At 64.4% G+C, this 54,574-nt stretch carries 60 protein-coding genes and 1 tRNA gene (1 of these 61 cut by a window edge); 38 read left to right on the forward strand and 23 right to left on the reverse strand.

Annotated elements, in window-relative coordinates; genetic code table 11:
* Window positions 1-111: 111 nt before the first annotated feature.
* The 3 genes from AC5JLE_RS03085 to AC5JLE_RS03095 form a co-directional block, all read right to left on the reverse strand.
* Window positions 112-1,116, reverse strand: coding sequence for a restriction endonuclease (locus AC5JLE_RS03085; protein WP_496065009.1), 1,005 nt, complete (start codon window positions 1,114-1,116; stop codon window positions 112-114).
* Between the two features lie 236 nt (window positions 1,117-1,352).
* A complete protein-coding gene (locus tag AC5JLE_RS03090; RefSeq protein ID WP_032961659.1) occupies window positions 1,353-1,844 on the reverse strand; it encodes a phasin family protein in 492 nt (163 codons plus the stop codon).
* Window positions 1,845-1,924: 80 nt separating this feature from the next.
* On the reverse strand, window positions 1,925-2,200 hold the full coding sequence (locus AC5JLE_RS03095) for a polyhydroxyalkanoic acid system family protein (protein WP_005417302.1): 276 nt from the start codon (window positions 2,198-2,200) through the stop codon (window positions 1,925-1,927).
* 125 nt (window positions 2,201-2,325) lie between these two features.
* On the opposite strand from AC5JLE_RS03095, the gene AC5JLE_RS03100 reads away from it, so the two are divergent.
* From AC5JLE_RS03100 to aroA, 4 genes are all read left to right on the forward strand, one after another.
* Window positions 2,326-3,132, forward strand: coding sequence for an FHA domain-containing protein (locus AC5JLE_RS03100; RefSeq protein ID WP_049407843.1), 807 nt, complete (start codon window positions 2,326-2,328; stop codon window positions 3,130-3,132).
* A gap of 407 nt (window positions 3,133-3,539) precedes the next feature.
* On the forward strand, window positions 3,540-4,625 hold the full coding sequence (serC, locus tag AC5JLE_RS03105) for a 3-phosphoserine/phosphohydroxythreonine transaminase (RefSeq protein ID WP_014647617.1): 1,086 nt from the start codon (window positions 3,540-3,542) through the stop codon (window positions 4,623-4,625).
* 51 nt (window positions 4,626-4,676) lie between these two features.
* The gene (gene pheA / locus AC5JLE_RS03110; RefSeq protein ID WP_014647616.1) at window positions 4,677-5,876 is read left to right on the forward strand and encodes a prephenate dehydratase; all 1,200 of its coding nucleotides are present in this window, start codon (window positions 4,677-4,679) and stop codon (window positions 5,874-5,876) included.
* A 76-nt stretch (window positions 5,877-5,952) separates the two neighbouring features.
* Window positions 5,953-7,260: a 3-phosphoshikimate 1-carboxyvinyltransferase gene (gene aroA / locus AC5JLE_RS03115; RefSeq protein ID WP_032961653.1), complete on the forward strand. Its 1,308-nt coding sequence runs from the start codon at window positions 5,953-5,955 to the stop codon at window positions 7,258-7,260.
* Window positions 7,261-7,396: 136 nt separating this feature from the next.
* On the opposite strand, the gene AC5JLE_RS03120 is transcribed toward aroA, so the two are convergent.
* Both AC5JLE_RS03120 and AC5JLE_RS03125 read right to left on the reverse strand, forming a co-directional pair.
* Window positions 7,397-7,969, reverse strand: a complete 573-nt coding sequence (locus tag AC5JLE_RS03120; protein ID WP_496065010.1) for an energy transducer TonB — start codon at window positions 7,967-7,969, stop codon at window positions 7,397-7,399.
* 119 nt (window positions 7,970-8,088) lie between these two features.
* A complete protein-coding gene (locus AC5JLE_RS03125) occupies window positions 8,089-8,727 on the reverse strand; it encodes an energy transducer TonB (RefSeq protein WP_049404494.1) in 639 nt (212 codons plus the stop codon).
* Window positions 8,728-8,840: 113 nt separating this feature from the next.
* On the opposite strand from AC5JLE_RS03125, the gene serS reads away from it, so the two are divergent.
* Entirely contained in the window at window positions 8,841-10,121 is a 1,281-nt protein-coding gene (gene serS / locus AC5JLE_RS03130) for a serine--tRNA ligase (RefSeq protein ID WP_496065011.1), read from the forward strand.
* A 66-nt stretch (window positions 10,122-10,187) separates the two neighbouring features.
* Here the strand turns inward: serS and AC5JLE_RS03135 are convergent, their stop codons facing one another.
* Complete coding sequence (locus tag AC5JLE_RS03135) at window positions 10,188-10,550, reverse strand: SH3 domain-containing protein (RefSeq protein WP_164166413.1); 363 nt, start codon at window positions 10,548-10,550, stop codon at window positions 10,188-10,190.
* Between the two features lie 136 nt (window positions 10,551-10,686).
* Entirely contained in the window at window positions 10,687-11,274 is a 588-nt protein-coding gene (locus AC5JLE_RS03140) for an FMN-dependent NADH-azoreductase (protein WP_075076625.1), read from the reverse strand.
* 127 nt (window positions 11,275-11,401) lie between these two features.
* Here AC5JLE_RS03140 and AC5JLE_RS03145 point away from each other — a divergent pair, with 127 nt between their 5' ends.
* Window positions 11,402-12,394, forward strand: a complete 993-nt coding sequence (locus AC5JLE_RS03145) for a LysR family transcriptional regulator (RefSeq protein ID WP_005410175.1) — start codon at window positions 11,402-11,404, stop codon at window positions 12,392-12,394.
* A gap of 55 nt (window positions 12,395-12,449) precedes the next feature.
* On the opposite strand, the gene AC5JLE_RS03150 is transcribed toward AC5JLE_RS03145, so the two are convergent.
* Window positions 12,450-13,523 (reverse strand): DUF4241 domain-containing protein, encoded by a 1,074-nt coding sequence (locus AC5JLE_RS03150; RefSeq protein ID WP_496065012.1) that lies wholly within the window; start codon window positions 13,521-13,523, stop codon window positions 12,450-12,452.
* 124 nt (window positions 13,524-13,647) lie between these two features.
* Between AC5JLE_RS03150 and AC5JLE_RS03155 the strand changes: the two genes are divergently transcribed.
* Window positions 13,648-13,737 (forward strand) — tRNA-Ser (locus tag AC5JLE_RS03155).
* A gap of 42 nt (window positions 13,738-13,779) precedes the next feature.
* On the opposite strand, the gene AC5JLE_RS03160 is transcribed toward AC5JLE_RS03155, so the two are convergent.
* On the reverse strand, window positions 13,780-14,028 hold the full coding sequence (locus AC5JLE_RS03160) for a helix-turn-helix transcriptional regulator (protein WP_180859975.1): 249 nt from the start codon (window positions 14,026-14,028) through the stop codon (window positions 13,780-13,782).
* Window positions 14,029-14,083: 55 nt separating this feature from the next.
* On the reverse strand, window positions 14,084-15,154 hold the full coding sequence (locus AC5JLE_RS03165) for a DNA-methyltransferase (RefSeq protein WP_496065013.1): 1,071 nt from the start codon (window positions 15,152-15,154) through the stop codon (window positions 14,084-14,086).
* A 159-nt stretch (window positions 15,155-15,313) separates the two neighbouring features.
* Here AC5JLE_RS03165 and AC5JLE_RS03170 point away from each other — a divergent pair, with 159 nt between their 5' ends.
* Entirely contained in the window at window positions 15,314-15,901 is a 588-nt protein-coding gene (locus AC5JLE_RS03170) for a hypothetical protein (protein ID WP_496065014.1), read from the forward strand.
* A 34-nt stretch (window positions 15,902-15,935) separates the two neighbouring features.
* Here the strand turns inward: AC5JLE_RS03170 and AC5JLE_RS03175 are convergent, their stop codons facing one another.
* The 10 genes from AC5JLE_RS03175 to AC5JLE_RS03220 all read right to left on the reverse strand — a co-directional run bounded on the left by AC5JLE_RS03175 (window position 15,936) and on the right by AC5JLE_RS03220 (window position 20,295).
* Window positions 15,936-16,607, reverse strand: coding sequence for a phiTE_015 family protein (locus AC5JLE_RS03175; protein ID WP_496065015.1), 672 nt, complete (start codon window positions 16,605-16,607; stop codon window positions 15,936-15,938).
* 235 nt (window positions 16,608-16,842) lie between these two features.
* The gene (locus AC5JLE_RS03180) at window positions 16,843-17,556 is read right to left on the reverse strand and encodes a hypothetical protein (protein WP_496065016.1); all 714 of its coding nucleotides are present in this window, start codon (window positions 17,554-17,556) and stop codon (window positions 16,843-16,845) included.
* A complete protein-coding gene (locus tag AC5JLE_RS03185) occupies window positions 17,553-17,945 on the reverse strand; it encodes a hypothetical protein (protein WP_496065017.1) in 393 nt (130 codons plus the stop codon). Before AC5JLE_RS03185 ends, AC5JLE_RS03180 begins: the two co-directional genes overlap by 4 nt.
* Before the next feature lie 7 nt (window positions 17,946-17,952).
* Window positions 17,953-18,441, reverse strand: a complete 489-nt coding sequence (locus tag AC5JLE_RS03190) for a hypothetical protein (protein WP_496065018.1) — start codon at window positions 18,439-18,441, stop codon at window positions 17,953-17,955.
* A complete protein-coding gene (locus AC5JLE_RS03195; protein WP_496065019.1) occupies window positions 18,438-18,677 on the reverse strand; it encodes a DEAD/DEAH box helicase family protein in 240 nt (79 codons plus the stop codon). The genes AC5JLE_RS03190 and AC5JLE_RS03195 overlap by 4 nt, the downstream gene beginning before the upstream one ends.
* On the reverse strand, window positions 18,674-19,000 hold the full coding sequence (locus AC5JLE_RS03200) for a hypothetical protein (RefSeq protein ID WP_053463460.1): 327 nt from the start codon (window positions 18,998-19,000) through the stop codon (window positions 18,674-18,676). Before AC5JLE_RS03200 ends, AC5JLE_RS03195 begins: the two co-directional genes overlap by 4 nt.
* Window positions 18,997-19,269, reverse strand: a complete 273-nt coding sequence (locus tag AC5JLE_RS03205; RefSeq protein ID WP_496065020.1) for a hypothetical protein — start codon at window positions 19,267-19,269, stop codon at window positions 18,997-18,999. The genes AC5JLE_RS03200 and AC5JLE_RS03205 overlap by 4 nt, the downstream gene beginning before the upstream one ends.
* A 15-nt stretch (window positions 19,270-19,284) precedes the next feature.
* A complete protein-coding gene (locus tag AC5JLE_RS03210; RefSeq protein WP_496065021.1) occupies window positions 19,285-19,605 on the reverse strand; it encodes a hypothetical protein in 321 nt (106 codons plus the stop codon).
* Between the two features lie 148 nt (window positions 19,606-19,753).
* A complete protein-coding gene (locus AC5JLE_RS03215) occupies window positions 19,754-20,074 on the reverse strand; it encodes a hypothetical protein (RefSeq protein WP_496065022.1) in 321 nt (106 codons plus the stop codon).
* On the reverse strand, window positions 20,071-20,295 hold the full coding sequence (locus AC5JLE_RS03220; protein ID WP_049400533.1) for a hypothetical protein: 225 nt from the start codon (window positions 20,293-20,295) through the stop codon (window positions 20,071-20,073). The genes AC5JLE_RS03215 and AC5JLE_RS03220 overlap by 4 nt, the downstream gene beginning before the upstream one ends.
* 246 nt (window positions 20,296-20,541) lie before the next feature.
* Between AC5JLE_RS03220 and AC5JLE_RS03225 the strand changes: the two genes are divergently transcribed.
* Window positions 20,542-21,081 carry a DUF4124 domain-containing protein gene (locus AC5JLE_RS03225; protein ID WP_065186131.1) on the forward strand — a complete coding sequence of 180 codons (540 nt, stop codon included), beginning with the start codon at window positions 20,542-20,544 and terminating at the stop codon, window positions 21,079-21,081.
* Between the two features lie 33 nt (window positions 21,082-21,114).
* On the opposite strand, the gene AC5JLE_RS03230 is transcribed toward AC5JLE_RS03225, so the two are convergent.
* From AC5JLE_RS03230 to AC5JLE_RS03240, 3 genes are all read right to left on the reverse strand, one after another.
* On the reverse strand, window positions 21,115-21,435 hold the full coding sequence (locus AC5JLE_RS03230) for a hypothetical protein (protein WP_239669239.1): 321 nt from the start codon (window positions 21,433-21,435) through the stop codon (window positions 21,115-21,117).
* Window positions 21,407-21,961 (reverse strand): helix-turn-helix domain-containing protein, encoded by a 555-nt coding sequence (locus AC5JLE_RS03235; RefSeq protein ID WP_496065023.1) that lies wholly within the window; start codon window positions 21,959-21,961, stop codon window positions 21,407-21,409. The genes AC5JLE_RS03230 and AC5JLE_RS03235 overlap by 29 nt, the downstream gene beginning before the upstream one ends.
* A gap of 225 nt (window positions 21,962-22,186) precedes the next feature.
* A complete protein-coding gene (locus AC5JLE_RS03240; RefSeq protein ID WP_160320997.1) occupies window positions 22,187-22,417 on the reverse strand; it encodes a hypothetical protein in 231 nt (76 codons plus the stop codon).
* Between the two features lie 68 nt (window positions 22,418-22,485).
* On the opposite strand from AC5JLE_RS03240, the gene AC5JLE_RS03245 reads away from it, so the two are divergent.
* The 29 genes from AC5JLE_RS03245 to AC5JLE_RS03385 all read left to right on the forward strand — a co-directional run.
* Window positions 22,486-23,016, forward strand: a complete 531-nt coding sequence (locus tag AC5JLE_RS03245) for a hypothetical protein (RefSeq protein ID WP_496065024.1) — start codon at window positions 22,486-22,488, stop codon at window positions 23,014-23,016.
* Between the two features lie 425 nt (window positions 23,017-23,441).
* On the forward strand, window positions 23,442-24,503 hold the full coding sequence (locus AC5JLE_RS03250; RefSeq protein ID WP_496065025.1) for a CHC2 zinc finger domain-containing protein: 1,062 nt from the start codon (window positions 23,442-23,444) through the stop codon (window positions 24,501-24,503).
* 195 nt (window positions 24,504-24,698) lie between these two features.
* Window positions 24,699-26,075 (forward strand): virulence-associated E family protein, encoded by a 1,377-nt coding sequence (locus AC5JLE_RS03255; RefSeq protein ID WP_239669240.1) that lies wholly within the window; start codon window positions 24,699-24,701, stop codon window positions 26,073-26,075.
* A gap of 425 nt (window positions 26,076-26,500) precedes the next feature.
* On the forward strand, window positions 26,501-27,010 hold the full coding sequence (locus AC5JLE_RS03260) for a terminase small subunit (RefSeq protein WP_053091838.1): 510 nt from the start codon (window positions 26,501-26,503) through the stop codon (window positions 27,008-27,010).
* On the forward strand, window positions 27,007-29,097 hold the full coding sequence (locus tag AC5JLE_RS03265) for a phage terminase large subunit family protein (protein WP_496065026.1): 2,091 nt from the start codon (window positions 27,007-27,009) through the stop codon (window positions 29,095-29,097). The genes AC5JLE_RS03260 and AC5JLE_RS03265 overlap by 4 nt, the downstream gene beginning before the upstream one ends.
* Window positions 29,094-29,423 (forward strand): hypothetical protein, encoded by a 330-nt coding sequence (locus tag AC5JLE_RS03270; protein WP_440570716.1) that lies wholly within the window; start codon window positions 29,094-29,096, stop codon window positions 29,421-29,423. Before AC5JLE_RS03265 ends, AC5JLE_RS03270 begins: the two co-directional genes overlap by 4 nt.
* Before the next feature lie 157 nt (window positions 29,424-29,580).
* On the forward strand, window positions 29,581-29,778 hold the full coding sequence (locus AC5JLE_RS03275) for a DUF6148 family protein (protein ID WP_496065027.1): 198 nt from the start codon (window positions 29,581-29,583) through the stop codon (window positions 29,776-29,778).
* Window positions 29,775-31,301, forward strand: a complete 1,527-nt coding sequence (locus AC5JLE_RS03280) for a phage portal protein (protein WP_496065028.1) — start codon at window positions 29,775-29,777, stop codon at window positions 31,299-31,301. Before AC5JLE_RS03275 ends, AC5JLE_RS03280 begins: the two co-directional genes overlap by 4 nt.
* A complete protein-coding gene (locus tag AC5JLE_RS03285; protein ID WP_496065029.1) occupies window positions 31,298-33,604 on the forward strand; it encodes a ClpP-like prohead protease/major capsid protein fusion protein in 2,307 nt (768 codons plus the stop codon). The genes AC5JLE_RS03280 and AC5JLE_RS03285 overlap by 4 nt, the downstream gene beginning before the upstream one ends.
* Window positions 33,605-33,686: 82 nt before the next feature.
* The gene (locus AC5JLE_RS03290; RefSeq protein WP_057493644.1) at window positions 33,687-34,046 is read left to right on the forward strand and encodes a DUF2190 family protein; all 360 of its coding nucleotides are present in this window, start codon (window positions 33,687-33,689) and stop codon (window positions 34,044-34,046) included.
* A gap of 78 nt (window positions 34,047-34,124) precedes the next feature.
* The gene (locus AC5JLE_RS03295; RefSeq protein ID WP_049420644.1) at window positions 34,125-34,556 is read left to right on the forward strand and encodes a structural protein P5; all 432 of its coding nucleotides are present in this window, start codon (window positions 34,125-34,127) and stop codon (window positions 34,554-34,556) included.
* Window positions 34,557-34,762: 206 nt separating this feature from the next.
* Window positions 34,763-34,897 carry a hypothetical protein gene (locus AC5JLE_RS03300; RefSeq protein ID WP_258008217.1) on the forward strand — a complete coding sequence of 45 codons (135 nt, stop codon included), beginning with the start codon at window positions 34,763-34,765 and terminating at the stop codon, window positions 34,895-34,897.
* Window positions 34,894-35,385, forward strand: coding sequence for a lysis system spanin subunit (locus AC5JLE_RS03305; protein WP_053463454.1), 492 nt, complete (start codon window positions 34,894-34,896; stop codon window positions 35,383-35,385). The genes AC5JLE_RS03300 and AC5JLE_RS03305 overlap by 4 nt, the downstream gene beginning before the upstream one ends.
* The gene (locus tag AC5JLE_RS03310) at window positions 35,382-35,717 is read left to right on the forward strand and encodes a hypothetical protein (protein ID WP_049420665.1); all 336 of its coding nucleotides are present in this window, start codon (window positions 35,382-35,384) and stop codon (window positions 35,715-35,717) included. Before AC5JLE_RS03305 ends, AC5JLE_RS03310 begins: the two co-directional genes overlap by 4 nt.
* On the forward strand, window positions 35,710-36,192 hold the full coding sequence (locus AC5JLE_RS03315; RefSeq protein WP_049420667.1) for a hypothetical protein: 483 nt from the start codon (window positions 35,710-35,712) through the stop codon (window positions 36,190-36,192). Before AC5JLE_RS03310 ends, AC5JLE_RS03315 begins: the two co-directional genes overlap by 8 nt.
* 13 nt (window positions 36,193-36,205) lie before the next feature.
* Window positions 36,206-37,006 (forward strand): phage tail tube protein, encoded by an 801-nt coding sequence (locus AC5JLE_RS03320; RefSeq protein ID WP_496065030.1) that lies wholly within the window; start codon window positions 36,206-36,208, stop codon window positions 37,004-37,006.
* Window positions 37,007-37,076: 70 nt separating this feature from the next.
* On the forward strand, window positions 37,077-37,727 hold the full coding sequence (locus tag AC5JLE_RS03325; RefSeq protein WP_202813073.1) for a hypothetical protein: 651 nt from the start codon (window positions 37,077-37,079) through the stop codon (window positions 37,725-37,727).
* Entirely contained in the window at window positions 37,720-41,466 is a 3,747-nt protein-coding gene (locus AC5JLE_RS03330; protein ID WP_496065031.1) for a tape measure protein, read from the forward strand. The genes AC5JLE_RS03325 and AC5JLE_RS03330 overlap by 8 nt, the downstream gene beginning before the upstream one ends.
* Entirely contained in the window at window positions 41,466-41,882 is a 417-nt protein-coding gene (locus AC5JLE_RS03335) for a hypothetical protein (protein ID WP_049420893.1), read from the forward strand. Before AC5JLE_RS03330 ends, AC5JLE_RS03335 begins: the two co-directional genes overlap by 1 nt.
* Window positions 41,883-41,885: 3 nt before the next feature.
* Window positions 41,886-45,491 (forward strand): hypothetical protein, encoded by a 3,606-nt coding sequence (locus tag AC5JLE_RS03340; RefSeq protein WP_496065032.1) that lies wholly within the window; start codon window positions 41,886-41,888, stop codon window positions 45,489-45,491.
* Window positions 45,492-45,778: 287 nt separating this feature from the next.
* Window positions 45,779-46,525, forward strand: a complete 747-nt coding sequence (locus AC5JLE_RS03345) for a hypothetical protein (RefSeq protein WP_496065033.1) — start codon at window positions 45,779-45,781, stop codon at window positions 46,523-46,525.
* On the forward strand, window positions 46,522-46,839 hold the full coding sequence (locus AC5JLE_RS03350; protein WP_041863279.1) for a hypothetical protein: 318 nt from the start codon (window positions 46,522-46,524) through the stop codon (window positions 46,837-46,839). Before AC5JLE_RS03345 ends, AC5JLE_RS03350 begins: the two co-directional genes overlap by 4 nt.
* A 779-nt stretch (window positions 46,840-47,618) precedes the next feature.
* Window positions 47,619-48,644 (forward strand): hypothetical protein, encoded by a 1,026-nt coding sequence (locus tag AC5JLE_RS03355; RefSeq protein ID WP_239669246.1) that lies wholly within the window; start codon window positions 47,619-47,621, stop codon window positions 48,642-48,644.
* On the forward strand, window positions 48,634-48,867 hold the full coding sequence (locus AC5JLE_RS03360; protein WP_049420795.1) for a hypothetical protein: 234 nt from the start codon (window positions 48,634-48,636) through the stop codon (window positions 48,865-48,867). The genes AC5JLE_RS03355 and AC5JLE_RS03360 overlap by 11 nt, the downstream gene beginning before the upstream one ends.
* Before the next feature lie 147 nt (window positions 48,868-49,014).
* Complete coding sequence (locus AC5JLE_RS03365) at window positions 49,015-49,806, forward strand: DNA adenine methylase (RefSeq protein WP_496065034.1); 792 nt, start codon at window positions 49,015-49,017, stop codon at window positions 49,804-49,806.
* Window positions 49,807-50,509: 703 nt separating this feature from the next.
* Window positions 50,510-51,442 (forward strand): SOS response-associated peptidase family protein, encoded by a 933-nt coding sequence (locus AC5JLE_RS03370; RefSeq protein WP_496065035.1) that lies wholly within the window; start codon window positions 50,510-50,512, stop codon window positions 51,440-51,442.
* 486 nt (window positions 51,443-51,928) lie between these two features.
* Window positions 51,929-52,426, forward strand: a complete 498-nt coding sequence (locus tag AC5JLE_RS03375) for a hypothetical protein (RefSeq protein WP_496065036.1) — start codon at window positions 51,929-51,931, stop codon at window positions 52,424-52,426.
* Window positions 52,427-52,616: 190 nt separating this feature from the next.
* On the forward strand, window positions 52,617-53,759 hold the full coding sequence (locus AC5JLE_RS03380; protein WP_496065037.1) for a hypothetical protein: 1,143 nt from the start codon (window positions 52,617-52,619) through the stop codon (window positions 53,757-53,759).
* A gap of 1 nt (window position 53,760) precedes the next feature.
* Window positions 53,761-54,574: the 5' portion of a hypothetical protein gene (locus tag AC5JLE_RS03385; protein WP_496065038.1), read on the forward strand. 323 nt of this gene lie beyond the right edge of the window; only the first 814 of its 1,137 coding nucleotides appear in the window; the start codon lies at window positions 53,761-53,763; the stop codon falls past the right edge of the window.

The following is a 54,574-nucleotide window of genomic DNA, read 5'->3' on the forward strand; positions in this document are numbered from 1 at the left end:
CCGTAAGCGGGACGCCGAGGTGGCCCTCGGCTGCCCCTGACAAGACAGTTGCTACCAAGGGGTCGCGCATCGGGGTTCAGTAAATCCACGCCACGCGTGGATGCAGCCCCATCAGTACGTGGCGCACTGCCGCCAGCGCACCGGCTCATCCACGCCGGGGCGGGCGTTGAGCTGGATGCGCACGTTGCGCAGGGCGGGGTAGTGCAGCACTTCCTCGCAGACCTGCGGCCAGACCTTTTCCAGCTCGCCGGTGCGGTTGATCGCCAGCGTCTGCCGGGTCAGCCAGACCCCGCTGGCGATGCCGGGCTTGCCGGCCAGGGCACGGGCCAGATCGGCCTGGAAGCGCTCCAGCGTGGCGGCATCGGGGTCGGGATTGCTGCGCGCGTCGGTCGCGGGGGCGACGGCAGGCGTGGGAGCGGGGGCGGCCGCAGGGACTGCTTCGATCGGGGCGGGTGCGGCTGAAGGCGCGGCCGAAGGCGTCGCCACCACCGGTGCCGCAGCAACCGGCGCGGCCTCGTCCACATGCAGGCCCTGCAGACCCAGGCCGACAAGCAGCCCCAGCGTGGCCGCACCCAGTGCGGCAATGGCAATGCGGCGCAGCGCTTCGTGCCGGGCGCTGGCGCGCACGCGCGCTTCGATGTCGCCGGGCAGGTAAGGCTGCAGCAACGGCCACAGGCGCGGGCCGTCGAGCACTTCAACCGCCTGCTTCTCGGCGGCGCTGCGGCCGTCGCGCTCGATGCGGCCTTCAGTCAGCAGCACGCCGCCCTTGGCCCCGGCCAGACGCGCGGCCGCACCCAGTTCGTTCACTGCGGCGGTGCCGATGCGGTAGGCCAGGCCGTGCTTGCACGACACCAGCCATTGATTGGGGCCATCGCTGAGCAGGAAGTCGCTGCTCGGCTCGCGGGCATCTTCGGCCGGATCGACCAGCTCGCGCAGGCCACGCTGCTCGCGCAGCATGCGCTTGACGAGTACCGAAAATTCGCGCCAGTGCATGCCTGCCAGGGCCTGCAGGCCGAGTTGCATCTCCTTCTGCCGCCGCTTGATCCACCACAGATAGACAACGGCCAGGGAACAGGTAAGCAGGGCCGACAGCAGGGCCAGGATCCAGGGGAGCATGCAGGAGTAGGGCGGAAGGGGCGAAAGCGGAGAGCGACAGTGTAAAGGTCGCGGTGCCCGGCTGGGTCAGGATGTTCCTGACAGGAAGCGTGATGGAGCGCGCAGATCGGTATACGGCGGACACGAAAAACCCGCCAATCCTGAAGCCGTGAGGGGAGGGAACAAACGGCAGCCGAAGCGATTGGCGGGTTGCTCGCGATTGTCAATCAAAATTTATTGCATTGCAACAATTGCGCTCAGGGAATGCTGTCCGGCGATTGATGGCTGCCCGGGGCGGGGGCATCTGCACCCGAAGCTGCCCGGTTTTCCAGCCTGGCCAGGCGCGCGTGCAGGGCATCGATGCGGGCTTCCAGCGCGGTCACCTCGTCGGCAGTGGGTACATGCAGGCGCTTGAGCACGCCCTGTACCTGGTCATCAAAGGCCTTCTCGACCTTGTTCCAGGTGCCGGAGGCCTTCTCGCGGGCCTCGTCCAGTGAGGTTTCGACGTTGTCACGCCAGCCCGGGCCCTGTTCGCCGCTGCGTTCACGGCGGCGGGCTTCCCAGGCTTCGCCTTCCTTCACCAGGCCGTCGAAGAAGCGGCTGCCCTCGGCCTGCGCGCGCCCCAGCGCACCCAGCCCGGCCAGCCAGACCTGTTGCGCCGAATCGCTGAGCTTGCGCGAGAAGCGCTCGGCCTGGTCACCGAAAGAGGCGTCGTCGTTGCGGCGGTCGTCGTTCTCGTAGTGGTTCATCGCACTTCCCGTGGGAGTTGGGCCTGCCCCGAGAGTAGCGCGCGGTGGCGTTGCACGGCCGTGATGGCCGCCGCCAGGATTCAGCCCAGCTTTTCCTTCAGCACGCGCTGGATCTCGCCTTCGACCATGCCCTTCATCGCCGACAGCAGGAAACCGAGCTTGGCGGTCACGCGCACGGCGCCCGGCTGCAGTTCGATCGCACCGTCCACACCGCTGCCGGAGAAGTTCAGGACGTCGGCGGTCCAGGACGACTTCAGGCCGAAGCGCTCGGACAGCTTGGCAGCGACCTGTTCGATCGCGGCGCGCGCCTGTGCGTCGGGCAGGGCGTGGGCGTGGCGGACATCGATGGTGGACATGCAGGCTCCTGGCGCAGGGCGGGGATGATCAAAGAGGGCGAGCATTGTGCGCATCAAGGGCCGCCGCGCCAAGCACTCATCGTGGGTTCTTCTTCGTTGGCGACCAACCTGCTAGGCTGCGCCGCGTGCAGAACCTGCTAGTTCACTTCAGTCAGCAACAACAGCCCGACCAGCCCCTGCGGCCCGGGGTGCAGCGCATCGTGCGCCAGGCCAACGGCAGCGTGCGGCTCGGTGATGCCGGCCACGGCGCCCTGCTGCTGGCCCAGTTCTGCATGGACGATCGCGGCCTCTGGCTGCAGGTCGGCAATGGCATCCGCGGCATCCACGTCAATGGTCGACCGGTGCGCCGGATGGCCCTGCTGCGCGCGGGCGATGCGGTATACGTGGATGGCGTGGAGATGGTGCTGCAGGGCGAAGTCGAGAGCCTGCTGCAGGCGCCTGCGCCGAAGAACGAGGATGGCAGCGACGAGCAGCAACGACTGCTGCGCGGTGTCGGTGGCCTGCACCATGGCCGCAGTTTCACCCTGTCGCGGGCCCGCCTGATCGGCCGCGGCAACGAGGCCGACATCGCCATTGATGACCCGGCCTTCGCCGAACAGCATGCCCGCGTGGAAGTGCACGGCGAGCGCGTGCTGCTGCGCGACCTCGGCAGCGCCGACGGTACCCGGGTCAACGGCGTGGCCGTGCGCCACTGCTGGCTGCAGGCCGGCGACCAGGTCGTGTTCGATGGCCAGCACCGGTTCGTGCTGGAAGTGCCGCACGATCCGCGCCGGCGGCCGCTGCCCGCCGAGGACGACGCCAGCCACGAGGCCGAGCAGGCGCCGGTGCTGCCGGCCGCGCCGCGCAGGGTCCGGCGCTGGCCGTGGCTGCTGGTGAGTGCGCTGCTGCTGGCCGCACTGCTCAGCCTGCTGCTCTGGTTCGGCGCGCGCTGATCTGAATCCGCTGGGTCCGCGCGGTGGTGGGTGCCGACCTTGGTCGGCACGCTCCGTCGGCGGGCTTGACGCCTGGCAGCACACGGCTTTGGTAGGTGCCGACCTTGGTCGGCACGCTTTTTCGGCGGGCATGACGCCTGACGGCGTACGCCGACCAAGGTCGGCGACTACCGGGGCTTTGCTGCTGATCTGAATCCGCTGGGTCCGCGCCCTGGTGGGTGCCGACCTTGGTCGGCACGCTTTTTCGGCGGGCATGACGCCTGACGGCGTACGCCGACCGAGGTCGGCGACTACCGGCGCCACGCCGGCGGCGAATGGATTCCAATGAAACCAAATTTCCCTTGCCGCACTAGGCCGCAAGGCTGGTGCACTGCGGCATACTAGGGGTCTTGCCCCACAGGTGTGACATGACGCGCGCGTTCAACTTCAGTGCCGGCCCTGCGACCTTGCCGGAATCGGTCCTGCGCCAGGCGCAGGCGGAAATGCTGGACTGGCACGGTAGTGGTGCCTCGATCGTGGAAATGAGCCATCGCGGCGCGGAATTCATGTCCGTGGCCGCCGAGGCCGAGGCCGACCTGCGCCGCCTGCTCGATATCCCCGACGACTACGCGGTGCTGTTCCTGTCCGGTGGTGCCACCACCCAGCAGGCGCTGATCCCGCTCAACTTCGCCAGCCCCGGCCAGCGCGCCGACTACGTGGTCAGTGGCCATTGGGGAAAGACTGCGGTCAAGCAGGCCGGCGTCTACGTCGACGTCAACATTGCCGCCAGCAGCGAGCCCGACGGCTATCGCACGCTGCCGCCCCGCGCCGACTGGCAGCTCTCGCCCGACGCCGCCTATGTGCACATCACCGCCAACGAGACCATCCACGGCGTCGAGTTCCGTGATGTGCCGGATACCGGCGATGTGCCGCTGGTGGCGGACTTCAGCTCGTCCATCGCCAGCGAGCCGCTGGATGTACGCCGCTACGGTGTGATCTATGCCGGCGCGCAGAAGAACCTGGGCCCGGTCGGCATCGCAGTGATGATCGTCCGCCGCGATCTGCTCGAGCGTACTGGCCAGCCGCGCGCGGACATCTTCGATTACCGCTCGCATGTCGCCCGCGATTCGATGCTCAACACCCCGCCGACCTGGAACTGGTACCTGGCCGGCCTGGTGTTCAAGTGGATGCTGGCCGAAGGCGGCGTGGCCGAATTCGCCAGGCGCAATGCCGCCAAGGCGGCACTGGTGTACGGCGCCATTGATGGCTCCGGCGGCTTCTACCGGAACGAGGTCGCGCATGCGGCACGCTCGCGGATGAACATCCCGTTCTTCCTGCCCGATGCCGGGCTTGATGCCCGCTTCGTCGCCGAAGCCAAGGCTGCCGGCCTGCTGGCGCTGAAGGGACACAAGGTGGTCGGGGGCATCCGTGCCTCGCTGTACAACGCCATGCCGCTGGCCGGGGCCGAGGCGCTGGTCGCCTTCATGGCCGATTTCCAGCAGCGTCACGGCTGAGCAATGAACGGCGCGCACCGTCGGGTGCGGGTCCCGCAACAAGGAATTCCGATGGCAAGCAGCAAATCCAGCAAGAAGGCGCCGAAGAAGGCCGAACCGGCCAAGGACAGCGCGCCCAGCAAGGCGAAGGGCAAGGCCAAGGCCGCCTCGAACCCGGCACCCACCCTGGCACCGCTGGCGCTGGCCGATGTGCGCTCGAAGATCGACCAGATCGACCGTGACATCCAGAGCCTGATCGCCGAGCGCGCGCGCTTCGCCCACCAGGTCGGCAAGGCCAAGGGCAAGCTGGCCGCCGCTGTCGACTACTACCGCCCCGAGCGCGAAGCGCAGGTGCTACGCATGGTGGTGGACCGCAATGAAGGCCCGCTCAGCGACGAGCTGCTGGTGCATGTCTATCGCGAGATCATGTCGGCCTGCCTGGCCCAGCAGGAGCCGCTGAAGATCGGCTACCTCGGCCCGGAAGGCACCTTCAGCCAGCAGGCCGTGCTCAAGCACTTCGGCCGCTCCGCGCTGGGCCTGCCGATGGCCAGCATCGAGGAAGTGTTCCAGGAAGTGGAAGCGGGCAACGCCGATTTCGGCGTGGTGCCGGTGGAGAATTCGGGACAGGGCACCATCCAGATCACCCTGGACATGTTCCTGACCTCCAACCTGAAGATCTGTGGCGAAGTGGAACTGCGCGTGCAGCAGTTCCTGATGTCGCGCAGCGGCCGCATCGAGGACATCGAGCGCATCTACGCGCATCCGCAGTCGTTCATGCAGACCTCGGCGTGGCTGCGCGCCAACCTGCCGAAGGCCGAGAAGATTCCGGTCTCGAGCAATGCCGAGGGTGCGCGTCGCGCGCGCAACGCCGACGACGCAGCGGCCATCGGCGGCGAGAGTGCCGGCCACGTATACGGCCTGAAGAAGGTGGTCACCAAGCCGATCCAGAATGATGCCGACAACACCACCCGCTTCCTGGTGGTGGGCCGCAACATCTTCCCGACCTCCGGCCACGACCGCACCTCGGTGCTGGTGTTCATCCATGACAAGCCCGGTGCGCTGTTCGATGTGCTCAGCCCGTTCGCCCGCCACGGCATCAGCATGAACCGCATCGAGTCGCGGCCGTCGCACCACGGCAAGTGGGAATACGGCTTCTTCATCGACCTGGCCGGCCACATCGACGACGCGCCGATGCAGGCGGCGCTGGCCGAACTGGAAGCGCACTCGGCGCAGATCAAGGTGCTGGGCTCCTACCCGGTGGCCGTGCCCTGAGTGCTGCTGTGGCGGCCCTGGCCGCCGCTCCCTGATGCATCGCCGGCGCTGCCGGCGTTTACGGAACGATCGAACGATGAGCAACGCGCAACACTGGATCGCCCGCAAGGGCCAGCCGCTGCAGGGCAGCCTGACCATTCCCGGCGACAAGTCGGTCTCGCACCGCTCGGTGATGTTCGCCGCGCTGGCCGATGGCACTTCGCATATCGAAGGCTTCCTGGAAGGCGAGGACACCCGCGCCACCGCGCGCATCTTCAGCCAGCTGGGTGTGCGCATCGAAACCCCCAGCCCGTCGCAGCGCATCGTGCATGGTGTGGGTATCGACGGCCTGAAAGCACCGGAGGCACCACTGGACTGCGGCAATGCCGGCACCGGCATGCGCCTGCTGGCCGGCCTGCTGGCGGGCCAGGCGTTCGACTGCACGCTGATCGGCGATGAGTCGCTGTCCGGCCGCCCGATGCGCCGTGTCACCGGCCCGCTGTCGCAGATGGGCGCAAGGATCGATACCCAGGACGACGGCACGCCGCCGCTGCACGTGCATGGCGGCCAGACGCTGCATGGCATCGACTTCGCCTCGCCGGTGGCCAGCGCACAGATCAAGTCGGCCGTGCTGCTGGCCGGCCTGTACGCGCAGGGCGAAACCCGCGTGGTGGAACCCCACCCGACCCGCGACTACACCGAACGCATGCTGTCCGCGTTCGGCGTGGACATCGAGTTCTCGCCGGGCAAGGCGCGCCTGCGGGGCGGCCAGCGCCTGCGCGCCACGGACATCGTGGTGCCGGCCGATTTTTCCTCGGCGGCGTTCTACCTGGTCGCCGCCAGCATCATTCCCGGTTCCGAACTGCGCCTGAAGCAGGTCGGCCTGAATCCGCGTCGCACCGGCCTGCTGCACGCGCTGCGCCTGATGGGGGCGGATATCACCGAGGAGAATCCGGCCGAGCAGGGCGGTGAGCCGGTGGCCGATCTGGTGGTGCGCTACGCCCCGCTGAAGGGCGCACGCATTCCGGAGGCACTGGTGCCGGACATGATCGACGAGTTCCCGGCGCTGTTCGTGGCCGCCGCCGCCGCCGAAGGCCAGACCGTGGTGAGCGGTGCTGCCGAACTGCGGGTGAAGGAATCCGATCGTCTTGCGGCGATGGCCACTGGCCTGCGCGCGCTGGGCATGCAGGTGGACGAGACCGAGGATGGCGCCACCCTGCATGGCGGGGCTCGGCTGGGGAGTGGCACCATCGAAAGCCACGGCGACCATCGCATCGCCATGGCATTCGCCATTGCCGGCCAGATCAGCGACGGCGAAGTGCGCATCAACGACATCGCCAACGTCGCCACGTCCTTCCCGGACTTCGATGGCCTGGCGCGCAGTGCCGGCTTCAACCTGGCCTGAGCGGCATCGCGAGCGCCGGGCCATGCCCGGCGGATCGCATTGCCCGGTAGGTGCCAACTTGGGTTGGCACGCCTCTCCAGATAAAAGGACGGAGGCCGAAGCCTCCGTCTAAACATCACGAACCCCTCGTCCGCGATCAACGCTGTTCGGTACGGAAATCCACCGGGACCCGCACCACACTGGCCACTGCACGGCCTTCATGCATCGCCGGCTGGAACTTCCAGTTCTGCACGGCGCTCAGCACCGCGCGATCCAGGTCACGGCTGCGTTCGCCGCTGCGCGAAACAATCGCGGCATTGGTCACCTGGCCGCGGCTATCGACATTCAGGCTGGCGATCACGCTGCCCTGTACGCCATTACGCAGCGCGGCGGCGGGGTAGGTCGGCTTGATGTTGCCTGCCAGCGGGCGCGCCTCGCGATTGCGTACCGCAGGGGCGGCTTTGCGCTGGTTGCCGACCGGTGCGGCCTGGCGGGCCGCCGGCTCCTGCGCGTCGGCCACCGGCGCCTGCTCGGGGACGGGCAGCATGCGCTCGCCGACCGGTGCCGGCGCCACGTCTTCCTGATTCGAGTGACGCAGCCAGAGCAGCGCGGCGGCAAACATCGCCACGATCAGCGCGATCCACATCCAGGGCGACGTGGGCTTGTGCTGTTCGCTGGCGTCTTGCTGCAGCTGCGGCGAATGAAGGTCTTCGTGGGTGGTGGCGGTCATCGCAAACTCCTTCCGTCAATGGACGACGGGGAGAGTGTTGCGCGGGCCAGTGGCGGGAAGTGTCAGCGTTGCGTCAACGTCACCGGCAGGGTTCAGGTTGCCTGCCGGGAAACGTTCAGTTACTGGGTCTTGAAGTCGAACGGCACTTCAATGCTGCCCGGTACGGCCTGGCCGTTGCTCTGCGCCGGGGTGAAGCGCCAGCGGCGCACGGCGTCGGTGGCGGCACGGTCGAGCTCGCGTGAGCCGCTGCGCTGGATGACCGTGGCATTGTTCGGGTAGCCGGTGGCATCCACGTCCACGCGCACCACCACGCTGCCGGTCTCGCCCGCGCGCAGGGCCGCGGCCGGGTAGGCCGGCGGCGGCGACTGGCCGGCAATCGGCATCGGCTGGCTGTTGCCGGTGGCGGCTGGCGCAGGGCTCGGCGTGGCCGGGGCCGGTTCAGCGGTGGGCGCCGGCGGCGGCGGGGCGGTTTCGACCAGCTTCGGGGCGTCGTCCTCTACCGGGGCCGGCTTGGCATCGGGCATGTCGCTGGAGCCTGCGGCGGCGGCCAGCGGTTCCGGCAGCGGTTCCACCTGCGCGGTCTCCTGCGGGGTCTGCGCGGCCGGATCGGCACGGAAGAACTCCTTGTCGCGGCCGGTCAACCAGACCAGCACGAACAACAGCACGCCCACGCCGAAGGCGATGCCGGCGATCTTCAGGGCGTTGCGCGGGATATGCACAGTGAACGACTTGGCGGACGACGAGCGGGGTGCAGACATGGACCGGACCAGTACGGAATAGCCCGATTCTGCCACGCCAGGAATGAACCGGGCGGCAGAAAACCGTATAACAAGCGATAATCCCATCCCTGATACCCACCACGACACCTGCCATGCTTGATCCAGCCCTGCTCCGCCACCAGCCCGCCGACCTCGCCGAACGCCTGCGCACCAGCCGCGGCTTCGAGCTCGACGTGTCTGCCCTGGAGACCCTGGAGGCGGATCGCAAGCGCATCCAGGTGCGGACCCAGGAGCTGCAGAGCCTGCGCAACAGCCGTTCCAAGGCCATCGGCCAGGCCAAGGCCAAGGGCGAGGACGTCTCGGCCATCATGGCCGAGGTCGCTGCCTTCGCCGACGAGCTGAAGGCCTCGGAAGTGGCGCTGGACGAACTGCGCGAGAAGATCGAAGCGATCTCGATGGGCATTCCGAACCTGCCGGCCGACGACGTGCCGGCCGGTGCCGACGAGAACGACAACGTCGAGCAGGCGCGCTGGGGTACCCCGCGCCAGTTCGATTTCAAGGTGCTCGACCACGTCGAACTGGGCGCCCGCAACGGCTGGCTGGACGGCGAGACCGCGGCCAAGCTGTCCGGTTCGCGCTTCACCGTGCTGCGTGGCCCGATCGCGCGCCTGCACCGCGCCCTGGCCCAGTTCATGGTCGACCTGCACACCGGCGAGCACGGCTACGAGGAGACCAACGTGCCGCTGCTGGTCAACGCCGACTCGCTGCGCGGCACCAGCCAGCTGCCGAAGTTCGAGGACGACCTGTTCAAGACCGCCGTGGGCGACTCCACGCGTTACCTGATCCCGACCTCGGAAGTGCCGCTGACCAACATCGTGCGCGATGAGATCGTCGACGCCGAGCGCCTGCCGCTGCGCATGACCGCCCACTCGATGTGCTTCCGTGCCGAGGCCGGCAGCGGTGGCCGCGACGTGCGCGGCATGATCCGCCAGCATCAGTTCGAGAAGGTCGAGCTGGTCTCGATCAGCCGCCCGGAAGACAGCGACGCCGAACACCAGCGCATGACCCGCTGCGCCGAAGTGGTGCTGGAAAAGCTGGGCCTGCCGTACCGCAAGGTGCTGCTGTGCACCGGCGACATGGGCTTCTCGGCGGTGAAGACCTACGACCTGGAAGTCTGGCTGCCGTCGCAGGAAACCTACCGCGAGATTTCCTCGTGCTCGAACTGTGGTGACTTCCAGGCCCGCCGCATGCAGGCGCGCTGGCGCAACCCGGCCACCGGCAAGCCGGAGCTGGCGCACACGCTGAACGGCTCGGGCGTGGCCGTTGGCCGCGCGATGATCGCGGTGATGGAGAACTACCAGAACGCCGACGGCAGCATCACCGTGCCGGAGGCCCTGCGCCCGTACATGGGTGGCCTGGAAACCATTGGCTGATAGCCGGCGCTGCGCGCCGCCGCCCGAGCATGGGCTCGGGCGCTACAGATCTGTGTAGAGCCGAGCCTATGCTCGGCTCTCCTTTATGGCCCGCAGCTTCTCCAGCGGCACCCATCCCGGTTCGCCGTTCTCCGGCACGCACCATGCCCAGCCATTGAGCGTGTGCATCCCGCGCAGCGTCTGCCCGGGGTCCACATCCAGTTCGCGCGCGCAGTAATCCTGCGTGGCAAACGCGCCACCCTGCGCATCGCGGCCGATCACCGGCGCCGGCACGAATCCGGGCTGCTGCCCCTCGGCCTCGCAGAGGAACCAGTCGTCCCAGCCCTCCGGGCCTTCATAACGTTCGCCCACCACCAGCGCCTGGCCGCGGCGCAGGATGATCGGGTGCGGAAATTCGCTGCGGTGCGCAGCCGTCACGATGTAGTTCATGCCCCCAGCCTAGCGCGCCGCAAAAGAAAACGGCCCCGCACAGCGGGGCCGCCAGGGTGGGCCGGGAGGGGGAGGGGATCCCGGCCCGCGTTCAGCGCCCAGACGAGGAGAGAGGGGCGCCGAACGTTGGAGCGCGTTACGCCGCGACGGCTTCGGCCGCTTCGTGCGACGGCAGCGCCGCCAGCGCACCGGCGATGGCGTCTTCACGGTGCTGCGGCGAGTAGGCGATGCCCTCGGCGCGCACGAACTCGACTTCGTTGATGCCCATGAAGGCGAACACCTGACGCAGGAACGGCTCCTGGAAGTCGGCCGGCGAGTCGGTATAGATGCCGCCACGGCTGCTGGCGATGATCACCCGCTTGCCACCGGCCAGGCCCACCGGGCCGTTCTCGGTGTACTTGAAGGTGCGGCCGGCCACGGCCACGCGGTCGATCCAGGCCTTCAACGTGGATGGGATGCTGAAGTTGTACATCGGCGCGCCGATCACCACGATGTCGGCCTCCAGGAACTGCTGCATCACCTGTTCAGCATCGGTCGCTTCAGCGGCGTCGGTCTTGGCCAGCGAGCTGCTGCGCAGGTGCGGTACCGGATTGGCGTCAAGATCGCGATAATCGACCTGCAGGCCGTTGATCTGGCTGGCGAGGCGGGCGACCACGGCGGCCGACAGCTGGCGCGAGACGGAGTTGTCGCCAAGCACGCTGGCGTCGAGATGCAGAAGCTTCATGGCAGTCACCTATGTTCTGGGAGGAAGGGGCGGGGTGGCCCCGCCGACGGAGAGAACGATAGGTTGTTGCAAAGGCGGAATAAAGGTGATTGAATGCCACGTATTGTTCTAGATATGGAACTCGGGCATGCATGACCTGAATGACTTGTACTACTTCGCGATGGTGGTCGACCACGGCGGATTCGCCGCCGCCGAGCGCGCTTTGGGCATCCCCAAGTCGCGACTGAGCCGCCGCATCAGCCAGCTGGAAACCGACCTGGGCGTGCGCCTGCTGCAGCGCTCCACGCGCCGTTTCGCGGTCACCGACGTCGGCACCAGCGTGCACCGGCATGCGCAGACGATGCTGGCCGAAGCGCAGGCCGCACGCGAAGTAGTGGACCGCCTCAGCGCGGAACCGCGCGGCGTGGTGCGCGCCAGCGTGCCGGTGTCACTGGCGCAGATGCAGCTGCCCAAGCTGCTGCCCAAGTTCCTTGAGCAGTATCCCAAGGTGCGGCTGCAGCTGAACATCAGCAACCGCCGCGTGGACATCATCAACGAAGGCTACGACGTGGCCCTGCGGGTGCGTTCGCGCCTGGACGACGACGGCAGCCTGGTGATGCGCAGCTTCGGCCAGGTGCAGGAACTGCTGGTGGCCAGCCCGAAGTACCTCGACCGCGCCGGCCGCCCCAAGGACCCGGAAGAGCTGACCCAGCACGTCACCCTCAGCATCAGCGAAGACGAAGCCCGCCAGCGCTGGGAACTGCATGGCCCGGAAGGCGAAGTGCGCCGGGTCGACCTGCAGCCGCGCGTGGCCGGCTTCGACTTCCCGCTGCTGCAGAGCATGGTGAAGGACGGTTTCGGCATCACCATGCTGCCGGAAACCGTGTGCGCCGACGCTGTGCGTAATGGCGAGCTGGAAGTGGTGCTGCCGGACTGGTCGCTGCCGCAGGGCGTGTGCCACGCCGTGTTCGCCTCGCGCCGCGGCCTGCTGCCGGCGGTGCGCGTGTTCATCGACTTCCTGGCCGAGCACCTGCCGCCGCAGCTGGAGGCCTCGCGCCTGGATTGCGGTGGCGCCTGTGAAAAGGCCAAGGAGCGGATCAAGGCCAGTGCACTGGGTGCGCTGGCGGTGGATGCCGGCTGAGAAGGCGCGAAGGTAGCGCCGGGCCATGCCCGGCGTTGCTGTATTCCGGCGCCGATCAGTTCCGGCCGAACAGCCGGTCCCAGAAACTACGGCGTCGCGGTGCGGCCGCTGGCGGTCCGGCTGCAACGACGGGCGCTTCCAGCACCGCCATCAGCTCCGCGCTGCGTGGCTTCTTCAGGAATCGCGCATAGTCCAGATAGCTGGTCACCTTGCTCATGTGCAGGCGTTCGGGCATTGCCGGCAATGCGCCGCCCTGCAACAGCACCCGCAATGCCTGCGGACGGTCCAGGCGGATCGCCTCGTACAGGGCGGTGCCGCCACAGCCCGGTTCGATCAGGTTGGCGCGCTGCGGCGCATCCTCCAACAGGGTTTGCAATGCCTCCGCGTCGTCTCGTTCTACTGCAGCCACCAGCCGCGCCAGCGCCTCGGCTTCCGCAGCTGGCAGGTTGTCGCGATAGGCCTGGTCGGCAATCTCGCGCTCGTCGCGCCCGTCGCCGCCCTGGATGCACAGGAAATCGGTGACCAGGGCGACCGGAATGCCGGACGTATCCAGCGCCCAGTAGCTGGGATAGACACCGTCGCCCCAGCCGCTGGTGAACACCACCAGGCCGTGCGGCGAGTCCTCGCCCCAGGGGCGATATTCGGCGCCTTCATCCAGGCCATCGTGGTCGATCAGTGCATCCGACCATTCACCGTCTTCGTCGCCATCGGCCCGTTCGATCAGGGCCAGCAGCGCCTGCTGGGTGTCGGTGTCCATGAAGCAACCGATGCCAGCGTCGACCGGGTAGCCGATGAAGCTGTCCTCATCCAGTCCGGTCAGGTCCTGCGTGGTCCAGCGCGCCATCTGCCAGTGCAGGGCGGTCGCGGTGAGAGCTTCGCGTGGCTTGAACCAGACCACGGCCAACGCCGGGCGGCCGCTGTGCACGATGATCTCGACCGGATGCCGGCCCAGCGGGGCGGTGTAGTCGGCCAGCGCAGGCGCCTCGGCCTGCACCAGCGGATCGCAGACCACCACGTGCCCGCTGCTGACCGGCAGGTGCCCGGCGAAGGTGCGGTGCAGGGCCACAGCGGCCAGCTGGGTGTCGTCCAGCAGGCAGGTGCGCAGGTTGGCCAGATCGAGATGGGCCATGGCGGCTCCGAGTGCGGTGAAGGCCCCCACCGTGCCGGATGCGGAGGGCAGGGGCAAGGTGGTCTTGGGCAAATGCCCTTCACGTGCGAGAATACGGCGCTGCCCGGGCGACCGGGACCCGATTGGAGAGATGGCCGAGCGGTTTAAGGCACCGGTCTTGAAAACCGGCGAAGGGTTAAACCTTCCGTGGGTTCGAATCCCACTCTCTCCGCCAAGGTAATTCCTAAGCCCCTGTTTCCAGGGGCTTTTTTCGTTTCTAGGCCGCCCGTCCCATGCTTTGACCCACATTCTGTGGATGCGTGATCGAAGCGATGAAACGGTCGATGTCCTCTTTCAACCATACCGCACGTGCGCCGATCTTGTACGACTTCGGGAACGTGCCTTCCTTCACGCGGCGATAGATCGACGAGTGGCCCAAGCTGGTGCGCACTGCGACGACTTCGATTGGTTGCAGGTCGGCATGCAGTTCCGCGACAGTGATCTCGCGCGTCTTGTTCGTAGCCATGGTGTCCTCCTTCAGTTCGTGGCCAGCGCAGCGCGCAGCTGCTCGGTGGCGGTGTTCATGCGATTGCTCCCAATGGCAGCCCGGGCTGTGCAACGCGGATGCGTGCCTCGGCGATCGCGGCGTAGACGGGATCCTGCTCGATGCCGACGAACTGGAAACCTTCGAGTACTGCGGCTTTGCCCGTGCTGCCGCTGCCCATGAACGGATCCAGCACCAGGCCGCCGGCGGGAGTGACGAGGCGGCACAGGTAGCGCATGAGATCGGTCGGCTTGACGGTGGGGTGGTTGTTCGCTCGCGGAGCGACCTGGTAACCCTCATCGCGGCGGGTCATGTGCTGCCCGCTGGTGTTGGACACCATGCCGGCGGCCGACTTCTTGAATCCCTCCAGGCCAGCATCGCGGTCTTCCTTGCTGGCCTTGGCGCAGTAGAAGAAGCGTGTCGCGCCGCCGCTGTCAGCCCGAGCGATTGCGTCGCGAGCGGCGCCCATGTCGCCATAGATGCCGAGCGACACGCGATCACGGGAGTGGCCTCGGAGGTCACCCTGCTGGCCCGGTGCAGCTGGGAACGTCGCAAGCACGTCCTCGCTGCCGTCGTGGATCAGGTTGGCCGGCCAGCGGCCGCCCTCGCTGAACTTGGCTCCGACACCGCAGTCTTCCGTGTTGAGTGCGCCGGTTCCATGCTCACGCCAGTTCGCCTCCACGGTTCCTTCGAGCGGCTTGCGGGCGACGGTGATCGGCTCGAGAGCGGGCTTCAGGGCGGTGCCGCCCCAGGGGCCGTTGTGCGACTTCGGAAAGCCGCTGCCGTAGACCCACGCGATCATGTCGCGGATGTCGAAGCCGGCATCCTCGATGCGCACGGCCATTCGGTGCTGTGTGCGGGTGCAGGCGAAGGCAAGCAGGTGGCCGCCTGGCTTCAACACGCGCAGGCACTCAGCCCACACCTCGGTGCTGGGCACGTCGTAATCCCAGCGCTTGCCCATGAATGACAGGCCGTAGGGCGGATCGGTCACGATGGCGTCGACCGAGTTGTCGGCCATCCCGCGCATTACTTCCAGGCAGTCTCCGGTGTGGATCATGCGGCCACCCTCCGCCAGCACCAGCGCAGCCCATTCCGCGCTGCGCGACATGCGCGGCTGATCGCCCACAGGGTGGCGATGCCGGCCAGGAAGAAGGCCGGGGCGAACAAGTGGACCATTGCAGCGGTGAGCAGCTGGTCAGCCATGGGCGGGCACCTCCGGCCGCATTGGCATGGCAGAATGCCCGCTAGTCCACAGGGGGATCAGGGAATGAGCATGCTGGACGGCGTCAGTCAGTGCTGGTGGCTTGGCGAAACATGTGCGGTGAACTGGAATGCTTGGGCGGCAATAGGAACCGTTGCGGCAGTTTTCACGGCGATTTTTGCGCCATCCGTGCAGCGACTGCTGATCAGACGAAAAGCGAACGCACTTTTTGCGCTCGCGTATCGAGGGGACGTGCTTACTGTCCTGGTTAAGTTGGTTTCCATCCGAGATCGATTTCCGCTTCACGAGGAGCAAGGGGCCGCGTGGGCCGCACAAGAGCTTCTCCAGCGGGATGAGTCTGCTCGTATGGAACTCTTGGCGAAGGCCAGGTCTCTCGACGTTCTTACGACGAGAGAGCTTGATATGAGTAAGTGGCCAGCTGTGGACCTCGATCTCGCGGCAACTCTGGCACGTGCGATGGAATCGGTTCGACACTTTCAAACTGGCGCGGAGGTCTTCGCGGTTCCAGAAGGCGACCGCAACTGGGAACTGATGTTCGGCAGCATAGATGAGGCGCTTCGCGAAGCTCTCGCTTTGGTTGATCGAGCAGAGCTGTCCTTGATGAAAGCCCTTGTTGCGATGCCAAAGACCTAGCACAGCTGATCGCATCTCGCGGTAGTTGTAGACGTTAGCCATTGCTCACCGCCTGGCTGTCGATCAGGGCCAGCAGCCAGTCGCCGCGCCGAATCAAGTCACGCGCTGCCCGGCGTTCTTCGGCATCCTCCTGTTCGTTGTCGGCGATGATGCTGATGCTGCGAACCCAGCATTCAACCGGCTCACGGAACTGCACCAGGTCCACGGCCTGCGCGGGCTGCTCCGTCAGGAAGATCAGGCGCTGGCCTTCGTCCGGGTGATAGTTCAGCTCGGCGATTTCGCGTGCGCCGTAGAGCTTCGGCATCATGCCGGGATACTGCGTGGCCCAGCCCGACCAGCCTTCCCCCACCGGCTCCCCCACCGGCTGGCGGGCGGCGAGGGCTGATCGGACGCATTGCAGCAGGCCAATGCCCACGCCAATGTCATCCTCATAACCGAGCGCCTTGGCGGTTGCGATGCGTTCGACTACATCGGCCAGCAAGCGAGCATCCCCCTGACCACCCGGGGAGGGCTGGGCGGAGAGGGCGGCTTGCCATGCGCACCACAGGGCATGCGTGAGGTTGCTTGCATACGCCCCATCTGCCGCGCGTGCCAAAGAGGAAACGTGGTTCTTCACCCACGCCTCAAACCGCGCCCTCTCGGCCAGATTCCCCAGCCTCACCCTCCCACCGGGCTGCACGTCCGCCAGGGTCTTGTCAGTGCTCATGCCTGCATGTCCTTGCTGTTGGCGGGAAGCCGCGCAAGGCGCAGCGACTCCCAAGTGAGGGGATGGGGGCCACGCTTCACCCGCGTGTCTGCAGTGGTCATCGACACGCCTAGTTCGTCGGCGATCTGTCGCATCGTGTAGCGTTTGTTCTCGATCACGCGGGCGTAAAGTGCGGCCTTTGCTCTGCCAGCCCTGACGCGGTATCGGTGGTGCCGATCGCTTAGCGTGGGGTCCATTAAGTTGCGTCCGATCGGGAGGGGGCAGCGGTCGGCGTGTTCATTGCGGCGATTGCCAGTGGCCGCACGTACCAGGCAGCGAGGCCGTCTTCCGTCTCGCCAAGCCAGGCCAGGCGCCAATCGTCTCCTGGTGCCTCCGGGTTCCAGTCGTGCAGTTCCTGTGTGGCGCTGTAAACGCCCGATCCGATGCACTCTTCGGAAAACGCGCCCTCGACCACGACCAGGTCGAAGCCTTGGGCGAGGAACAACGGCCGCAGCGACACCTCGCGACCGTCAGCCCACAACGGCACATCCGGATGGCACGGGATCTCGCCTTCGGCGTTGCGCGCCGGGAGGCGACTGGGGTGGTACTTGCCGCGCCACGGGTCGGCCGGATCGACCACGGTGCGTGTCTGATTCCTGACCAGCTCCAGCAATTCGGTCGCCTGCGCCAGCCGGGCACGGGTGGTATCGCAGAGCGGCGTGTCGCCGTCCTGCAGGCTGCTACGCAGCGTCGAGACATACGCAGCTACGGGGGCTTCGAACACCCGCAGATCCTGCTGCCGGGGAAGGCGATGATGCAGGTCACGCAACGCGGTCTGCGCCTGGGCGACCGTGATGGCCTTCGCCTGGTTCGGCAGCCATACGGCCTCGACTGCAATCGCGGTGATCGTGTCGAATGCGTCGCGCAGAACGGGGCAGTTCGTGGGAAGAAGCGTGAGGGTCGTGGTCATCGGCGGGCCTGCTTGAATTGGGTGTCGGTGTTAACGAAGGCGCCAGCGAGCGGCGCTACCTGGCACGCCTGCTCGGCGCTAGCGGTGCGAAGGGGGAAGGGCGCGGCGTGGCGGTAGCGGCGATTGGGGTCCGATGCGAACTTGCCGCCTTCGATGCGAATCACCTGGTACTCAGGGAACGCCTCATCCGGCAGCACTTCGCGTGCCTCCTCCATCAGCGCGACAAAGCGCGCCTGCCACTCGACCGGCATCGACTGCAGGGTGCGTCGCGGCACTACGTGGTAGGCGGCGCGGCTGACGCCGAATGCATGCCATGCCGGGCCGTCGGAATAGGTACTGCCGGGCCTGCCGGGTTCGGTGACGGTCGCTGCGTGCGATTCACTGCTCATGGATGCCTCAGTCGATGTCATGAGTTGCCATGCGCTCTGCATAGCTACCGTGGTTAGCCGCATGACGGCTCATCAGCGGGCGAAGCGGGGTGTGCCCCAGCACTTCGATGTGCCCGCCTGCTGCGAGGAAGGCGTCCAGGTCGTCGGCCAACTGCTGCCGGTCGAGTTCCCTGTGTCGAATCGTGGTCGCCGCGTCACTGACGCCGGTGAGCGGACCCACCACACAGGTCGGTCGATCACGCACGGGTGCAGCACGCAACGGTGCGATTGCATGTTGCGTGTGGCTGGATAGGCGCCAGATCCCGCGCACGCCGGAACGGTGGCAGATGGCCTGGCCGCTGCGTGCCAACCCCTTCAGTGTGTAGCCGATGGCCTGGTGGGTGCTGTTGATGCAGCCAGCGGTCTTGATCTGTTCGACCGTTGCGCCTTGCGGGAACATGGACAGGACCTTGCGCACTTCGGCGGCCCGGCCGATCTGTTGCGGGCGGGCGCTCATGCGCGGGCCTCCGCGAGCAGTTCGCGCATTGCCCAGCCGTGGTGCAGGACACGCGATGAGTGGTGAGCAACGGCAGCCGGGTTGTTGGTCAGGACGAGCGTGTCCTCCAGGGGATACGCGGTGTGGCCGTCCCAGTCGTCCAGTACCTCACGCAGGCCAAAATGCGCGCGCAGTTCCTGTGCGTTGGTGGTCTTGCCGCAGCGTTGCGGCCCGTAGATGACGACAGAACGTTTCATGCGGCGATTCCTCGCGTGCGGCGCGTAGCGCGGTTGTTGGGGGAGATCGAACGAACGCGCACGCCTTGGCGGTCGAGCCAGCGGTGCGCGGCCTGTGCGGCAAGTCGGTTGAGAGAGAACGAGACGCCACCGAGGGTGAGCGAGTGGTGCGATACCCCCACGCTCCGGCTGGCGCTGGCGGCGACCTTCAGGAGCGACTCGCGCGGGGCGGCGGTGTAGAGGCCGGCCCATAGCCAGCCTTGGCACACCATCAGCACGAGCGACTCGCCCTGGTGGCCGGTGGCGAACTGCTGCTCGACGGGCAGCGCTGGCTGCGCGCTCATGCCGACAGCGCCAGGTCACGGGCCTTGGCGATCTCGGCCTCGGCGGCGGCGATTCCGATGGCGGTCAAGGTCGCCTTGCGCGGCAGCTGCGGGTCGTCGTACCTGATCAGCACGCGCTCATCCAGCCAGTTCATGACGCGACGCGTGAACAGCTTCTCGGGGCGGTTGCGGGGTGCAAACCCGTTGGCAGTGCGGTGGAGGGAGTGATCCGAAGCGGCATGCGCTGCGAGCAACGCGGCTTTTTCCTTCGGCTTGAGTGGAGCGGACATGAACTGTTCTCCTGGTCAGGCAGCGATAGGCGTGGAAGGGGAGTCGGCGGCGATCTCGGCCAGCACCTCGCCGCGATGGCGGGCGAGCAGGGAGATCGGGATGCGAAGGTGCGCGAGGTTTGCGTCAGTCCAGCGCAGCTCTGCCAAGGCGGCTTTTTCCATCGGTACCGGGCGGGTGGCGAGACCACACCGATGGCATTCGATGTGCAGAAGCGGCGGGCAAGGAGCGCCCAGGCGGTGGCCGGTCGGGGCGCCTTCGGTCACCACGATGTGAGGTCGATGGCCGGGCCGACACAGCGGCACGGAATCGGGGAGCGGGCGAGAGGTCTGGCGCATGGTCAGCCCCTCACCGAGGTGCTGAGCGCCCAGCGTGCCTTGGCCGCATCCCGGTCGCTGTGCGCCTGGTGAATCTCAGTGATGCGCAGCGGCACGACAACCGCGGCTACCAGCACGACGGCTGCCCAAGCGAGGCGGAGTCTCCGACTCATGCGGCACCGCCTTTGGCACGGGCGAGGGCAGCGGCGAATGCCAGCATCGATGCTTCGCACTCGCGGTGCGCGTTGATCTGAGCCTGCATGCCATTGGATTGACCAAGGGCACGGAACGCCACAGTGAGGCGGTCGCCCTGGTCGATCAGCTCAGAGAGCGCGGCGTGGGCAGCGCGCAGTGCGACGGCCTGCTTCTTCAGCATTGATTCGCCCATGCGAATCATGAAATCCGGCGTTGCTGCTGCGACGGCGCCAAACTCGGCGTTTACCCCTGCAATGCGTTCCAAGGTTGCCAGGACGGTTTCAGTAGCGCTCATGCCCGTACCTCCGCAGACATGTCGCGCGAGCAGGCTTCCAGGCGGAGGCTGGCGACGCCCATGCGCCGGGAGCGGCGCAGCTGGTTGCGGCTGTGTTCGCCCTTGCTGCGAACCCAAAGGGTCCGGGCGGTGCTGTGATCACGTGCTGCCACCGCCCGCAGGGCCTTCACGGCCAACAGCGGCAGCAGGCAGGGACTTGGATCGGCATAGCGATGGGACATGGCGCGCTCCTGTTCGAAGGAGGGCGCCGGCGGGTCAGGTGCCGAGGGGGCGGCTGCTGCCGGTCTGGGGAGGGGCCGGCAGGGTGGCGACCCGCCGGTCGCCCGCCGGTCATCGGCCGGCGGGGCAATTTATCCCACAGCTAAATCTGGATTGCAATAGCTGACAGCTAAATTTGTTGTACGGGGCTGGAAATGCCCTTGGCACGCCTGATAATTCCCAGGCATACAGGGGCCATGGAGGCTGGGATGTGGAGCAGGTTGGTGGTGCTAGGGGTTGCGCTTGCGGTCGCGCCGTGGGCTTCGGCCGAGGTGTTCAAATGCAAAGGGGTAAGTGGGGAGACGGTCTACTCGCAGGCCCCATGTTCCGCAGGCGCAGCGCCGATGAAGCTGCGCTCCAACCGAGCTGCCACGGAGAGCTCGGGGGAAGCGGCCAATCGCGCGGCGGTGTATCAAACGACAGAGCTTGCGGATGCAGGCATAGCCGAACGGAATTGCCTGTCGTCTGAGCAAAGCAGGATCTACGGCCCGGTCAACGCGCGGGGGCAGGATGTGTCGCGCCAGATCGCCGCCCTAAACCGCGAGCTGGCCACCGCAAGGAACAATCTTGCAGGAGCCACGTATGCGTCTGGGATAAGGTCTCAGATTGCGAGCCTGCAGCAGGCCCAGACAGCGGACAGGATTTCGGCCGACAGCCAGATGGCCGAAGCCAGAAGACGATGCGGTGAAACTCGCAGTGAGCGTGAACGCGCTACACGGGAAAAATACTCAGGCGCCGGTACGCCATAGGAGTGGGCGCCTGGTGCGCCCACTCTCTTTGGTTCAGAGCCAGGTGTCCCGGATGGAAACGTCTCTGATGAAGCCAGCTTCATCCAAGGGGACGCCGTCCATGCAGCATTCCCTGGCGGCTTCCATTTCCTGATGCAGACGCACCAGTGCATCGTTTTCAAGGCAGTCGATGCCCGGCGTGTTGAAAGTAGCCTGATCGATCAAGCAGCCAAGGTTGTAGTGATCGCGGAGCCAGCGAATACGACGGAGCATGCTATCTCGCGTCACATTGTCGATGGTTGACGGCCTAGGGGCTTCGACCAAGCGCAGCTTGGGCTTTTGCCCATCACGCCTTGCGACGCGCTGGGCGATCACCTGGGCCAATGCTTCGAGTGTCCCGGCGGCCGGGGGCTCCTTCTTCTGGTTCTCCATCCTTCTCCCTGAGCCTTTGCGCAAGCGCTTTGCTGAAGTCGATCAGGTTGTCGGGCGTTACCGTCGCCTCACCTCGGTGATAGAGGTACTCGTAGGCATAAGCCAGTGGCGTACCGTCTTCTTCATTGCTGAAGTCATCGATTCCGAGGTTGGCGAATGTAAGCCTTACGAGCCGGATCGCGGAGGCAATGATCTCAGGGTCGATTCGCAGATCCTGAGAACCAGCAGTAGGGTCAGCACCAGCCCCGTCGTCGGACCTTGGCTGGTCCAGCCAGCCATGTGATAGCCCGGCTGCGCGCTCGATCTTGCGAGCAACGTCATCCCCCATCTTCTTGCCGCTCAACAGCTGATTTAGATAGGAGGGCGCCATGTCCAGGTGGATGGCGATCGCTTTCTGCGTCCCCAGCTGGGGTTTGAGCGTGGCGACCAGGGCCTGGAGGTTGAGGTGTCTGGCGGTGATGGCATCCATACGGCAAGCGTAGCTAGTAGCTAAACACCGAAGTTGCGCTGTGTGCTTGACAAGAAGGTTTAGCTGCGGGCTAAATACTGACCCTATGGACCTACTGACCTTCATTTCGGACCCCGAACGTAAGCGGCGCCTCGCTGCCTTGACCGGCAGTTCTGAGGGCTACCTGTGGCAGTGCGCGACCGGGTGGAGGAACAAGAAGCCCAGTCCGATCTTGGCGCGAAAGATTCAGGTGGCATCGGTCGAGATCGGGGTCGCGCTGGGATGCGAGCCGTTGGCGCTGGCTGCGATCCGTCCTGACATCTGGCCGGCCGAAACCCCATGAGGGCCTCGGCAGATATGAGCCCGGTCTACGGGGGCAAACAGCACCGCGACCACTCCGCCGACGCCCCCGTCGGCGTCGTAGGTACGGACGGCGGTGAAGTGCATTCGCTGCGGGAAGCTGATGATCTCTGCCATGGGATCAATGTTGCGCCCGCCGCTTCCTGCTTTCCCACGATGATCGATTGCGCATTTCAGGGTGGCTCATGACGTGCCTCCGCTCTGACCTGTACTGGCGGGATGCGCTGCACAATGCAGTGTCGCGCGCCCCTGGTGGTCTGCAGGACGCAGCCGCGCACATCGCCAAGCGCCGAGGCAAGTCGATATCGGCGGAGACGCTGCGGAAGAAGCTGAGGGGAATCGACGGTGAGTCGGTCTCTATGGAGATGGCCGAGATCCTGACGGACTACCTTCTGCTGTTCGTCGGCACGCAGGACATCGCCACTGACTGGGTGTGCTCGCTCGCAGGCCAGTACGGCCTGATGGTCGATTACGTACCGCCGCCGCCTCGCGGCGGTTGGCCCGATGAGCTGGCTGCGATCCAGGCAAAGCTGCTGGAGTTGCACAAGCTGACGGGGGCATTGGCCGGTGCGGGAATCGACGCGTTGGCCGACCAGCGTCTGACCGTCCCGGAGGCGGATCGAATCCAAGATCTGTCGCGTGAGGTACGCAAGCTCTGCTACCGACTCGAGCGCAACGCATGCCGTGCGGCTGGACAGCAGGGGATGGAGGACTGACGTGGCAACCCACCACGCCCATCGATCCATGTATCGAAGGCGTGGCCCGGCCAGCGCTGCTGCGCGGCAAGCGATGGAACGGGCGGCACTCGCGTTAACTGACGCGGTGCCGGGCTTAGTAGGCGACGAAGCGCTGGCAGAACGCGAGCGCATTCGCCAAGAAACCGAACGTAGAGATAGCGCCCAGCGCCAGCTCGATGAAGGAGGTATCCGTTGGGTGTGAATCGATGTCTGCACCAGGCCCTGCTGATTGCCCGTCAGCCACGTTCAGAATGGCGCGCACAGATCGAGCAGATCGCAGAAAACTGCGAGGCGCCAGGCGTTTGCACGGGTGGCATTGGCTGCCGGCAGCGAATTGCCGAGTACCTGCGGGTGCAGTGGTGGATGATCGAGCGTCGCGAATCACAAGCCGCGAGGCGCCGCTGATGGCGAACAGTTGCGTAGACACCGATGCAATACGCGAGTCGGCAAACATCGCCGATGTCATCGGCCGTTACGTCAAGCTCAGGCCAGCTGGTCGTGGGGAGTACAGCGGGCTATGCCCGTTTCACGATGAGTCCTCGCCGAGCTTTACTGTCAATGAAGTCAAGGGCTTCTACCACTGCTTCGGCTGCGGTGCGCATGACGACGTGATCGGCTTCCTGGTGCATCACCTGCAGATCGGATTCCTTGAGGCATGTGCACAGCTCAGTGGCGGTCAGTTGGGCGTCGCAGCAGAGCGCGAGAAACTCCCGAGCCAAGAATCGTTGCGGGTGAAGTGGGTGCCCATCCTACCCGTGCCTGATGATGCGCCCGCATTGCTGACCGACAGCGGCTGGACGGTGCCGATCTGGAACGCCAAGCGCGACAAGCTCCGTAGGATGAAGCCGGCCAGGGTGTTTCCCTACCGCAACGCGGAAGGGCAGATCCTTGGATACGTGCTGCGTTGCGAGTTCATCGATCGTGATAGCCGCAAGCTGAGGAAGTGGACGCCGCAGGTGACCTGGTGTGTCGGGCCGGATGGGCAGAAGCAATGGTGCCTTGAGAGCTTTCCGGGGGCGCGCCCGCTGTATGGGCTAGATGCCTTGGCCGCGAAGCCCGACGCACCGGTGTTGATCCCAGAGGGAGAGAAGTGCAGGGACGTCGGAGCGGGCGCCTTCCGTGGTTATGCAGCGATTAGCTGGTCGGGCGGCGGCAAAGCAGTCACTAAAACTGACTGGTCGCCACTGGCTGGCCGGGATTGTGTGCTCTGGCCCGATGCTGACCCGGCCGGGATGCAGGCAATGCTGGGGTGGAAGAACGATGCCAATCAGTTCAAGCCGGGAGTCGCCCAGCTGCTGAAACGGGCAGGCGCCAGATCCATCCGCTTTGTGGATGTGACGGGCCAGCCAGATGGTTGGGACATTGCGGATGCACTGGAACGCGATGGCTGGACGCCTCGGCAGCTCGCAGCCTGGGCGGCGAATCGGGTGGTTGAGATCGACGTGGTGGCTGCCAATGGCGCATGACAGGAGGCTGGAGGAACGTCTGCTGCACTCCGACGCGAAGCTTGCTCGCGCCTACCGAACTGCGGCGCAGGCCGCCCTGGACAACCCATATGAGCACTCTCGGCGCTTGCGCCGAGAGCGGGCAAGAGAATACCTGCGCCTGGCGCGGGGCTACGAAAAGGCAATGCGGCAATGAGCGTGGGGACAAGGCGCAGGATGACAGTGATCGATGGTGGCGGTGCGCCACCGCCAGGCGGTGGCGGGGTAGACCCCAACGCCTGGAAGGAGCACCTCACTAGAAATCGCGATGGCAATGTCGAGGGCACGCTGCACAACCTGATTCTGATCATGGAGAACGATGATCGGCTTAAGGGGCTGTGGTGGCTCAACGACTCCAGTAATCAGGTAAAGCTGCACCGAGATCCACCGTGGACAGGCGGAAGCAGGGATGAGTTCATCGACTCGGATGCCTACGAGCTGGCGGCGTGGCTGCAACACCCGGATCGCTACTGGATGAAGTGCAGCGATGATCTGGTGCTGAAGGCTGTCATCGCTGTCGCGCGCCGGCACCGCCGTCATCCCATCAAGGACTACCTCGGTGCCTTGCAATGGGATGGAGTGCCCCGCGTCGAGCGCATGCTCGTTGAGCTATTCGGTGCGGCGGACAATGCCTACAGCCTGCGCGCAGCGCAGTGCTTCATGGTAAGTGCCGTGGCTCGCATCTTGTGGGTAGACGCCAAGCAGCCCAGCGTGGGCGCACAGGTGGACTTCATGCTGGTGCTGGAAGGTGAGCAGGGCAAGCGGAAGTCGAGCGCCCTGCGCGCGATCTTCGGCAGCGAATGGTTTGTCGAGACCAGCGAATCTCCGAGCGGAAAGGACTTCTACCAGGTCATCCAAGGTGCGTGGGGCGTCGAGATCGGCGAGATGGATTCGTTCTCGAAGGCCGACGTGACCAGCGTAAAGACCGCCATCACCAGGCGCGTGGACAAGTTCCGTGCGCCCTACGAGCGCGTGCCTCGCTCCTACCGCCGCGAATGCGTGTTCGCCGGCACCACCAACGAGCATCAGTACCTACGCGACCCGACCGGTGGGCGGCGCTTCCTCCCCGTGCGAACTGATGGCGACGTGCAGATCGCAGAGATCGCGACGTTGCGCGACCAGCTGTGGGCCGAGGCTGTGACCATGTTCAACGCTGGGTTCGAATGGTGGGAGCTGCCGGCAGATGCGAAGGAAGAGCAAGCCAGCAGGTACGTGGGCGACAGCTGGGAAGGACGAGTCGAGCAGTGGCTCGACCTTCGCATGGAGCCGAGCAAGTACCCGACACGGCTGGCGATGGCGCCGCAGATCGACTGGGCGACCACCGACAACCTCCTGACGTACGCCATCGGGTTGGACCCTGGCAAGCATGGCAAGCCCGAGCAGATGCGGGTCGCCTCGATCATGAAGACGCTGGGCTGGGAGCAGCAGCGTAGGCGTTGGCCCGATGACGGCGGTCGGGAGCCCCGGTGGTTCAGGCCAGGCCTCGCAATCGATGACTGGCTGGCAACCGTACAGCGGTCAAGGCAGGAGGGCCCCAGTGGACCTGACTTCTGACCAGACCTCTCCAGCTTCGTCCACACCCGTCCGAACCACTGACCAGACCTGCCGCCTACTGCGACAGCGCTGTCCTGACCGTCCACACCATTTCTCGCGCGCGTACATGTACCAACACACCGCCCCAGTTCTCAATTACTCAATTCAAAAAAATAGGTGTGGACGGTATGGACAGTGTGGACAGCTTAGTAACGGCGCGGGTTCGGGGTGTCCAGACCTTGCCTTGATGGTTTGGACGGTTCGGACGGCTGGCATGTTCCACGCGAATCATCGTGCGGTTGGTCGGGCGGGAGGGGCAGGGGGGAGAGGGCAGGCCGATGGGTCCTCCCCGGCCTCAGATTCCACGGGTATTCGGTCGCGCAGTTTTTCGCTAGTCATGACGCATTTCCAAGGGGGTTGTAGTGGTTTCTGATCTGAGCAGTCCGATGAAGCAGGGTGCATTCGGCGATCTGGTGGGTATTTCCCAGCAGGCAGTCAGCGACCTGGTGCGTCGCGGCGTGCTGGCTGACGGTGCGGCTGGCGATGAATGGCTGCTCGCCTATTGCGACCATCTCCGCGAAGTCGCTGCCGGCCGTGGCGGTGAGGCTGGGAAAGACCTGACCGCCGAACGCGCCAGGCTGGCGCGAGAGCAGGCTGACCGCTTGGCAATGCAGAACGCTGTAACCCGGGGCGAGCTGGCGCCAGCGCACCTCATGGAACAGGTGCTGTCGAAGGTCGGCGCACGGGCGGGTCGCATTCTTGAAACCATCCCAGGGACGCTGCGCCGTCGTTTGCCGCAGCTCGCAGCTTCCGACCTCGATGTGGTCACGCAGATTGTCGCCAAGGCCCGGAATCTCGCCGCATCCATGCGTCTGGCTGACGTGGATGCCGACGACGATGCAGATGCGGACGCCAGCGCGGCGATGCCCGTCACTACTGAGGATGATGACCAGTGACCTTGCTGCGAGGAATCGAAGCCAGCCAGCTGCAGGCCGTAGAACGGCATCTGCAGCGCGGACTAGCGTCGTGGGCGGTGCAGGAGCCCATCACGCTGGAGGCGTGGGCTCGGGAGCATTTCTACCTGTCTGCTGAGTCAAGCTACGTTGAGCAGAAGTGGACACCCTGGCCGTTCCAGCGCGGCCTGATGGCGGTGATCAGCAACGACGACGTGGCCGAGGTCTCGGTAAAGAAGTCGGCGCGCGTGGGCTACACCAAGATCCTCCTGGCCTTCCTTGGCTACAACGCAGAGCACCGACGCCGGAACCAATGCATCTGGCAGCCGACTGACGACGACTCAGACGACTTCGTCAAGTCGGAGCTGGAGCCCATGCTGCGTGACGTGGAGTGCATGCGGGCGGTGTTCCCGGCCTACCTGGCCCGGCACAAGGACAACACCCTGCAGCAGAAGAAGTTCATCGGTTCGCTTCTGCGCGTGCGCGGCGGCAAGGCCGCGAAGAACTACCGTCGAATCTCCGTGGACGTTGCCCTGCTGGACGAGCTGGACGCCTTCGACAACGACATCGAAAAGGAAGGTGCACCGGACTCGCTGGCTGCCAAGCGCCTGGAAGGCGCGACATTTCCCAAGCTTGTTGCTGGCAGCACTCCGAAGCTCAAGGGCTTCAGCCTGGTGGATACGCGCTACTCGCAGGCGGATGAGCGATTCACCTACCAGGTGCGTTGCCCACAGTGCGATGCCTTTCATGCCTTGACGTGGGGTGGCAAGGACGAATCGCACGGCTTCAAATTCGAGCGAGACGCAACTGGCGGCGTTGTCCACGTCTACCACCTCTGCCCGCACTGTACCTACCCGATGACGCAGGGCGATTATCTGCTGGCCGCTGAGCAGGGCGAATGGGTGAACTCGCGCGGCGACCTCTGGCTCCGCGCCGATGGCCGCTTCACCACGCCGGAGGGCCATGTGGTCCAGGCTCCGCGCCATGTGGCGCTTCACATCTGGACCGCCTACAGCCCGGCAGTTGCGTGGCAGCAGATTGTCCGGGAGTTCCTGGAGGCGTACATCAAGCACCAGGAAGGCGACGACAGCAAGCTGAAGGCGTGGACCAACACGACTCTGGGTGAGGCCTGGGAGGGAGAGGTCGAACGCACGGACGCTGATGAGCTGGCGAACAGGGCCGAGCCATTCCCGCTCAAGACGATGCCCCGCGACTGCTTGCTGCTCCTGTGCGGTATGGATACCCAGGACAATCGGCTAGAGGCTGGCGTATGGGGCGTCGGGCGAGGGGGGCAGATGTGGACCATCGACCACCGCGTGTTCTTCGGCAATCCTGCACAGATGGAGGTCTGGACTGAAGCTGAGGCGTTCCTGCGGGAGCAGGAATACACACACGCTAGCGGCAGGGCGCAACGGATCTATGCGACCGCGATCGACTCGGGCGGTCACCATGCCGACGCTGTGTACGCGTTCGCACACAAGTTGAAGGCGTTGCGCGTGCACGCAGTGAAGGGCGCGAGCGGCCAGGAGCGGTCCATCGAGAACGGCAACAGCCGCGTCGGCTACCGCTTCAATGGGCGTATCGAGAAGCACGGCCCGGTGCTCTGGCACGTGGGCACGAACCTCGCGAAGGATCGGTTCCAGTCGCGGCTGGACGTTGCTGTCCCGGGCCCGGGCTACGTGCATCTGTCAGATCAGCTCTCGCCCGAATGGTTCAAACAGCTGGCGGGCGAGATCCGCGCTACGCGGAGGATGAAGGGTGGGTCGGAGTCCAGGTGGACCGCGACGCGCAAGCGAATCGAGGTCAAGGACTGCCTGACCTACGAAATATGGCTGGAGGAACGGCTCGACCTGTGGGGGCCCAAGAAGGCGAAGTGGTGGGATCAGTTGGAGGAGCAAGTGCAACCGGAGAACGATCTATTCAGCCTCCCGCCGGCCGCTGCATTGCCGGCGGCGGACGTTGCATTGCCTGCGCCGCCGCTGACCCAGGTCGTGAAAAGGCCCCCGCCGCCCCCGGTGCGGGTCGCGCGCGATTCCCGTGAAACGTCACGCGATGACTTTGGATCGAGCGGTTGGAGTAGCCGCCTATGAGCAACTCGCGCGACATCGATGCTGCCGAGCAGCTGCGTCGCCTGGTGATTCGAGGCATCGTCGAGCAAACCGGCTTGAACGAGGAGCACGCGATGCCCTATGCGACGGCGGTACTGACCGTTCTGCAAACCGAGTATGGCGGTGAGCGTCTGCACATTCCCAAGGCGGCTGTGCAGGACAAGCCGTGTGCACGCGTGGAGGTGATCCGCGCCGAACTAACTGAGGGACAGAGCTGGCGATTGGTCTGCCGCAGGCATGGGATATCGAGAGCCGCTCTCTATCGCTTGTTCCCTGGCGGATTACCTAAACCATCGAAAGCGAGCTGAGAATTCAAGGTCCGTCTCACCTTCTGACAAAGATTGAGACGGCCACCTTGTAAGTGACTGATTTTGCGGGGGCGGATTCTTGATCGTCTCACACGGCTGGTAACGGTTGAGACGACCTCGTCTCCAAACTATCTCCATGCCGACACCCGCTCAAATCATGCTGCAGACGTACCTGGCCGCTGAGGCTGCGGTACTGCAGGGTCAGTCCTTCCGCATGGGGGAGCGGCAGCTGAATCGTGCCGACCTGGCGGAGATTCGCGCAGGCCGGCGCGAGTGGGAAGCCAAAGTGAACGCGCAGGCGCGAGGCGGTAGCCGCATGTCCGTGGCTCTTGCCGATTTCCGGGGTAGCGAGTGAACCGCCTTGACCGTGCCATCGCCGCTGTGGCCCCCGGCTGGGGCGCAAAGCGTGCCATGGCGCGCGCGCGAATCGCTGCCTACAGCAGCGCTTACGACGGGGCCACGCCCAGCCGCCTGCGGGAGGCTGCGCGTGAGTTTGGCTCCGGTAACACGGCGGTCGCCAGTGGCGCGACGCGAATCCGCACGCAGGCGAGGCACCTGGACCGGAACCACGACATTGTGGTGAACGGCTTCAATCAGATGGTCCAGAACGTGATCGGCCGGGATGGGATCGGCATCGAGCCGCAGCCGCGCGACGAGAACGGGAACATCGTGGAGTCCCTGGTCGATCAGATCACCCCACTGCTGCGGGACTTCTGGAAACGCCCGGAAGTCACCTGGTGCCATGACTTCGGTGCGGCACAGCGGCTGATGACCCGGACCCTGTTCCGAGACGGCGAGTGCTTGTACCAGGATCTGATCGGGCCGGTGCCGTACCTCGACCATGGCACTGTTGTGCCTTACAGCATCGAGATGATCGAGCCCGACCTTCTGCCGATGGATCTGAACGATCCGGGTCGGAACATCATGCAGGGCGTGGAGCGGAACGCATGGAACCGCCCCATCGCCTATCACCTGTACAAACAGCATCCTGGCGACCCGAACGCGGTCATGCCGGAAGTGAAGCGCGTGAGCGCGGACTTCGTTCACCACGCAAAGATGGTTGATCGGATCGGGCAGGTGCGCGGCGTCAGCCTTCTGGCGTCTGTCCTCACTCGCCTGGATGACCTTAAGGACTACGAGGAATCCGAGCGTGTGGCCGCCAAGATCGCGGCAAGCATGGCGGCGTTCATCATCAAGGGTGATCCGCAGAGCTATGGCGAGAACGAGACAGTTCCCGAGCGACGCAGCATGCGGTTCCAGCCAGGCATGGTGTTCGATGACCTGGTAAAGGGCGAGAGCGTTGGTACCGTCGATACCAATCGCCCCAACCCCAACCTAGAGACCTACCGCAACGGGCAGCTGCGAGCGGTGGCCGGTGGTATGCGGGTGTCGTTCTCATCGCTGTCGAAGAACTACAACGGCACTTATTCCGCCCAGCGGCAGGAGCTGGTTGAGCAGTACGGCGCATACGGCGTTTTGGCCTATGAGGTGATCTCGCAGATTGTCCGGCCGATCTACGAGCGCTTCATCCAGGCAGCGATTGCATCCGGCGAGCTGGTCGTTCCGCGCGGCGTTTCGATGACCACGGTGACCGATGCGATGTACATGCCGCCGGTGATGCCGTGGATCAACCCGGTCCATGAGGCGACGGGCCTTCGCATGATGATCCGCGCCGGCATCCGCTCGCTCACCTCGGTCATCAGCGAACGCGGCGGGCGCATGTACGACACGCTGGAAGAGATCCGCAACGAACGTAATTGGGCCCGTGATCTGGGAATCACCCTGGACAGCGACCCGGGCCAGGTGAGTGACGCAGGCGTGGCCCAGGCCAGCGCCGATGCCAGTTCCATTTCAACCCCTTCTGAGGATGTGCAATGAACCACCTCACCCGCAACGGTACGGCAGCGGCGCTTGGCGCTGTGTTGGCCGCGACCTTTGCATTCGACGCAAGCGACATAGAGGCGCTGCAGCCAGAGGCCAAGGGAAAATCGGTCCTCGCACTGAGCACTACCAGCGGCGGCGAGGCCGAGCTGCTGATCTACGGTCCAATCGGTGACTACTTCTGGGGTGAGGGCGTCACTGCTGCCAGCGTGGTCGAGCAGCTGGCCGGCACCACCGCGAGCGTGATCAACGTGCGGATCAACTCCGACGGCGGTGTGGTCACCGATGGCTTGGCGATCTACAACGCGCTGAAGCAGCATCCGGCCACGATCAACATGACCGTGGATGGCGTTGCTGCCAGCATCGCCAGCCTGATTCTCATGGCCGGAAGCAGCCGTCGCATGCACGAGAACACCATGCTGATGTTGCATGGCCCCCAGGGCGGTGGCTGGGGCTTTGCCGGCGACCTGCGCGAGCGGGCCGATCAGATCGACGTGTATGGGCGCCAGATGTTGGTGACGTACTCGGGTCGGGCCAAGAACCCAGCCGACATCGAGACGATGCTGACCGATCGCAAGGACCACTGGCTGACCGCGTCCGAAGCGCTGGCGCTGGGCCTGGTCAGCGAAGTCATTCCCGACGTGCACCCCGAGCCTGCGGACTCCGTCGCGGCCGCAGCGCTGCTGTCTTATGTGAGCGCGATCTCCGGGACCGAGGGCGCCGTGCATGCCCTGCTGCGCAAGCACATCCAGGCAACCACCACCGCTTCAGCCTTTGCCTCGCTCCGCGAGGTTCACCAGCGGGCCGTTGTGGCCCACCTTGAGGAAACCAGCATGAAACAGCAGTGCCAACTGATCATGGCGCAGGCGGGCACCGCTCCGGCTGCACCGAACCCCGCCGCCCCGGCATCGCCCGCACCCGCCACTCCGGCTCCGCCGGTCGCAGCCGCTGCTGTCGCGCCTGCGTCCTCGGCGCCGGCTGCAACGGTCGAGCAGGTGATGGCGGCAATCTCGGCCCGCAACGCGGCCATTCGTACCGTCTTCGCCGGATTCCGTGAGGTCAGCGGCGTCCAGGCGCTGGAGGCCGAGTGTCTGGCTGATGCTGCGATCACCGAAGACGTGGCGCGCGGCAAGCTGCTGGCGAAGCTGGCGGCGAGCGGGCAGCCGCTGGCCGGCGGCTTCAGCATCACGGACGTGGTGCCGGAGGAGGATAATCAGCGTCGCGCCCAGGTCAACGCGCTTCTGGCCCGTGCCGGTGTGTTGACCGGTGCAGAAGCCGAAACCGCGCGCAACGGCAACCCCTTCACGCACACCACGCTGTTGGCGCTCGCCGAGCGCTCGTTGATCCAGGCCGGTGTCCATACCCGTGGCATGGATCGTGAGCAGATTGCGCGCGGCGTCCTCGCTGTGCAGACCACCAGCGACTTCCCGGTTCTGCTGGAGAACGTGCTGCACCGGGTTCTGGTCGGGGCCTACAACCTGCAGCAGTTCACCTGGACCCGATTCTGCGCGACCGGCACGCTGTCCGACTACCGTCCGCATAGCCGCTACCACCTTTCCTCGTTCTCCGACCTGAAGCCGGTCAATGAAGCGGGCGAGTATGAGAACGGCGTGTTGGGCGACGGCGAGGCCGAGACGATCAAGGGCGCTCGCAAGGGGCGCATCCTGCAGATCACCCCGGAAGTGCTGGTGAACGACGACCTGGGCGCGTTCGTGCGTATCACCACGGCGCTGGGCCAGGCCGCCGGCCGCACGATCGAAAAGGACGTCTACGCCGTGCTGGCGCAGAACGATGGCATGGGCCCGACCATGAAGGATGGAAAAACCCTGTTCCATGCGGACCACGGCAACATCGCCACCGGCGCCACCGTGTCCGTGGATTCCTTCGACGCGATGCGTCAGCTGATGGCGCTGCAGAAGGATCCGGGTGGCAATGACTATTTGGATATCTCGCTGTCGCGCTTCCTGGGAACGGTCGCGATGCATGGCCGCGCGACCCTGGTGAACAACAGTGAGTACAACCCGGACGTGACTGGCCGGTTCCAGGTCAACAACACCTCCCGTGGCACCTTCAGCGACATCATCACGTCCCCGCGCCTGGGCACGGGTAAGGCCTGGTACGGCTTCGCCGATCCGAATGTGGAGCCGGTGATCGAAGTCGCGTTCCTCAATGGCGTGCAGACGCCGGTACTGGAGCAGGAGACCAACTACCGCACGGATGGTCTCAGCTGGAAGGTCGTCCACAAGTACGGCGTGGGCGCGGTGGGCTGGCGCGGCGCTTCCCGTAACCCGGGCGAGTAACCGGCTACCCGGCTGCGGCTTCCCCGCCGCAGCCGTTAGCTCCTACTTCATTCATGCAAGACGCCAACTGAGGACCATCATCATGGCGAAGAACTACAAATTTCCGGGTGCGGTGATCGACATCGTCGCGGCCTCCGACCTGGTCAGTGGTCAGGCGTCCATCGTCGGCCAACTGTTGGCCGTCGCATTGGTGGACATTCCGGCCGGCGGCAAGGGCAGTGCCCAGATCGAGGGTGTGTTCGAACTGCCGAAGCTCATCAGCGCCAACATTGCTGCGGGTGCTGGCCTGACCTGGGATGCCCAAGGCGGACGACTGATCGTCACCGGCGCCGATGCTGGCGACCTGGAGGGCTGCGCCGTGGCTATCGCTGCTGCTGGCAATGGCAGTGCAACCGTGCTTGCAAAGCTGATCCCGGGCTCGGGTTCGGTGAAGTCGGCGTAAGTCTTGGCCGGCACCGCTCACAGATGCCCGTGTGGCGTGAGCGGTGCCGGTTCTTCCACAGCGACAACGGGGGATCGCATGAGCGCCACCAGCACGCCGCGCGGCGTACGCAACAACAATCCTGGCAACATCGATCGCACCAGCACGCCGTGGCAGGGCGAGGATCGTTCCGCCGCTGCCATCGCCCGCGAGGGCCGGTTCTGTGTGTTCCTGACCCCGCAGGCCGGCTTCCGCGCCCTGGCAAAGACGCTGATCACTTACCAGCGCAAGCACGGCTTGCGTACGGTGAAGGAGATCATCAGCCGCTGGGCGCCGCCGGTGGAGAACAACACTTCGGCTTATGTGCAGGAAGTTGCCAAGGCGGTCGGGGTAAGCCCGAGCGAGGTCATCAGGCTGGACAACGCCGTGACGTTGGAACGGCTCGCTACCGCGATCGCCAAACACGAGAACGGCGGCATGTACTGGCGCGCGGATGTGATCGCCGCCGGCGTTGCTGAGGCCCTGAGCTGATGGTCGGGGGCGAGGTCAATGCGCATGCACCCTGGTGGGCGGCTGGCAGTGTAGTGGCCCTCTGGCTCCTGCGTGAGACTTGGACGGTTCTGCTCTCGCGCAGGAAGGAGCGCACCGAGACGGACGCCAACGTTGAACTCCTGAACGGGCTTGTCCGGCGTGTGGACTCGCTGGAGAGCAGCCTCACCGCAACCACAGAGAAGCTCATGGAAGAGATCAAGCTGCGCATGGCTGCTCAGGAGGAAGCGCACAGGCTGCGTCTGCGCATCATGTCCCTGGAAGCGGCGATGCGAAGCGTGGGCGCGATCATCCCTCCCGAAAGTCCGGTGGTGTCGGCATGATCCGCGCCCTCATCATCGCCGTCCTTCTGCTGCTGGGTGTCATTGTCTGGCAGCGTGGTTCGGTGTCCATCGCTCACCGTGCGGCCGACAAGGCTGTGGCGAGCCGTGACGCCATGCAGGGTGAGCGTGACGCTGCCCGAGCTGAGGCCGATGCCGCCTACGAAACCCTGAAGGTAGAGCGTGGCAGCGCCGCAGCAGCGAACAACCTGGCGTCCAAGTACGAAAAGGAAAAGAACGATGCACAGAAGGCGTCTGATCTCCTCGTCGCTGATCTTCGCGCTGGCAACCAGCGCCTGCACCAGCGTTGGCAAGCGTCCCTCGCCACCGCAGAGCTGTCCGCGGCCGCCGCTGCCGGCAGCCAGCCTGATGGTCGAGCCGACGACCGAATTGAAAGTGCGGGCCGAGCTATTGGCGCCGCCGCCCAGTGCGACGCCCAGGTGAGGGCGCTGCAGGCTTACGCGATGCTGTGTTCGGGAGGTGCGCGGTGAGCGAGGTCGACTTCCTCCGCGATCTGGATGGCACCTTGCACGCCGCCTTTGCGCTGGCGGGCATGGCGTCGCGAGGTCGGTACACGGCCAAGGATGGTCCGACCACCGAGGGCGTGCGCGCCTATGTGGAGCGCGACGTTGAGACCATCGGTGAACTGCGCCAGTTCAGGTCAGGCCGTGTGGAGATCGCGTACCTGCGTTCGGACGTAGCGCCTGACCAGGGCGATCGCTTCGAGTTGGTTTCGAGCGCGTTCGGTACTGAGGTCTTCGTCAACAGTAAGAAGATCAGCGATGACGGCTCGCAGAGCCGCTGGCTGGTGACACGTGGCTGACCTGGCAGAGCCGCTGTCGTGGCAGCTGGTGGAGTTCTTGGCTGCCCGCGTCCGCCTGATCTCGCGCAGCAGTGGCTTCCGCACCGACATCGGTGCGGGCGCCGTAATCATCGATGAAACCGAGATCGGCGAGGACAGCACCGAGCCAGCAACGATCATCTCGGTTCGCCAGCTTTCGCGCAGTGGTGGCGGTGTGGCCCAGTCCACCTCCGACGCGGCCATCACCATCGAGTTCGAAGTTCCGCGTGGCAGCGACGAGGCGAATCCCAGGCTGCTCGTTCACCGCGCGCGCCACGACCTGATCCGCGCCCTGACGTTCAAAGAGAAGTCGCTGCCGCTGGGGGTGACCAGTTTCGAGTTGCTGGAAACCCAGCTGGCGACCCTGGAGGACGATGCCGGGCATACCGCCGTAGTCGCTCAGATCACCGCGCGGGCTGGTCTGACCGAGACCTTTGAGCCCGTCCCCAACCTGTAGGAGAAGCACCACCATGGCACAGCCCAAAGTCCGCAAGTTCGCAGGCGATCTGCGTTTCTGGGAGCACGGCGCGAACGGCGCCCGCATTCCCGTCATCCCGGAGCCGGCTGACAAGTTCGGCAACCAGCCGCTGGAACAGTCGTCGCTGACGTTCAGCTACGAAGCTGGCGACTCGGTGGAGATCAAGAGCAAGCGCCGCGACGCGCGCTATCAGCAGATCATCCACAAGGATTCCAACCCCGGCGTCACCAGCGTCTCGATCACCGCGCTGGAAGTGCCGACAGCCATCCTGGCGCGCATGCTGTACGGCACGCTGGTGGCCACTCAGGTCGCCGCCGGCACCGCGACGGACGTTTCCGTGACTGTGGCTAGCGTGGACACGCCGGTGAAGCTGCCGCACAACTTCCTTCTGGCCGACCCGGAGCCGACGTTCAAGAAGGGTGCGGTCGACTTGGTCAAGGGCACGGATTACACCATCGACTCGGCTCATGGCCTGCTGATTCCGAAGTCCGGCGGCCAGCTGCAGGCGGGCGATACCGTCGTGGCGAACTACAAGTACGACGCATATCTGGAAACCGCCATCAGCGGCGGCACCACGCCGAGCAAGTCCTTCCAGATCCTGGGCGACATGCAGGACCGCATCAGCGGCGACGAGGGCCTGCTGACCATCCCGAACGTCGACCTGACCGTAGATGGCGACGTGGACTGGTTCAGCGATGAGCCGATCCAGGTGACCCTGACCGGCCCGGTGATCTTCCAGGCCGGCGAGGCCGATCTCTACACGTTCAAGATCGCAGCGCAGTCGGCGGGCTGAACGAGCCGTTGACTTCGGCAAAGGGAGGGCGCCCGAACGGCGCCCTCCAAGCATGAATCAGGAAGGTTCAGTGGCGTCCAATCGCAACAACAACCTGCTCAAGTACTACGTCAGCGGTCGGCGGGCAAAGGGCTTCCACGGCCTCACCGACGTGGCTGGCGACGTGCTGAACCGGTACGACCTGTCAGTGCAGCGTGCCTTTGTTGGGCTGCAGCGCCGGGCCGGGCCGGCCACGGCGCAGGAGGTCCGCGCGTCCTACAACATCCGGGCGTCTGCTCTGCGAGGCAAGTACCGCGTGGAGACTGGCGAGCGTGGCTACAGCACGGGCAAGCGCGGCAAGGATGATTTCCTCTCCATCTGGGCGAGCACGCGGCAGTTCTCGTTGATCGAGTTCGATGGTCGTTGGGCTGGTCGGAGATCCAAGGGCGCTACGGCCAGCATCGGCCTGGGCGAATCGAAGACGTATGACGGCGCCTTCATCGCAACGATCAAGGGTCGCAAGGCCATCCGGGTGCGTAGCTGGGATCGTGCCCAGCAAAAGCGCTATGGGCGGGGCCCTGTCCGCATCCTGCGTGGCCCCAGCCCGTTCGAGATGCTCTCCGGTGCAGATGGCAACAGCCGCGCCCTGGCGGCGCGTCGTCGCTTGATCGACCGTTTCCACACCACCTATCTGACTGAGCTGCGCCGTCAGTGGCGCGTCAACGGAAGCACCAATGGCTGATCGGCTGGAAGAAGCAATTCGAGTTGTCATCGAGACGCAGGGCCGCGAGGGTGTGGAAGAGCTGCGCGCGGCGTTCGGCGACCTCGGCGATGTGTCGGTCGAGACGGCCGGTAAGGCCTCGAAGCTGCTCGATTCCCTGACGGGGCTGAACGCAGCAGCAGCGAAGGCGGATGCCTTCGACGGCATGCTGACCGACCTTGCCGAGTTGGAGCGGCAGTTTGGCGATAACCAGAAAGCCGCGCTGGCCCTCAGTCTTGGCATCGGCGAGATGGAGAAGCCCTCGCGCGAGGTACTTGCTACCCAGCGCGAATTGCGGAAGGAGGGCGAACGCCTGCAGAAGGCGCTCCATGAGCAGTGGGATGCGGTCGCCAAGGCTGATAGCGAGCTGTCCTCGCTGGGGGTCAATACCGCCAACCTGGCCGAACACCAGCAGCGTCTGCGGATCGAGGCCACCCGTAGTGCGGCAGCACTCACTGAGCAGGCCATGGCTGCCGCAGCCGAAGCCGAAGCCGGGCGGAGGCGTAAGCAGCAGATCGAGGAAGGCGAGGGTGCCTTCCGCAAGCAGGCCACCACCAGCAAGGCGGCGGCGAAGGCCTTGGCTGAGTACCGCGAGCGCGCCGCTGACGCCGCCGCCGGCAGCGGTGACTTGGCGTCGGCCACCGAGAGCACTGTCAGCTGGTTTGGCAGGCTCAAGGCGGTAGCCGCTGGCGCGATCGCGTTTGTCGGTCTGAACCGAGTGGTCGATGGCATCAAGGCGATCGTGAAGGAAGGCAGCGACGCCGAGCAGGAGCTGGCGCAGCTGGAAGCGGCATTGCACGCCACGGGACGCACCAGTGAGTTCACCGCGCAGAGCCTGGCCGCCATGCGCCAGCAGCTGCAGAGTGGGCTGTTTGACGATGGGCAGATCAGCGCCGCGCAGGTGCGCCTGCTGTCCTACACCAATATCGTGGGCGAGCAGTTCCCGGCGGCGATGCAGATCACCATCGACCAGGCCCAGCGGTTGGGCATGTCGCTGGAGCAGTCGGCCGAGGTTGTGGGCAAGGCGCTGCAGACGCCGTCTAAGGCTATGGAAAGCCTGAGCAAGCAAGGCTTCACGCTGGACGACAGCCAAAAGGCGCTTATCAAGAGCTTGGAGGCCACGGGCCAGGTCGCGCAGGCGCAGTCCATTATCCTGGACCTGCTTGCAGAGTCGTACGGCGGAGCGGCAGCAGCAGCGAAGGTGGGTACCATCGCAGGCCTGTGGAAGGCGGCCACTGATCGGTTCAAGGACTGGAAGCAGGAAGTTGCCGACCAGGGTGTGCTGACCTACTTCAAGGACCAGCTGGACACGCTTCTCACCACGCTGGATCGCCTTGCGGCTGATGGCAGCCTGTCGCGCTGGGCCAAGCAGACCGCCCAGGCCATCATCACCATGGCCGAGGCGGTGAAGGGCACGACCCAGTGGGTTGTGGACCATGCGCGCGTGATCGGCCTGATGGCCGCCGCGTACGCTCAATTCAAGATCGTCGGCGCGCTGATCCAGCTGAACGCCTGGCGTGCCTCCCTGATCGCGACTACGAACGCACAGATCGCCAACAACGCAGCGGTTGCCAGCGGAAGCCGTGGCATCGGTCGGTTCGGCGCGCTCTTGCGTGGTCTGCCAAAGATCGTGCCCATTACCGTCGCTGTGCTGGGGCTGGAAGCGGCCATGGGAGGTCTGGATGTCCTCAAAACCGTGGCTCAGGATATCTGGAAGCAGCACGACCCGGCGCTGAAGCGTGCCGGTGAAGCGCAGCGGGCCTACATCAGCCAGGTGCGCGACTCCGCGCTGCAGCTGCGTCAGCAGGCGGTGTCCTTCGTCGCATACCGTGACGTGGTCATCAAGTCGGCCGAAGAGGTTGCGAAGCTGGGCGAGGCCGAGCGGCAAGCCTACGAGAAGCGGCTGTCCGGTCTGGAGCAGTACCTTACCGCGCAGGAGGGGTTCCTGCTGATGCAGCAGAAGGCCGGTGTTGCGACGGCAGAGCAGCTGCAGCAGCTGGGCCAGGTCACACAGAGGTTGCTGGACGTCTCCACGGGCTTCGCATCCCTGCAAGCAGGTGTGAAGACCGCCGCTGATGCTCTATCCAACGGCATTGGTGGTGCTGCTCAGCAGGTTGTGGCGCAGCTTGAAGGGATTGATGGCAACGCCAAGCTGGCGGCTGAGTCCATCCGTAAGATGTTCTCCGGGCTCAATTTTGCCGATACGGCCAGCCTTGCCTCGGTAGGCGAAGCGCTGGGCTTCATCGCCACCCAAGGTGCTGCGGCCCAGCAGAACGTACGTGATGGCCTTCTCGCGACGCTGCAGCAGCTGTCGGGTGAAGAACTCGCTCGGTTCCAGGGTGCGGCGCAGGCGGCATTCAGCTCGCTGCCACAGGGGGCAGTGAACGCTGCTGCGGTGCTGCAGACCACGCTGCTTGGCGCGATGACCAAGCTGAGCGTGGCCTCGGGCCAGCTGGGGGTCAGCTTCACCCAGGCAGGTCGGGATGCCATCGCTGCGTTCGGTGCCGTCACAGAGAACGCCATTGCGACCGGCACGCAGATTGAGGCCGCGTTCAAAGCTGCCTTGGGAAATGTGGCAACGCTGGACGAGGCACGCACCTTGGGCAGCCTGCTACAGGCTGCGGGTGAGCAAGGGCGCGTAGGGTTTGACTCGGCAGCGAGGTCTGCGGCCGCTTTGAGCGCGCGGATTCGCGAGATCCAGGCCGGCCTCAATCCACTTGCCGATGAGTTCAAGCGGCTTGGTATCCAGTCGCAGCAGTCTCTAGATGCGGCCCGTGACTCTGCTTGGGAAGCCTTCGAGACCATCCGTAAGGGCGCGGAGAGCGGCAAAGCATCTGTCGAGGATGTCCGCCGTGCGTTCAGGGCGTATGCCGACACGGCAAAGGCTGCTGTTGCTGACAGCGATGCATGGCGACGCAGCCAGGTGCAGTCCCAGTTGGACGTTCAGGGAGCTATCTACGACACCGGCGATTCGATGGAGCAGCTTGGGGCAAAGGGTGCAACTGCGATGGGGCGTGTTGAGCAGGGTGCTCAGAGGGCCACCGACGCCATGCGCGACGTTAAGCGTGCATCGGATGAGGCCGCGACCGGGGTCGAGCGGGTGGCTGAGGGGGCTTCTGCAGCCGGCGGTAACTTGGCGAGCGCATCAACTGCAGCTAAGGGCTTCTCCCTGAGCATGGGTGAGATCTCTCAGAAGACGAGGGACATGCTTAGCCAGATGAGTGGCCCGAACAGCCTTCAGCAATTTGCCAACATCTGGAACTCGCTGTATGCGCAGCGGCAGGAGCTTGCAAAGTACACCGAGGAGCAGAAGCAGCTGCTCGAAGGCATGGACGAGCTCGCGGGCAAGCGCAGGGAGTTGGCCGAACGCTTCGACCTGGTGGGCACGAGCGAGCTTGATAGCGTGGTTCAGCTTGAAAACCAAATCGAGGCGAAGAGGTTGGAAAAGGAAAGGGCCGCGAAGGAGGCAGCCGAAGAGCGCCGTAAGGCTGCTGTCGCTGAGGCCGATGCGCAGGCAAAGGCCGACGCTTCCCGCATCAAAGCGGGCGAGACGAAGGAGCAGGTGCTGGTCATTGATTGGAAGGCGCCCAGCAAGGAAATCGTTGCTGGCGCGACTGCGGCTGAGCAGCAGCAGGCCGAACGCATCGCCAATATGGTTGCGCCGCTGGTTTTGCGTAGGGTTCAACAGAGTCGATCCGTGTCTGTTCGAGGGAGGCTCTGATGACACGGATCATTCTGGGCAGTATCGACCTTCCTGCCGATCTCCAATGGTCCGATGAGTTCACGGCCTGGCGTGTCGGCCAGCAAGCGCGTACGAGCCTGACCGGCGCCCTGATCGTTCAGGAGTCAGCGCGACAGGCCGGCCGCCCCATTACGCTGAAAACGTCCCGCGACGGTACCGCCTACGTCGGGGTGGTGTCTCTGCCCACTGTCCGGGCCCTGCAGGAGAGCGAGAGTGAAGCGCGCCTGGCGCCCATCAATCTCATCATGCCCGCGCACAACGGCGGGGACCGACAGTTTCAGGTGCGCTGGCGCCGAACCGATGGCCCGGCGATCGAAGTTGAGCCGACTCGCTTCGCAGTACCGGCATTGGATGCCGATCTCTTCTCTATCACTCTTCGCCTTATGACGGTGTAACACATGACGATCTCCGCTATCGATATCAAGCTGCGCCAGTCGCAGCGACTCACCGACAACCCCGACGGTGGTGGCCGTATGGTGCAAGCCGAGATCATCGACGGCGCCATGAACAATCTTTTCCCCGATATCGGCGATGAAGAACGCACAACGGGGCGAACGACTCTGCGCAAGCTGTTCGTACACCTGGATACGGCTGCACCGGACGTGTTGAAGGATGCGATCGGGGTGTTGATCGACCCGCCGAGTGACCCTCGCGTGACCGTGAGTATGTTCGCGACCGGGTCGTACAGCGATGTTCGGCTGGACGCCAAGAACCGCGTCGAGAGCTACATCACGCGCGGCACCGAGTCCAGGTTCATCCTGATGGGCAACCATTTCAGCGGCCAGATGACAATGCTGGTCTATACAACCTCAGATGCGCCCAGCCCAGACATCAATGACAACTTTAGCCTGTTGACACTCGCCGGTTCCGGGCATGATGAGGCGGAGCAGTACGTTCGCGTGAAAACTGTCCTCTCCAGGACCACTCGCACCTTCACGGACGATCAGGGCGCGTTCGAGCGCGATGTTCTCGTGATCGAGTTGATCAACCCGCTGCTGCGGAACTTCTTCGGACAGGAGGTCGTGCGCTACAGCGCAACAAAGCCGGCCACCCGCGTGTATGAGACAAATGTGGTTGACGCGACGAGCTATCACAGCGTCAAGCGCCTCTCTTCGGCTGCCAAGCCTGGCGACCTCTCTGTGGTGGTGGACACGCCGTACGTTCCGATTGTCCCCACTTCCACGGCCGAGACGCCGGTGAGCGACGTTTTGGCTGGTATGGGCACCATCAGTCACGTGCAGTCCGGCCCGGTCGGGAGCTTGAGCCAAACATTCTCAGCGAGCTTCAACGCGGGCGTGCCAGTCAACCGCTACCTGGGCACCGGAATGGCCGTTGGCAGCGTCAAGGTCATGGCTGGGAGCGTCGAGCTGGTAGATGACGGCAGCGGTGGCCTGGTATCTGCGGCCGTGACTCCCTGGGGTGGCAGCGTCGACTATCAATCCGGCGTGATATCGATCTCGCACGCGACGGGCGCTGGATTGACCAGCCTGAGCATCTCCGCGACCCCTGCCGGCTCTATCTCCGTTCAGGGATACACCGATGAGATCACGGTGACCCAAAACAACCAGGGAATGGTCTGGTTGCTGCAGCTGACTCCTCTTCCGGCACCGGGGACGGTTACCGTCGACTATCGAGCTCTGGGGCGCTGGGTGAGGTTGAGCGACAACGGGAAGGGGCAGCTGGTCGGCAAGCCTGGTCAGGGCGGTGGCACGATCAACTACATGACCGGGTCGGTCGTCCTGACGGCGGGCGCTTTGCCGGACCTGAAGAGCAGCATTATTAGCGCTTGGGGCACGGCGGTTGTTGCAGAGCCTCGAACGGGCGATACGGCCATTTTGCCGCCCGCGCTGCACTTCACCTTGGGCGAGGGGACCGCGATCCCGGGTAGTGTCCACATGAAGCTTCGCGTCGGCGGGGCTGATGTGGAGGTGACCGATAACGGCGTCGGCGGTCTCCTTGTTGGGGGGCAGCTGCGCGGCTCGATCGCGTATGCCACCGGTGAAGTGACGTTGCGCCCGGCCACCCTGCCGGATGCCGATAGCCAGGTTGCGGTCACATATGACTGGGGCCAGCAGCTCAATGCGGCGCCACAACCGGTGCCGGACGGTTCCGGGATCGTCTCCTTTGTGCTGCCGCAGGGGCCTGTGCGACCGGGGTCGGTGCTCCTTGATTGGGTGATCAGCGTGCGCCGTGATCGCGACGACATCTCGTCAGCGCCGCAGCCAATGCGTGCGATCGCCAAGGACGATGGCAATGGAAACCTGCGGGCCGTCTCGGTGGGCGATGCCAGTGCCGACACGGTGTTGGGCTCGGTGAACTATGCGACCGGGGCGGTAAGCCTGCAGGCTGGAAAGTTCATGGTCCGCCAGGTGTCCTACCCGCAGTACGAGCTTCAGTCCGGGCGGCTGAAGGTGGTGGGGTACGGCCGCTTGGATGTGCTCGCTGAGTTTTCTGCTGGCACCATCATCTCAGTCGCCTGGCTGCTGTCGGGCGACTCCTCGCAGCAAGCGCAGGAGAGCTTGCCGCTGCCCGCGATGCAGCTGCAGCTGACGCCCACCATCAGTGATAGCGTCGTTCCTGGTAGCGTGCGCTTCAGCTTCCGTGGGCGGACATACGTGGACCGCAGCGGCGGCCTGTATCACAGCATCGACCCTGCCACTGGCGCGGGTGTTTACGCAGGCACGATCGATTACACGTCGGGAGTGGTGAATCTGTCGCAGTGGGTGCCAGGCGGAAGCAATCAGGTCCAGATCCTCTCCCTGCTGACCCGAATCGCTGACCCGGGCGTTGCGTTCATCTTCTTCCGCGCCCCGGGCTCCCCTCTGCGACCGGGCATGTTCACGTTGAGGGCCAGCCGCCTCGACGGTGAGCTGCTGACCGCGACGGCTGATATCAACGGTGATATCGCCACCTCCCAGATGCGGGGGACGGTCGATTGGGAGAGCGGTGTCGTCAAGGTGCAGTTCGGCGAGCTGGTGCCCGTCGCTGGCAATGAGGGAATGCCCTGGTTCGATCCCGCACTGGTGGAAGGGGACCGGGTCTGGCGGCCGGCTCTGGTCCTGCCTGGCTCGATCTACATGGGAGCCGTGGTCTATCGGTCCATTCCCCTGTCTGAGGTGGTGATCGGCCTCTCATCTGTTCGCCTTCCCAGCGACGGTCGTGTTCCAGCGTTCAAGCCCGGGCAGACGGTCCTGATTCACCACACGGCAAAGCACAGCGTTGCGGCGCCCCAGGCGAATCAGGTGCTGAGCTTTGGCCGGACGCGTATCGCAGGGCTGGAAGTCAGGGACGCGGCTGGGAAGCCCGTGGATAGCGCCTGGTACACCGCTGACCTTGATGCAGGGAGCTTGACCTTCAGCGATCCGCTCAACCTTTCCGCATACACGCTCCCAATCGTAGTGAGCGAGCGTGTCGAGGACCGTCGTTTGGTGGTCCAGCCGCAGATCACAGGAGAAATTGAAATCAACACCGGCCTGACCCACGACTACCCAGCTGGCGAATCCCTCATCAGTACGGCGTTGCGGCTTGGAGAGGCGAATGGATCACTGGACCTGCAGGCGCGTGTCGAGAGCCTGTTCGATCAAGCCGCGTGGACCGGAGCCTGGAGCAACATTCCGATTGGCAGCCCGGCACCTGGCACCTACAACGACACGGACTTCCCTCTCGATGTGACCAACAGCGACGCCATAACGGAGCGATGGGCCGTTCGGTTCACCAGTTCGACGAACTTTGAAGTCATGGGGGAGACGGTGGGCGTGATCGCCACTGGGAGTACCACAACGGACCTTGCGCCCATCAACCCTCGCACCAACAAGGCGTACTTCAGCATGCGGGCTGCTGGCTGGGGTGGTGGTTGGTCGGTGAACAATGTCGTGCGATTCAATACCGTGGGCGGCTTGGCACCGGTGTGGATGGCGCGGACCACGCTACCTGGTACGCCGGCAGGCGCAACCGACTCCACCCGGCTTATGGTCGTGGGCAACGTCGCTGGAGGTGCCCAGTGACGTTGGTACCGATCGTCTACCGCAGCACAGATCCTGGCGCGCCTATTCTTAATGGGCAAGCGGGATCTCTGCTTGCATTGCTCAACGCGATCCTGGTGACGGGTTACGGGGACGGTGCGTCGTCAAAGCCTGGTGCGGGTTGGACTCGGCCCTACGCTAGTTCATCCGTCCAGGTATTCCGCAACAGCGCCACATCAGGATCTGGCACCTATTTGCGAGTTCGCGATGACGCCTCGGCTGCAACGTTGAACACGGGGTGTGTGGCACAGGCGCTGGGATACAGTTCGATGTCCGACATCGACACCGGTGCGGATCAGACGCCCAGCGCGGCGCTACAGGCGCGTGGCTCTTTCATTGCGAAGGCGCCAACGGCAACTGCGGCCGCTCGCAGTTGGATGGCAATTGCGACGGAGATTGGCTTCTACCTTTTCACAGCGTGGAGCAATTTCAACAACGGACTCGGAGCGTACTACTACGGCGACATTGATACTGTCGTCTCGGGTGACGTCTTTCCATTCGTGATGTTTGGTTCCAATGATATGACGTCTTTTTCCGGTGCGTGGAACACCGACGCATGCTCGCTGTTCTTTGCGTCGCCACTAGGAGCCGCGGTTGACGGCGTAGCCAGGCGCGATCAGTCGTATGTGCCCGGTGGCTTCGTAATGCGCAGCTATAGCGGTGGGCAGAATGCGCCTGGTCGCGTTACCACCACTGGAATCGATCCTCCTGCTGGCGCCACTTCGAACAACCGCTCATACGGGTCCGGATCGTACCCGGTGGGTCCAGACCGTGCGCATGGGGGGTACAACTACATGCGCGCTGCTGTACGGGAAGCGCCGTTCACCTTGCGCGGTCACTTGCCTGGTGTCTTGGTGCCGCTACACGCGCGACCGCACGCGGAGGGGAGTGTGGTGCCTTACATTGACGGTATCGGCCTGGGTCAATGGCTGGCAGTCAATTACAACGTAGTAGAGCCAGACGTTGCCGATCGCAATGGACAGGTGCTCTTCCGTTTGGATGCACCCTGGCGATGATCGTCGGCACCTTCTATCGCAGTTGGGGCCCGCGAGGCGGGGATGGCTTCCTCGGAGGGACTGCGCCTGACGGGGATAACGACGGCCGCGCGAAGATCATGAATGTACCGCGTCGTGTGTACATCCAGGTCTATGTGATGCGCGACGCTGTAGACGTCCAGTACGTCGCTTCAGTGCTGAGCGGTCAAGACGGTGTGTGGCGCCTTCAGGGCATCGACCGAACGCGGAAGTACCGCGTGATTGGTACGGACTTGGCTGCGGGGGTCAACTCGGCCATCCAAGACTGGGTAGTGCCGGCAAAGATGGAGCCGTGATGTCAGGGGGCGGTGCATTCGTTCGGCTCAACCTTGGCCCGCGATTCGGTGGTGCGGGTGGGTTCACGCCACTGAATCTCGGTGTCGACTGGGATGAGAATCCTGTTGACCCCGTAGTGCGGGGCCTGTCGCTCGCCGTCTCTATCGCCTGGCGGGAGGCTGGTCGGGCGAGGTGTTCCACTAGGGTGGGATGGGGCACGTCGAGTTCGCTGCGTTGTTCGCGCTTAGTGCCATGGGAGGGCACTAAGCGGGTGGATGGTTCCACGTCAGTTGCGTGGGGCGTCGCCCCCCACATGGCTGGCGAAGCGGGGTTTCGGTGGCGGAACGCGGCTCTCGTTGGCGAGAGCGTTGGGTTGCCGTGGGGTGGGTTGCCGCAGGCGTCGCGATTCCTGCTGGCTGGTTGGCGAGGCAGGCTCGACGTTGCCGGTATCACGGCTCGTATCGCGTGGATGCGAGGCTTGCCTGTCCACGCGAAGCAGGGGCTGCCGTGGCAGGGAGCACCCAGAACGGCAAGCGATAGCTGGTCCGATAGCTGGAAGCACCTCGGCGCAGCCAGGCGTCATGGTCGCCTGCCTTGGGGCTCTGCGAGGCCGTTGCCTTGGGTCATCCGCCCTCCGGTAAAGCCTGACCCCGATCCAGATCCAGAGCCCGGCGTTCCGCCAGGTCATTCCGTTTCGCTGAACTTGGGTTGCTCGGTGGTGGGCGTCCCGGGTCTTGCGCCCCTCAACCTTGGAACCACCGCGTGCTACGTGGTGCGACCGCAACGCAGGACGTATGTCGTGATCAATGAAGTTTCGTTTGTGCGGCTCCCTGATCGGACGCCCATCGAGGTGTCGAGGATCTCACTCAGTGCGAGCAGGAGTGCCTGGGGGTGGACCTTCGACGTTGAGCTGGCCGACCCAACGCAACTGTCGCTGCTGAAGCCAACGGCGGGTGGCCCGCGCCAGTTTGAGGTATCTCTGAATGGACATGTGTGGACTGGCATCATCGAGAGCTTCCAGAAGCAGCGAGAGTTTGCCGATGGGGGAGTCCGGCTCAGCGGCAGGTCGCGGACAGCGCTGCTTGCGGCGCCGTACGCGCCGGCAAGGGTCAAGGTTGCCAACGAGGACAGGAGCATGGCCCAGCTGGTGGCCGAAGAGCTGGCCGATACCGGATTCACCAGCCAGTACGAGACGGTTGATTGGACGGTGCCCGCTGGTGCTTGGTTCTACGACGCCAGCACGCCCCTTGATGCGATCAGTGCACTGGCCGAGGCGAGCGGGGCGGTTGTTCAATCTCATCCGCAAGACCTCTCGCTTCACGTCCGCGCGAGCTACCCAGTCAGCCCATGGCTCTGGCGCGACACCCAGCCAGCCCATGTTGTGCAAGAAGACATCGTGCTGACTGAGAGCTTGCAGATGCGGAGCGCGCCGCTGTATGACGCCGTCGTGGTGACTGGCGAGATTCCGGGGAAAGGAGTCACCTGCAAGGTGCGTAAAGCTGGTGAGGCAGGGCAGCTCTACGCTCAGCAAGTGAGCAGCCCGCTGATCAGCGTCGCTGCGGCGGGTGCTGAGCGAGGACGCAACGTTCTGAGCGATCGCGGTGAGCAGGCAGCCGTCGACCTGACGGTTCCCCTCTTCCCGAAGCCGCTGAAGGCGGGGGAAGTGGGTGCCATCATGCCTTTGGATCTGGTGGAGGTCGTTGCTGCTGAGGGCACTTGGCACGGGCAATGCGAGTCCTTGCGCATCGAGGTTGTGATCGATCAGCAGGCCGTTGTGATCGAACAGACCGCTACTCTGGAAAGGCACTACACCGATGCGGACTGACCTCTGGGATCAATTCGGCGAGCTGGTGACCAGCAGCCCCCGATTGCTGGCGACCGTCACTGCGCACAACGGTGACGGAACCAGCACGCTGACCACTTATGACGGAGTGCAGATGCGGGCGTTTGGTCAGCTCCAGTTGCCCATCCCTTACAACGTGTGGGTTCGGGCTGGGCGCTTGGTGGAAGCTGCGCCCAACCTGCCGCTCATCGAAGTGACCGTCTAGCAAGACAGGGCGCCGCCCGGGTGCCGGCAAGCATCCGGGCGGCGCCGCAACACAGGTGATCTCAGCACCTGGCATTGGCCGTGGCCCCGTCGCCCTCGCGAGAGCGGCGGGATTGTCGGCTTTATCCATCGCAAATGCTGAGAAACCATGACAAAGCCAATCATTTCCTGGCCGGGCGGCAAGCGCCGGCTGCTGAAGCACCTCTATCCTCACTTTCCTATCCACGACTGCTACGTCGAGGCGTTTGCTGGCGGTGCCGCGTCGCTGCTGATGCGGCCATACCCAGCCCAGATGGAAGTGCTCAACGACATCAACGGCGAGCTGGTGTCCCTGTACCGCTGCGTGCGCCATCACCTGGACGAATTCGTGCGCATGTTCCGCTGGTCATTGGTGTCGCGGCAGATGTTCGAATGGGCACAGATGGAGCGGCCGGAGACCTTGACCGACATTCAGCGCGCAGCGCGCTTCTACTACCTGCAGAAGCTCGCCTTCGGCGGCAAAGTGCAGGGGCAGTCGTTCGGTGTGGTGACTGCCGGCGGTCCACGGTTGAACCTTCTGCGCATCGAGGAGGAGCTGAGCGCCGTGCATCTCCGCCTGGCGAACACGGTGATCGAGTGCCTGCCATGGCAGGAGTGCGTGCGGCGCTATGATCGCCCGGGGACACTGTTCTACCTAGACCCGCCGTACTGGGAGACGGAGGGTTATGGCGTTGAGTTCCCGTTTGCTGAGTACGAGGCCATGGCCGAACTGATGCGCAGTTCGGCCGGCCGCTTCGTGGTCTCGATCAATGACCACCCTGAGATCCGGGAAGTGTTCGCCGGCTTCGACCTGGTGCCGCTGCAGCTCGGCTACACCATTGGCGGCGGGCAGGGCAGGGGGAACAAGTTCGGCGAGCTGATCATCAAGAGCTGGGACGACAGCCAGGCCAGTTTGCTATAGCAGGACCCGTGCGCCGGCCAACTCTGGGCCGGCGCTACGTGGCTCGACCTTGATGCTACATGCCGGAGACCGGAAATCCTCGATCACGTGCGTAGGCGGTTCCTTCGCCTACCAGTCTGTACTCCCACTCACCCTTTGACGGGTTAAGGCTGTTGGAAGCCCAGGATTGATCGATCAGCCCGTCCAGAGATTGCTCAATGTCCGAAAGGGGTGTGGCGTGTCCCATCCTCGCCAACAATGCTGAGATCATTGCCAGGGATTGGTACTTGTTGTCGGCAATGCGCAGCGCCCGAATGCAGAGTATCTGCAGCGGTGTCGGCTCGAACGACGGGGGCATCGGCATCACTGGTTTGGCTGGTGGTGCTGGCGTTGGTACGTCTAGCACTGCAGCTACCTGCCCCCTGTGGTAGCCAATGAGAAGACCGAGAACAGCGCCGAGGATCAGCGCAAATACCAAGATTGCTAACACTTCCCAGACCAAGAAGTAGGAGGGGCCTGTCAGGTACTCCTGGGCGCGGGGGCTAAGCCAAGCAGCGGCAGTGGTGCAAGCTGTAGTCACCAATCCGCCGGCGCCCGCTATGGCTATCTCTCTGGCGACTCCGCCCTTTGATCCTTTCACTACGGTCCCCTGTTGTAGGTCGTACTCTGCGGCTAGGGCAGGTCCATTGGGCCGCATTCTAAGTAGTTCTTGCAGGAGAAGCGTATGTGCTATTCCGCCCAGATCACCGCCGCCTATCAGAAGCTGGTCCGCATGACCGGCGCCACCCTGTCGCTGCAGGAGTTCGCTGCTCTCTACGCACACGACCCGGGCAAGAAGCGGCCCAAGACGCCGAAGGCCATGGATGACGCCTTCCGGGCCGGCGCGAGCCAGGCAGAGCTGGCGGTGTGGGCCGAGGTCGAGCAATGGAACAGGGCCGAGGCCACCATCCTGGAGCAGGAGCTGTTCGCCAACCGCAAGCGGCTGGCCGACGCCGAGCGGACGCTCCAGGTGAAGGAGACGAAGAAGGCCCGGGAGGACGTTCGGATTGCCGGCAACAAGATCGAGCGGGCCAAGGCGCGGCTGGCGGACCTGCAGCGTGTCGAGCCGAAGGATCGCGACAGCCGTATCTTCCCCGGCGTCTACGCCCCGGTGATAGTCTCCGAGGGCGGGAAGCTGGTCATCAAGCCGATGCGCTACCAGTGCCGCCTCGCCGGGAAGCCGGCCAACTACGACCAGCGCTTCCCCGGCACCTACAACGCCCGCCGCGACAGCTTGGAGAAGTTCTGGGCGCTGGCGTTCGGACACACCCACGGCCTGATGGTGGTCGACACGTTCTACGAGAACGTCGAGGGGCCGGACGGGAAGAACCAGGTGGTGCAGTTCACCCCGCGCACGGGCGAGCCGATGCTGGTGGCCTGCCTGTGGTCGCACTGGGTGGACCCGGCCGGCAAGGAGCCGGATCTGCTGTCGTTCGCTGCCATCACCGACGACCCAGAGCCGGAGGTGGCCGCCGCCGGCCACGACCGAACCATCATCAACATCAAGCCCGAGCACGTGGACGCCTGGCTCAACCCGGACCCGGCCGACCTGGCCGCCTTGTACCGGATCTTTGACGACAAGCGACACCCGTTCTACGAGCATCGGTTGGCGGCATAGCCGGCTTTATGCGACCAGCTGACAGATGGCCTTGGTCTGTTCTGTAAGCACTGAGGAGGTATGCGGCTGCTGGAGCATCAGGGTGAGGAAGATGATTGCGTAGAATTTGCGTGCGTTTTTCTTGGACATGGCTGTTTGGTTTCGTGGGACGTGGCGAGCATACGGCCCGCGTCACGATGTGCAACGGCCACATTTCTACCTGGAATGTCGGCGGCATGACCGAGAGTGTCACTGCGTGATTGACGATGGAAATGGGGGAGTTTGCGTGAAGTCGTTCGAGGTCACTGCGCGCTCAAGTTGCTGAAATCTGTTCAGCCTCCATTAGTCAAATCTGGAGGCCTCGCGCGCCTTCCAGCGCTCTACTGCGCAAGATGCAGAGCCTGCATACGCTGCGTTGTAGCACCCACCGCCAGCGATTCCGAACGATTCAGGCAGGTGGTCGGTGCGTTCGCAGGATCTGCGAACGCCAGCCGTATCCTTTGCGCAATGCATTCCTCCCACGGCTTCCGAACCGCCCCGATTCCCTCTGGCTGGGTCCAGACTGGTGAGCGCTGGGCGCTCTGGTATAACGGTCGGGAGACAGCCAGCGTTACTCCCGATGGTGGTCCCGGGGTTCGCCTGTGGATGGAGGGCCAGAAGTTCTGGGACGTGAAGCAGGTGCGCGCGGCCAACATCCGGCAGGCGAAGCGCTACGCCGAGCGCTGGTGCGCGGCCAGGCTCTATCCCGATCTGCCTCTGCGTCAGGCGGTCGCCCGGCTGACGGACAGCACCCCGATCCAGCCGTCGTCGCCACCGCCAGGTCTGCCGCCGACCCGCGAACAGCAGCAACAGGCCCGTCGCCTGGCTGAGGCAGGAGCGAAGGAGGTCGAGCGGATCAAGGCAGCACTCCAGCCGCGCAAGCCGCCGGCAGAGACCAAGCCCCGCCCGAGGGACGCCCGCAAGGCGTGGGTCAGGGCGGGGCTCCGGGATCTGCGCGGTTGGTAGAAGCTTCCCGAATACAAGGTTCCTGCCCGTTGCGGGAGTAGGGCCTTGGCGCCATGCCTCCTGAATTGAACTCAATCTAAGCTATTGACTACAATGCACAGTCCGCCAGCCTTCTAAGCCGAGTCACAGTCGGTTATTCTCCGCAATCTGATCGACATCACATTGATGTCGAGTTGCCATTGGAGGCGGTATGTTTCGAGCGGTTTGCGTCGATCATGATGATCGAATCAAAGCATGGTGCGTAACAGCTCACGTTGACTATCGATGGTTCTTACAGGCTGTTAGAGGGTCTGAGGAGAATCTGCAGATCCAACGCGGCGTGATAGGTGGTCGTAAAGCTTATGCCACTCTACGCCAGGATTTGAGAAACGGCTGTGTCCTTCCGCCTATAGTTTTGGCTGTAGCGGGGGCGCCGCTCGATGTCCTCAACCCAGAGGGTATTTTGAAGAGCCTGGACGATCTGTCCGGTGAACTGGCCGCAGTTCAAAGTGAGTCGATCTACATAATTGACGGTCTCCAGCGAACAAACGCCATCAAAATGACGGCGGAGGAGCTGGCGGATAATCATGCTGCACAGGCGGCATTCCTCGATAGAAGCCTTAGAATTGAGTTTTGGGTGGGAGCTTCATTCGGTGCTATTGCGTACAGGATGCTTCTGCTGAATGCGGGCCAGCGTCCAATGTCAATGAAGCATCAGATTGAAGTCTTGAGCTCTCGACTTGGTCAGTCGTTGGAAGGTATTCCCGGCATCGACATCTTCTCAACTGGGGACGGCCGCAGACGTGTGAACCCTGGCCAATTCCAGCTTGCGAAATTGAGTCAAGCGTTTCAGGCCTGGCTTCAGGGTAAGCCAAATATCGACGTTCGTAACGTCGTTATGGAAGAGCTGCTGGCAGAAGGGGCGCTGGAGACCCTGGGGAGCGCTCTGGATGATCAGAACGTGGATGGCCATGACGGCTTCCGACGCCTTATTGCCTGGATTGTCGCCGTGGACATGACACTAGGCCGGGAGCACCTTTCGTTCTTCGGAAGTGAGACAGTTCTTCAGGGGCTTTGCGCCGCAGTTGGTGGGGCTGAGCGTCATGACAAGATTTCGGAACGCGTTTGGCCGGCCTTAGATGAGTTGTTGGCTCAGTGCCAGGCCAATGGGGCAGCAGATGTGCTTGGTATCGAGTTGTACGATCAACTTAGAAAGAGCTTTGATGTAAGCAGAGTGAACGTTGGCTCAGCAACTCGCGAACTGGTGAACGCCGCATTCCAAGAGCTATTCTTCTCTGGTGGTATGCGAACGATGCGCGAGTGCTGGGAGTTCGCGGCTTCCCGAGTAGCGTGACATGGAGGTGCCTAAACACATTGCGGACGTGTTGGGTTGTTCGTCAGAACTCACGGATGCCGATCTGCGTGCACACCTGGATAGTGTGGCCGACGTGCAGCTTCCATGGTTTCTGGCGGGTGATGAGCCTAAAGAGGCGCTCGTTTCAGCCATATTTCACCAGGGTTTCCTAAACCCAAAACTTCTGACGCAAGATATCGAGAATCCAAGAAATCTCTACTATCAGGCAACAGACGGCGGTGTGTACGCGTGCTCGTTGGTTTCGTTTGGAGCGGCAGTAGACGATCCGGCGTTTCCCCTGTCCGCGCTTCCGACAACGGCATTGTCCGATCTGGCTCGTGCTTGGCCGAGATTTCCAATGCTCATTCAGTCAGAGATTTTGCCAGCCACTGATGGAGAGGGGGGGAGTGGCGGGGCGAAGGTGAGATGGAATAACGAAGTTCCTAAGGCGCTTCTTGGCAAGGCTTTGATCTTACGGGATGGTAGCGGCTCTTTGTCCGATGAGGATCACGCTAACTTCCATCCTGTGCTCACTGCCCTTGCCGGGCTCCGCGTGAATTCGTACGAAGTCGCTGCACCCAAATGGACGAGGCACAAGGTCGTTGAACTTGACGCCGTGGGTCTGGTACATCGGCCTGAAATGCTAAGCGGTAAGCTGCTGCAGGAGGCGCTCGCGGAGACGCGAGTGCGTTGGAGATTCATTGCTCTATATCGCGTGTTTGAGTCTGCCTATCTCCTGGCATTGATGGATTCATTCAAATCCAGTTTCTTCGCCAACCCTAAGCGTGCAACCAGTCAAGTGAAGGAGGCCTTGG

Source organism: Stenotrophomonas sp. (genome assembly GCF_059505245.1).

What these genes read in the sequence shown, in the direction of transcription:
- AC5JLE_RS03085 (WP_496065009.1), bottom strand. Translation starts at nt 1,116, where the DNA reads ATGCTCCCCTGGATCCTGGCCCTGCTGTCGGCCCTGCTTACCTGTTCC.
- AC5JLE_RS03090 (WP_032961659.1), bottom strand. Translation starts at nt 1,844, where the DNA reads ATGAACCACTACGAGAACGACGACCGCCGCAACGACGACGCCTCTTTC.
- AC5JLE_RS03095 (WP_005417302.1), bottom strand. Translation starts at nt 2,200, where the DNA reads ATGTCCACCATCGATGTCCGCCACGCCCACGCCCTGCCCGACGCACAG.
- serC (WP_014647617.1), top strand. Translation starts at nt 3,540, where the DNA reads ATGACGCGCGCGTTCAACTTCAGTGCCGGCCCTGCGACCTTGCCGGAA.
- pheA (WP_014647616.1), top strand. Translation starts at nt 4,677, where the DNA reads ATGGCAAGCAGCAAATCCAGCAAGAAGGCGCCGAAGAAGGCCGAACCG.
- aroA (WP_032961653.1), top strand. Translation starts at nt 5,953, where the DNA reads ATGAGCAACGCGCAACACTGGATCGCCCGCAAGGGCCAGCCGCTGCAG.
- AC5JLE_RS03120 (WP_496065010.1), bottom strand. Translation starts at nt 7,969, where the DNA reads ATGACCGCCACCACCCACGAAGACCTTCATTCGCCGCAGCTGCAGCAA.
- AC5JLE_RS03125 (WP_049404494.1), bottom strand. Translation starts at nt 8,727, where the DNA reads ATGTCTGCACCCCGCTCGTCGTCCGCCAAGTCGTTCACTGTGCATATC.
- serS (WP_496065011.1), top strand. Translation starts at nt 8,841, where the DNA reads ATGCTTGATCCAGCCCTGCTCCGCCACCAGCCCGCCGACCTCGCCGAA.
- AC5JLE_RS03135 (WP_164166413.1), bottom strand. Translation starts at nt 10,550, where the DNA reads ATGAACTACATCGTGACGGCTGCGCACCGCAGCGAATTTCCGCACCCG.
- AC5JLE_RS03140 (WP_075076625.1), bottom strand. Translation starts at nt 11,274, where the DNA reads ATGAAGCTTCTGCATCTCGACGCCAGCGTGCTTGGCGACAACTCCGTC.
- AC5JLE_RS03145 (WP_005410175.1), top strand. Translation starts at nt 11,402, where the DNA reads ATGCATGACCTGAATGACTTGTACTACTTCGCGATGGTGGTCGACCAC.
- AC5JLE_RS03150 (WP_496065012.1), bottom strand. Translation starts at nt 13,523, where the DNA reads ATGGCCCATCTCGATCTGGCCAACCTGCGCACCTGCCTGCTGGACGAC.
- AC5JLE_RS03160 (WP_180859975.1), bottom strand. Translation starts at nt 14,028, where the DNA reads ATGGCTACGAACAAGACGCGCGAGATCACTGTCGCGGAACTGCATGCC.
- AC5JLE_RS03165 (WP_496065013.1), bottom strand. Translation starts at nt 15,154, where the DNA reads ATGTCGCGCAGCGCGGAATGGGCTGCGCTGGTGCTGGCGGAGGGTGGC.
- AC5JLE_RS03170 (WP_496065014.1), top strand. Translation starts at nt 15,314, where the DNA reads ATGAGCATGCTGGACGGCGTCAGTCAGTGCTGGTGGCTTGGCGAAACA.
- AC5JLE_RS03175 (WP_496065015.1), bottom strand. Translation starts at nt 16,607, where the DNA reads ATGAGCACTGACAAGACCCTGGCGGACGTGCAGCCCGGTGGGAGGGTG.
- AC5JLE_RS03180 (WP_496065016.1), bottom strand. Translation starts at nt 17,556, where the DNA reads ATGACCACGACCCTCACGCTTCTTCCCACGAACTGCCCCGTTCTGCGC.
- AC5JLE_RS03185 (WP_496065017.1), bottom strand. Translation starts at nt 17,945, where the DNA reads ATGAGCAGTGAATCGCACGCAGCGACCGTCACCGAACCCGGCAGGCCC.
- AC5JLE_RS03190 (WP_496065018.1), bottom strand. Translation starts at nt 18,441, where the DNA reads ATGAGCGCCCGCCCGCAACAGATCGGCCGGGCCGCCGAAGTGCGCAAG.
- AC5JLE_RS03195 (WP_496065019.1), bottom strand. Translation starts at nt 18,677, where the DNA reads ATGAAACGTTCTGTCGTCATCTACGGGCCGCAACGCTGCGGCAAGACC.
- AC5JLE_RS03200 (WP_053463460.1), bottom strand. Translation starts at nt 19,000, where the DNA reads ATGAGCGCGCAGCCAGCGCTGCCCGTCGAGCAGCAGTTCGCCACCGGC.
- AC5JLE_RS03205 (WP_496065020.1), bottom strand. Translation starts at nt 19,269, where the DNA reads ATGTCCGCTCCACTCAAGCCGAAGGAAAAAGCCGCGTTGCTCGCAGCG.
- AC5JLE_RS03210 (WP_496065021.1), bottom strand. Translation starts at nt 19,605, where the DNA reads ATGCGCCAGACCTCTCGCCCGCTCCCCGATTCCGTGCCGCTGTGTCGG.
- AC5JLE_RS03215 (WP_496065022.1), bottom strand. Translation starts at nt 20,074, where the DNA reads ATGAGCGCTACTGAAACCGTCCTGGCAACCTTGGAACGCATTGCAGGG.
- AC5JLE_RS03220 (WP_049400533.1), bottom strand. Translation starts at nt 20,295, where the DNA reads ATGTCCCATCGCTATGCCGATCCAAGTCCCTGCCTGCTGCCGCTGTTG.
- AC5JLE_RS03225 (WP_065186131.1), top strand. Translation starts at nt 20,542, where the DNA reads ATGTGGAGCAGGTTGGTGGTGCTAGGGGTTGCGCTTGCGGTCGCGCCG.
- AC5JLE_RS03235 (WP_496065023.1), bottom strand. Translation starts at nt 21,961, where the DNA reads ATGGATGCCATCACCGCCAGACACCTCAACCTCCAGGCCCTGGTCGCC.
- AC5JLE_RS03240 (WP_160320997.1), bottom strand. Translation starts at nt 22,417, where the DNA reads ATGGCAGAGATCATCAGCTTCCCGCAGCGAATGCACTTCACCGCCGTC.
- AC5JLE_RS03245 (WP_496065024.1), top strand. Translation starts at nt 22,486, where the DNA reads ATGACGTGCCTCCGCTCTGACCTGTACTGGCGGGATGCGCTGCACAAT.
- AC5JLE_RS03250 (WP_496065025.1), top strand. Translation starts at nt 23,442, where the DNA reads ATGGCGAACAGTTGCGTAGACACCGATGCAATACGCGAGTCGGCAAAC.
- AC5JLE_RS03255 (WP_239669240.1), top strand. Translation starts at nt 24,699, where the DNA reads ATGACAGTGATCGATGGTGGCGGTGCGCCACCGCCAGGCGGTGGCGGG.
- AC5JLE_RS03260 (WP_053091838.1), top strand. Translation starts at nt 26,501, where the DNA reads ATGAAGCAGGGTGCATTCGGCGATCTGGTGGGTATTTCCCAGCAGGCA.
- AC5JLE_RS03270 (WP_440570716.1), top strand. Translation starts at nt 29,094, where the DNA reads ATGAGCAACTCGCGCGACATCGATGCTGCCGAGCAGCTGCGTCGCCTG.
- AC5JLE_RS03275 (WP_496065027.1), top strand. Translation starts at nt 29,581, where the DNA reads ATGCTGCAGACGTACCTGGCCGCTGAGGCTGCGGTACTGCAGGGTCAG.
- AC5JLE_RS03285 (WP_496065029.1), top strand. Translation starts at nt 31,298, where the DNA reads ATGAACCACCTCACCCGCAACGGTACGGCAGCGGCGCTTGGCGCTGTG.
- AC5JLE_RS03290 (WP_057493644.1), top strand. Translation starts at nt 33,687, where the DNA reads ATGGCGAAGAACTACAAATTTCCGGGTGCGGTGATCGACATCGTCGCG.
- AC5JLE_RS03295 (WP_049420644.1), top strand. Translation starts at nt 34,125, where the DNA reads ATGAGCGCCACCAGCACGCCGCGCGGCGTACGCAACAACAATCCTGGC.
- AC5JLE_RS03300 (WP_258008217.1), top strand. Translation starts at nt 34,763, where the DNA reads ATGGAAGAGATCAAGCTGCGCATGGCTGCTCAGGAGGAAGCGCACAGG.
- AC5JLE_RS03305 (WP_053463454.1), top strand. Translation starts at nt 34,894, where the DNA reads ATGATCCGCGCCCTCATCATCGCCGTCCTTCTGCTGCTGGGTGTCATT.
- AC5JLE_RS03320 (WP_496065030.1), top strand. Translation starts at nt 36,206, where the DNA reads ATGGCACAGCCCAAAGTCCGCAAGTTCGCAGGCGATCTGCGTTTCTGG.
- AC5JLE_RS03330 (WP_496065031.1), top strand. Translation starts at nt 37,720, where the DNA reads ATGGCTGATCGGCTGGAAGAAGCAATTCGAGTTGTCATCGAGACGCAG.
- AC5JLE_RS03335 (WP_049420893.1), top strand. Translation starts at nt 41,466, where the DNA reads ATGACACGGATCATTCTGGGCAGTATCGACCTTCCTGCCGATCTCCAA.
- AC5JLE_RS03340 (WP_496065032.1), top strand. Translation starts at nt 41,886, where the DNA reads ATGACGATCTCCGCTATCGATATCAAGCTGCGCCAGTCGCAGCGACTC.
- AC5JLE_RS03345 (WP_496065033.1), top strand. Translation starts at nt 45,779, where the DNA reads ATGTCCGACATCGACACCGGTGCGGATCAGACGCCCAGCGCGGCGCTA.
- AC5JLE_RS03350 (WP_041863279.1), top strand. Translation starts at nt 46,522, where the DNA reads ATGATCGTCGGCACCTTCTATCGCAGTTGGGGCCCGCGAGGCGGGGAT.
- AC5JLE_RS03360 (WP_049420795.1), top strand. Translation starts at nt 48,634, where the DNA reads ATGCGGACTGACCTCTGGGATCAATTCGGCGAGCTGGTGACCAGCAGC.
- AC5JLE_RS03365 (WP_496065034.1), top strand. Translation starts at nt 49,015, where the DNA reads ATGACAAAGCCAATCATTTCCTGGCCGGGCGGCAAGCGCCGGCTGCTG.
- AC5JLE_RS03370 (WP_496065035.1), top strand. Translation starts at nt 50,510, where the DNA reads ATGTGCTATTCCGCCCAGATCACCGCCGCCTATCAGAAGCTGGTCCGC.
- AC5JLE_RS03375 (WP_496065036.1), top strand. Translation starts at nt 51,929, where the DNA reads ATGCATTCCTCCCACGGCTTCCGAACCGCCCCGATTCCCTCTGGCTGG.
- AC5JLE_RS03380 (WP_496065037.1), top strand. Translation starts at nt 52,617, where the DNA reads ATGTTTCGAGCGGTTTGCGTCGATCATGATGATCGAATCAAAGCATGG.